Here is a 48,364-nt window from a genome sequence, read left to right as displayed (position 1 = left end):
TAACCTTTAACTGTCCTCTAATTGGGCATACTATTTGTAGATTCCCAGTCAGTTCCATGATTGATACCCCTTTGCTGTGTTTGCTTATATTCAAAAGTGTACCATTTTCCGACTCAAAACACAAGGCAAAAAACAAGGCTCAGAAGTCAGTTTTGACCTCTGAGCCTTTGAATTATTCCACCGGCTTAATTGTAGACTCAATGTAGTCAATTTCCTTTTGCGTCAGATTGTACTTCTCATATAACATCTGGCCTGTCCATGGATGTTAAAAATCCAGTATAGGAACGAAGCCAAAATTTTTCTTTGCATATTCCGGATTTTATTCGCGATTATACACATCAACATTTATCTCGAAAAGGGACTTTGCGAAAAGAAATGCCAATGATCACGCATCTCTTGTACCGTTCCTATTCACAATCAAAGCTGCTTCTGCCGCAGCAGAATGGTAGTACACACTCTGTCCGTGATGAGCCCTCGATCCCGCTGCGGATAATATCGCAGCAGTGGCTTCAGCCTTGCAAGGATATCCTCTCTTGACAGCTTGAGCAAATACATCTGCTTACCGTACAGCGCCCGGACTGCTCCCGCCTGCCGGTTAAAGGTCGTGCCGAACGGACGGGCACGCTGCGCCGCGATCAGGGCTTTCGGCTCAATATCCATGGGGGCTGTCCGCGTATTGGAGAGCAATCCCGCACCGTTATCAAAGATGGGGCAATAATCGTATTTACCATCGCACTCCAGAACCGCGATATTGTTCAAATGGCGGTCGTCGTTCAGAAACAGCGCGTCTACCTCGAACAGTAGGGTCAGATACTGCGGAAAAAGCTCCAAGCCCGTCAGCTCCGCCGTAGCATCGGCCAGATAGGCAATGCGCTTCTTGTCACTGGATTGCCGCGACAGAAGGGCTCGAAGGGACACCTCGCTCTCACGCTTGTAGAGATGGCTCAGTGTGATGATGGATTGTCCCGGCAGCAGGAAATTTTCACTGCTGCATCCTGTCCGTTCGACACCATGTGCAGTGATTCGTTCCATCTGATAGCGGGTAAAGCGAAACGGGTAGTCCTGCTCGCAGTTGCTGCGTTCCAGCAGCTGAGAGATCAGCGTCTCCGCCAAAGCCTCATACCCAAACTGATCCAGCTTGTACCAGCGGTTGCCCTCTACCCACTTCTCCTGATTACCCTTTGAAGATGTTTCGGCGATCCTCTCGTTTGTCACAAAATGTATGCTCATTCTGTCACCTCGATCCACTGCTGATCCTCTGCCATGCGACCCTGTGTGCGTTTTACGATCTCCCACGGGTCGTACTCATCCAATCCCAGGGCGTCCAGATATTCTCGAATGCCCTCCCGCTGTCGTGGAATACACCGTTCCTCCAGAAAAGCCATCAAATCTTCCCATGTAGGCAATCGGTTTTTCCCGAAAGCGGTTTTCACCAGCTGCCTTGTATGGTTCTCCACGCAAAGCGTATAATCCGTAAAATCCACTGCGATGGTAGTACACAGTGTCTTACTATTCCAGAATTTTAGCCTTTTCACGCAGTGGGACTGCGCTTTTTTTTCGCTGATAAACTCCTCTATGGTGACGACTTTTGTGATTACGATTCTGTTTTGGTCAAAGGTCAACTCCACCTCCCGCTCCTCATCGGTAATGCCCATGGCTCGAAGCCAGCGGGACGGGAGCGTGACCTTATGTGTTTTTGCGCCAGCACCCGCCGTTCCCCCGGCTGTGCTGCTGTTGATCCGCGCCAATCGCCTTTCCATGTTATCACCTCTTTGCGCTTTGAAATATATCATATTCGGTACGAATAGTCAATATGCACGTCTTGTAGAATCTTATCCGTGCAGGGGGCAAAAAGTCAAACTCACGATAGCTGCAGCCTCTTTACTTTTCGATAAAACGCACTCTTGCTCATCCCCATCTGCCGCATGGCCTCGGCAGCGGTGATTTCCCCACGCCGCCACTTAACCATGACTTTCTCAAGTTCCGGCGGTTGAATGGGCTTACGCCCTTTGTAAACGCCGTTGTCCTTGGCAATGGCAACGCCCTCCCGCTGGCGCTGGAGGATATACTCCCGTTCCAGTTCTGCCACCGCGCCGAACACTGTCAGCATGAACTTGCCGGTAGGCGTGGTGGTGTCGATAGTCTCCTTCTTGCTGACAAATTCCACACCTTTGGCGGACAACTTCTCCACCAGTTCCAACAGATCACGGGTATTACGGGTAAAACGGCTGATGGACTCCACGATCACCGTGTCGCCCCGCCGGACGTATTCCATCATCTTTTTCAGCTCTGGGCGATTGGTATTCTTGCCGCTCATGCGGTCGATGTAGACCTCATCCACCCCCAACTGCTCCATCAGCAGCTCTTGCCGTGCCGTGTTCTGATCGGCGGTGGATATGCGGATGTAACCGATTTTCAATTGCGATACTTCCTTCCCTTGTAAATTCGTATTTATTTTGTTATACTATGCATACAAAATGGCGTTTTGATGGGAGGTGTCCTCGATGAAAACATATACTCTAAGCGAAATCAAGACCATTGTGTCACGTCTTGCCAGGCAATATGGCGCGGAGCGCATCTACCTGTTCGGCTCCTATGCCCGTGGAGATATGACAAGCGGGAGTGATATTGATTTGCGGATTGACAAAGGCAGCATCCGCGGTTTTCAGTTGGCAGGGCTTCTGCTCGACCTGGAGGACTCTCTTGGCGTGCCGGTAGATCTTGTCCCCACCACCAGCCTTGATTCACATTTTCTTGACTCCATACGGAAAGATGAGGTGCTGCTGTATGAAGCCTCTTGACCGCAACATCGGTGCTCTGGAGCATATCGTTGTCTACTGCCAGCAAATCGAGCAGACTGTTGAACGCTTCGGCAACAGCGCTGAGACATTTCAGAACGATCCCATTTACCGCAATGCCGCCGCACTTTGTATTTTGCAGATCGGTGAGCTGGTGGGTAAGCTGACAGACGAATTCCGTGAACAGCACCCCGCCGTGCCTTGGCGTCAAATCAAGGCTATGCGGAATATTGTCGCGCATAGCTACGGCACTGTCGATCCCGAAATCACATGGGAAATTATCACGGATGAAATTCCTCAACTAAAGGCATATTGCGAACAAATCATTGCCGCCGAACAATAACGTAGTCCCAATAGAGTCCCTCCCGCAGATGGCACGTGCCAAAATGCGGGAAGCGACCCTATTGGGACTCTTTTTCTATGTACCGTTAGGGTACACCCTATTGGCACGGTTCCTCCACCGGTACACAGATGATCTGACCGTTGACATTGACGAAGAACTCCGGCTTGGCAAACCGTCTGAGCCAGTAGGCAACCTGCTCGTCCGTCAGAGACGTGAAGTTCTCGCTGTCTGCCAGTGCGCCGCAGATGAAGAATGTTCCGGCGATGGCATCATAGATTTCTCCATCCTCATCCCGCAGGGCGCGGTTCAGCGGCAGTCCCAGCAGCTTGCCCTCATCGTTGCAGATCAGGGCTGCGTCTCGTCCTCCGGGTTCGTACACAGCTTGAATAAGACCGCCAACAGCACGCTGCATACTTGCAAGGCTATCTTCCAATTCCATTTCACAGGCTTTCCTCCCAACTTCTACCATTACTACTCGCATCTTTTCATACCTCCCCGCAGCACATGATCTCCTCTATCTCCTCCGGGCAAAGACCATAGCTGAGAAACACATCTATGTCGTGGGGGGTGTAGCCGTAGGCAGACGCTACGGATTTCAGATCGTTGATATACTCGTCCTGTCCGGCGTACACGTCCCAATACGGCCAGCTGAAGCGCGCCGTGCCGTCCCAGAGGTTGCGGGTATCAAAGCGCTCAACGGTGTACTGCCCCTGCCGGTCTATCCGCAATATATCTCCCTCCCGAAGCATCACCTCAAAGGGCTGCTCCATGCGTGGCATGCCCTTTTTCAGCCCCTTCTTGAGTATCTGCTCCGTGCTGGCGTAGACGTACAGGCTCATGCGTGGAAAGTGGTACAGCGTCAGCGGATTGTTACCCTTGATGATGTAGAGGTTGTCCCTACTGTCCAAAACAGACAGCGTCAGCGTGCCTCTGAGGAACTCTACGGCACTGCGGATGCTCCGGAAGCTCAGCTCGCCCTGCTGCGCCAGTAACTGCACGGCCACATAGCTGTCTGTCTCGATTCGGGTATGGGGCAGGTTCTTGTCCTTGCGGAGCGTCAGGTCATTGTACAGCACACCGTTGTGCGCCAGCGCGAAGGGGATACCCGCTGTGCCCTCGAAGGGATGGTTGTTGTAATTGTGCTTCTCGTCTCCTTGGGTGGTCATGCGCGTATGCCCCATAATGCAGACAGCATCATCGGGCAGTCTGAATCGCATCAGGTGCGCGGGATAGGGGCGCTTGTAGACCGTCAGGTGTCCGTTGCGGTTATAGGCGATGCCGGTGGCGTCCGTACCGCGATCTTCGCTGGCAACGGCCAACGCAGAGACAAGACGCTTCTTCTGCGCGGCGGTCAGGCTATGGCCGTAGTCGTAAATTCCAAATAAGCAGCACATCAGACTTCTCCCTCCACTTCCACAGGCTCATTGATGTAGAGATTGCGCTCCTTCAGGTACTGCACCAGCTCCGGCTCTTTGATGGCACTGACAAAACTGCTCCAGGACAGGTCGTGCAGCTCATCGTCGGACATAAAAATCGCCGCATCGCAGATGTGATCCACCATCTGCAATGTGGCGATAAGCGTATTCAGTTTCAACGTACCCCGGAACATACGGAATTCGATGGTGTCCACGTTGGTGAGGTTGACGCAGGTGTAGCGGCTGCCGTGGCCTTTTTTGACGTGTTCCAGCATTTCACCCGGTCGATCCCGGTAGCCGTAGCGGGCAGCCCACTGCTCCAACTGCCGCTGGGTACGGCGGGAGAAGCGCAGCAGCTCTGCCCAGTGGCGCTCTACGAAGAACAGCACACGGGCAATGGCGTTGTCCTGCGCGTCCAAAGTGTCCCCGAAGGCCTTGCGGGATACATGGACGTGCAGCCCGCAGGTGCCCGCCTGATGGGATAGATACCCCATGCCAATGGCTTTATCCAGCACCTCCGCCCAGGGCATCTCATGCAGTTGGCAGTCCAGTGACATGGGATGAGTGACGATCTCAAAGCCGTCGTCCAATGAGCCATCGTGCTTGCAGTAGGCCAGTGTCTTTGACTGGTTGACAATGTCCATCAGTGCCTCCGCGCTGCTGTCACATTCACCACCGTCATCGATCTCCAGTTCCACGCCGAAGTAGCGTGGGCCTTCGCCGTAGAAGATGGGGTAAGGCTTGAAGTAGTAGTCGTGGATGGGGCTGTTCTCGATGGTAGAGCAGCAATCGGCACAGTAGGGATCGTCGTTGTCCAGTGGATACCAGCAGTGGTCGGTGTCGATGATGCGCCCGCAGCGGACGCAGCGGGTGTAGTCCCGGTCGTAGCATTCGGGGCAGATGGGGAAGTCATCGTTCTCACTGCGGTTGTGGATGCGTAGGAAACGGCTGCCGCAGTCGGTGCAGACAAGGGTCAGGTCGTCCAAACAGTCGGGGCAGTAGAGCCTGCCGTTGAACTCGGTAAGCTCTCCTTCGGCAGTACCACAGTGGGCACAGGTACGGAGTTCGGTCATAGCAAAATTCCTCCAAAATGTAAAATTAGGCCTCTGGGAATTACCCAGAGGCCTTCGTAGTTATAATATATACTTGGAAGATGGGAAAAATCGGGAAGTCAATACATCTGTCTTTTACAAGCGGGTTTCAAAAGATACTTGTTCATCTCACTGGTTCCTGTATCGCACCATACCCTTTATCGAAACTCCTTATATTGGTCACAGATGGCCTGCATATCATCGTTGAAAGTGGCTTGTTTGCCATAAAGCCTTATTTTCGTAGGATCTCCCGCAAGATATCAATCGTCTCCGCAATGCCATCCTTCATACTATAGTGGGGCTTCCAGCCGAGTCCGCGCAGTTTGTTACCGCACATAAGAGCCTTGGTCGCCGTGGAGAAACCAGCCTTCTCCACAGAATCGGGCAGGTCAAAGATGACCTGTTTCCCGGTGTGATCAGCCACCAGCTTTGCCAAGTCCCGCAACAGGATGTCCGAATCAGGATCACCCAGATTGTAGGCCTGACCGCTTTCGCCGCGCAGAAGCACATGAAGCAGGCCGCTGACGGCGTCATAGACATGGGCGTAGGAGAAGAATTGTGTTCCCTCACTCTTCAGAACGATATCCTCACCGCGAACACCGTTCAAAATGAACTGCGCCGCCGCCTTGCTGTCCTCCAACCGCATCGTCGGGCCGTAGATCCGGGGCAGACGGATGATGACCACATCTGCGCCGTGTTCCCGCATATACGCCTGACACAGGGACTCGCTGACGCGCTTCGCTTCCTGATATCCGGCACGCAGCGTATTGCAGTTGATATAGCCGCAGTAGTCCTCGGTAAAATACTCCGTGTCGCCGCGGTTATTACCGTAAATCTCTACGCTGGAAAGCAGCAGGAGCCGCCCATGTCCTTGGCGCGCCATGTACGACAGCAGATTATTGATGCCGAACACATTGGATAAAACGGTGTTTACCGGCTCCTGGGCATAAGCCACAGGATGGGTGGTACTGGCGGCGTGAATGTAGTAATCCGGCTGCAGCGGCAGCGCAGGAAGCTCCTGTGCCACATCGCAGGCCAGAAAACGGAGTCGCTCACTGTCCTGCCACGCCGCAAAGCGCTGCTCTGCGGTGTGCCGGCTGCGGGCGAGCGCGATGACGGTAGTCTGCCGTGCTGCGGGGAGTTGACAGTTGCGTGTCATGAGTACATCCACCAGAAAACTGCCGATCATGCCGGTGGCGCCGGTCAACAGAATGGTTTTGCCGTCCAACCGCTGCAGAAGCTGCGTTTCGCCGATAAAACGTGCCAGCAGGCGCTGGTACTCTCTTTGCTCGGTGATGGTCATAAGTTACCCCTTGTTATTTCAGTATGCTGTTTTTTTCCATGTCCAGGTAGGCACGAAACAGCGCAAAATCATCTTTTGTGGTGAGCTTGATATTTTTTTCGGAGCCGGCCGCAAAGTACAGCCGGTGACCCAGCTCTACCATCAGCGTGTTGGCGTAGGTGGCCGACTGGATGCCGACGCCCGTTGCAAACGCCTCTCGATATGCATCCGCAATGATACCGTAGCGGTACGCCTGCGGTGTGGACACTCTGCGCAGGGTGTCGCGCGGGATGTATTTCGTGGTGGTGAACTCATCGTCCTTTACGAATATCTGCTCGTTATACGGCAGTGAGGTGACGCCGTTTCCGTACTGGCGGCATTTCACGATCACATCGTCCAGAACAAAATTCTCTACCATGGGGCGTATACCGTCATGGATGACGAGAATATCCTCCGCGCCGCAGACATCGGACAGATTTTCGATGCCGTTGCGAATGGATTCTTGAGCTGTACTGCCGCCGGAAATGACCCACTTCAGCTTGTCAATACCAAACTGTTTGGCATTTGCCCACAGCACCTCGTGCCAGCCATCAAGACAAACAACCTCAATGGCATCGATCTGGGGGTTACGCTGAAAGCCTTCCAATGTATAGATAATGACCGGTTTGTCGTGTATGTGCAGAAACTGTTTGGGAATGTCCTGCTGCATTCGCTGCCCGCTGCCGCCAGCAATGATCAATGCTACGTTCATAATGCTCCTCCTTCGCTCAGGCCGTCAGGGCCTGAAAAATTCGCTGTTCGTGTAGAGCCGATGCACACCGCTGCTGGTTTTCTTTACACCGCCGTTGGTATTGACGATCTGCGTGTACACCTTGCGCCATTTGCGGCGCATGCTCTCCAGCAGCGCCTCACGCTGGTAGATCTGCTGTACCGTTTTGTTGTCCAGCAGCGTATAGAACAATTTCTGCAGCTCGGTCAGGGCCGCCTTTTGATAGGCGGAATTGCCCTTTTTCCAGTTGTTTACCGCCCACGTCACCTCAGTCTGCATAGGAGTCAGCGTAGTTCCCAGATACTTCTGGTAGGACGCTTTCAGCATGTGCCTGCCGATAGAGACATCTCTCTCCAGAAAGACGGCGGATGCGTTTTCCGCCCATCTCCGGTATTCAAACAGACTTGGTTCCCTGATATTCGCCAATTTCGTATCCAAGCTCGCGCGGAAAAAAAAGTCAAAATCTTCCACTCCCTTTAACGACGGGTCATACCGCAGTCCCAACTCGTTGATTCGCTGTGTGCGCATCATTACGGTGGGGTGCTTGAGCGGTACGCCAAAGAGGCAGGCAGTCCGAACGGCCTCTGGGTCCGAGGAGTTTTCCAGAATCCAACCCGGAGAGTTCATGACAGACGGGATCACGCCGCAGATATCGACATCGCGGTAGGTGTCCAGATACATGGCCTGCACACGGAAGCGCTCCAGCCCGGAGACATCATCGCCGTCCATGCGGGCGATATATTCGCCGGTGGCATGATCGAGGCCCACGTTCAACGAAGCCGCAATGCCCAAGCGTGAACCGCTGTTGGAGATGATGCGTATGCGGGGATCACGGGCGGCATACTCCTCCAGCAAACGGTGGCACGCTTCTCCGTTGCCGTATTCTTCAACGATCAGGAACTCGAAGTCGCCCATCGTTTGCTGCAGGATGCTGTCCATCGCCTCCGGGAGAAACTCCTCACCGTTGTAGATCGGCATCACGACAGATATCTTTGGCATATCACTTCACCTCCTCGGACAGCAGGCCCTTGACAAGATCCTCCACAATGCGGCGGCCACACTGCCCATCAAAGAACGGGACACACTGCGCCGCCGCCTGCCGCCGTGTCTCGCGCTTGTAGTCAAACCCCTTTTCCACCACAAAGTCTAGAAAGAGCTTCATGTCCTAAAATTCGCTGCCCTGATAGTAGCTGTCGAAGATGGGCGCCACCGCGTCCAGCATCCGCTCCTTGTACCACAGATTGGTCATGTACAGCGTGGGCTTATCCAGTACGCAGGACTCGACCATCAGCGCCGAACGGTCGCCGATGATGCAGTCCGCGGAAATGAGCGCGGGCATGTAGTTGGGCTCATCATACATATAGACGTTAGGGCAGTCAGCCAGAAGCTGGAAAAACTCACGGGCCTGCTCTCCCATGCCGAATTTTGCGTACTGCTCCTCAAATTTAGGGTGGGGCCGGGCCAGCACAAAGAACCGGTCCTGCAGCTCCGGGAGATACTTTGCAAACTGGATGTAGTCATAAATGCTGGTTTCAGGGATATCGGGCGTACCGTCTTTGGCGGGGAAATGCATCTGCCAGAACACGATCTTCCGTCCTGCAGCCTGCTGACGCAGCGCGGGCGGGAGCAGATCGTCCTCGGAGTGCAGCGCATGGTAAATGATATCGAATTTGGGATAGCCGGTGATCCGGACGGGGGCGGCGCCCTGTGCGGACTTCAGCCGGTGTGCGGTCTTCATCTGGGGCGAGAGCGTGTATACGCGCCACGGTGTTGCCAGAAACTTATTGTTCGAGAATATGTAGTCGCACCACACATCCTGTGAGTATTCAATGCCATAGGGCACATAGGCGATGCGGATGCCCAGACTGCTCATGGCATCGCTTTTGAGGAAGTCGGGGCGGTGCGAATCGTCCCACGGCGTCTGATAGATCATGATATGAGGTTCAAATTCCTCAAAATCAAATTCCTCGGCAACCTCAAAGGGAATACCGGAGGCAACCAGAAATTCCCGCGCGCCCTTCATCTGGTTCTTTTCCCTCTGCTCCCGGTCATACAGAAGGAAACGGACATCAAAGCGCCCGTCATCCTTCAAAATCTCCCAGACGCTCTGGAAGGAGGGCCAGCAGGAGGGGATCTGGAACAGGTAGACCAGTCGGATCTTCTCACCGCTATGATAGGGAATGCGGTTTGCTTTAGCCAGCAGTTCCGTCAGATACCGGTTGGTACGGGAATTGTCGGAAAGCTTTTTCTCAACGCGTTTGAAACATTCCCACGTCCAGTGTTCCACAGATTTGTCCATGTATTTGTACGCCGTTCGCAGCAGCACCACCATCAGATATTGCAGAGGCAGTGTCACCACATGGGCGCTTTTTTTTATGATTTTTTTGACCCGCGAGCCGGGGGTGGGGTTATTTATAAGAAAGCGGTCCCACCTCTCACGGCAGCGCGCCGCGATGTTTTTCTCTCCAGACATACAGAAACCCCTTACTAACTTTTTTATGGCAGTGCGTTATTTTTTCAGATGATCCTTTCCACACAGATACTTGTAGAACATACTCATCATCAGGTGGTCGAAGATCATGTGGATGTCCTCAGTGACTTGCATGCTCATCACCGGCGCGTGCAGCGAGATGTCGCACAGCTCCTTGAGTTTGCCGCCGGTATAGCCGGTGATGCCGATGACCTTGCAGCCCTGGGACTTGGCGTATTCCACGGCGTTGATCACGTTTTTGGAGTTGCCGCTGCCGGAAATGGCCACCAGCACGTCGTTGGGCTCCAGATTGCCCCGGAGCTGGAAGCGGAATACCTCCTCATAGCCAATGTCGTTGGCAATGGCCAGCATGGTGGCCACGTTGTCGTTGAGGCAGTGGAACCGGAACGGCACCTCAATGTACTCGGAAACGCCCTTGTTGAAGTCGTTCTGGAAGTGGGAGGCAGTGGCGGCGCTGCCGCCGTTGCCGCAGATATAGATGCGGCCCTTTTTCAGCCGTGTCTCGTCCAGAAAGTTCAGGCACTCGTTGATAGCGTCCACGTCCAGCTGCCCCAGGATCTGCTGCTCCAGCGCGATGTACGCGCGAATATCCTTTGTATAGTCCATAATCAACCTCCGATGATCTGTTTCACGACGTCCAGCAAATCTGCGCCGATGCGCTGGGGCTGCACATCATATTTTCCGTCTTTTCCAGCCTCACCCGTGAGGACGAGGGCTGTATGGGTGCCGGCGTTGAGGCCGGTCTGTATATCCACGGTGGTGTCGCCCACCATCCACGACTGCGATAGATCGATGTTGTATGCCGCTGCGCAGGCGGTGAGCATACCGGTGTCCGGCTTGCGGCAGCGGCAGGGGATCTTGTAGGCGGGATTCTCCTCCGGATAGCCCTTGTCGGGGTGGTGGGGGCAGAACACGATGCCATCCAGATACGCGCCCTCCTGTCCCAACAGGGTGGCGAGCTTGCGGTGGATCTCCTCCACATCCGTCATGCCGCACATGCCGCGGGCCACCACCGGCTGGTTGGTGGCCACGATGGCCAGATAGCCGGAGCGGTTCAGCAGGCGGATGGCCTCCGCCGCACAAGGCTCCAGCTCCAGCTGTTCCGGGCTGGAGATCAGGCCGCGATAGCGGTTCACCGTGCCGTCCCGGTGGAAACGGATGAAATTCAGACCGCCGTAGGCTGCCGCGTACTGATCCTGCTTGCCGATGGGACTGCCCAGCTTTTCAATCTCGACGCGGCAGGCTCGCTCCGCGATCTCGCCCTTGGACATGTACTTGCCCTGGTAGCAGTTCAGTGTGTTGATCAAGCCCACCGTGAACGTGCTGGATGAGCCGAGACCCGTGCCGCCGGGCACATCCGCCGTGGAGACGATCTCCACGCCATGGAGCTTCCTCTCGTTCAGCACGCAGTTGAAGATGCGGTGCCGGATCTCGGACAGGTCACCAACCAATTCGTTTTCCGAGTATTTCAGCAGCGTCTTGCTTTCGTCGAAGTACGGATGAATGGAGATATAGCAGTAGCGGTTGATGGAGGTGCTCAGCACGCAGCCGCCGTACTGCTCGTAAAAATCTGCCAGGTCACTTCCACCACCGGCAAAGCTGATGCGGAAGGGTGTTTTTGTCATGATCATGCGGTTTTCCCCTTTTTTCCATGTTTTAATGTGCGCCTGAGCTTTTTGGCCGTGTGCAGGAGATACGCTGTGGCTGTCAGGCCGGTAAGCCGCAGTAGAAGGCGCAGAAGCCGGATGAGCCGGTCGCGGTCGCCGGACAGGACCTCCCGGGCATTGGCAAAAAGCTGCCGTCCCGCCGTTCTGTCCGCCGCCGGTATCTCGTAGATCTGCGCCATATTGAGAACATATTCGAACTGGAACTGCGCCGTCACGCAGTCCGAATAGGGCAGGGCCGCTTCCCGCAGCCGCCGGATGGAGCGCTCCAGTACGAACACGGTATCCTCCAGACGGCGCAGGGTGGGCCTGTCCATCAGAGATGTGCCGCGCCCCACGGCATAAAGGTAGTACGGGTCGTGGTAAAACGCGGTGTCTGGCCGGGCCAGCAGGACGCTGGTGGTGTAATCCACATCTTCGCTCATCCGGTTTTCCAGAAATGTGATGCCGTTCTGCATCAAAAAGCCGCGGCGGCAAATGTACCTCCATACATTCCAAAAACATCTGTGCTGCCGCAGTATTTTCCCGATGTTCTCCACACCCTGAAAATTACCGCCCTCACCGATTTGAAACCAAGGCTCTAGCTTCCCTGTGCGGTGATTATCATGGTAGAAGTCAAAAAAGTATACATCCCTATGGGAGGTATCCTCCCGTATGCGTTGCAGCGCATGGGTGAACTGTGCCGTGTCCACTTGATCATCGCTGTCAACGTATATGAGGTAGGTCCCGTAAGCCTCACGTACCGCACAGTTGCGGGCATTGGACAGTCCTATTCCATCCTGCCGCAACAACCGAATATTGCCGTTTTCCTGTGCATAATGTTCTGCAATAGTTATGCTGCCATCTTCGGAGGATCTCAGGGCAAGAATGATCTCATCTTCTGCTCTCAAAGCAGGCAACATGCTGTCCAGGCACTGACCAAGGTATGGCTCTACGTTAAAAACAGGGATCACCACGCTAAATGAGATCTTCCCTTGTAAGCCACCCCCATCGGCACCCTGCACTTTTGCATTTGCCATCTACCCTGTCCTCCTTGTTCCGTCCCTGCCGCGTGCCCCATTCATGACACAATTGTTGTTTCGCCCTTATTCCCTTAAAGCGGTGCAATAAGAAAGCCCCGCAGCTACAGCTGCGGGGCAAAATGAGCGCAAGCGAACAGGCCGTTTCAAAATGCAGCGAAACGGCCTTGCTTTGCTGTATAAAATTGAGTGGTTTGCTTGACTGTTTTCATGAAAAGTGGTATCTTATATGCGGAATACTTTTGATTTATCAGATAAAATCTCTGCCCAGATAAACTTCCGGGACAACCCGTTTCCTTTTTTCGTCAGAAATATCTGCCCTTGGCGGATGTTCCTCTTTTTGGCGTATTTCAGCAGCTTGCGGCACAGCTTTGTGGGCAGCAGAATCGTTCTGATCTTGCCCTTCAGGGCGATTTCTGCCACGCCGTTTCGCGCCGCCTCCACGGTAATGTATTGCAGCTCACTAACACGGATACCCGTGGCGCAGAGGGTTTCCAGCAGGAGCAGCAGCCGTATGTCGCCCCGCGCCTGCGCAGCGTCCAGCAGCCGCTGGTATTCAGCGCGGGTCAGCTCCCGCTCTGATTTGCGGAACATCTGCCGCTGGAGCTTGAGGTACCGCACCTTGCAATCCTCCCGCCCCATGCAGACGAGCAGCTTGTTCACCGCAGCCAGCATGGCATTGACGCTGACGGGGCGGTAGCCCTGCTCCAGCAGCTGTGCTTTCCACTCCGCAGTCAGTGCCTTCGTCACTGTGCGGCCATCCAGCCATGCGGTAAATTTCTTTGCTGCGCGGAGATACGCCTCAATGGTGGACGGCTCCCGCTCCTCCTGCCGCAGATATTTTGCAAACCGCGTCAATTCTCTTTCCGTGATCTCCGATCTCTTTCGCATAGCCATAGCCTCCCAGTTGTTTTTGAGTATTGTAGCAGGCGGGGACGGGGATGGCAAAATATGGGATGCCCCAAAATCAACAGCCCGTGGCTTTATACGAAAGCCTCGGGCTGTTGGTTTAATTCTTTTCTCCTCCTCTACGCGCTGGGCAGGCTGTTGATATAGGCGGCCAGCCGGATCACGAATCGTATGGCCGACAGGTCCGCCACCCGAGGGAACAGATCGGCGAATAAGAGCGTACCGCCGCGGGACGCCTCCTCGGCTGTGCGGCGCACGGCGCTGCGGACCGCGGAAATGGAGACGCAGTAGAGCTGTGCGGCGGGTTGCAGCACTAACGGAGCAAAAAAGAGCCCGCGCAGCGGCTGGTCCGCTACCAGCGCGACGGCGTAGGCCGTGTAGAAAAACTGGGTATGGTCCGCGCTTACGCCAAGATCTCGGAGCAGCGCATACACATTCACATGAAGACTTTCAAAATCGCGGTGCATAGCAGTGATGATCCCCCCCCTTTGCGGCGCGGAGCATGGCCCCACAGTCTCTCTTTTTTCTATTTGGCCAGTGGCGCAATATGTCACAAGAAGTAAAAATATGGAATTTCCAAAAGCAAAATTTTACCAATCATGCATAAATAATTAGATAATTTTCATAATTTTTTGTTGACTTTTGCCATTCCGCTTGTATAATGTCAGCGAAGGAGGAGTCCCAGCGCCAGCCTGGATGAGAAGAAATATGGCAAAGCGCGATGCCGGTTTTCAACAGAAATAAAGGAGATGTCTTTGTGGGTTTGGGGAACACAAAAATTCGGGAATTGTATGAAACGGAATATCCAACGCTGTTTCGGATCGCCTGCGCGTCCGGCTTGGGAAGGAGCTTTGCAGATGACATGGTACAGGAGTCGTTCCAGGCCCTATTGGAGCGGCGAGATGATCCGAAGGTGGCAGAACACGAAAATCTGCAGGGCTGGCTGGTGGTCACGCTGCGAAACAAGATCGCAACGGAACTGCAGCGGAAGTGGCGTCATGTGGAGCAGCCGCTGACGGAAATATCCGCTATCACCGAGACCAGCTGCGAGCCATCCTTTCGCGACTCACTGCCGCGCCAGCTGACGGTAGATGAGAAAGACCTGCTCTGCATGTACTATGAGCTGCGGCTGAGCCACCGTGAAATCGGGCGGCTCCTGGGTATTTCGGAAGCGGCCAGCCGTATGCGTCTGATCCGCGCCAGAGACAGCTATGAGAAGTGGAAAAAGCTCGAGGAAAAAACAGAGAAAAAATTGTTGCATCGCGTGCAGCTGCACAAATATAGAGACGAGGAGGTGTTGGAATGTCCGAAGCGGAAAGAGTACCCCGGGGCGGCAGGCCGGGCGCTCTAAAGCAAACTAAGGGGCATCAGGAGGAAACCATCCGTGATCACTGGGCGGAACTCGTGCTGGGAGCTGGAGATTCTGATGATATGCCGTCAGAGCTGACGGACATCGCGGAGGCCCTGCAAAAGCATAATCCGGAGATGACGGTAACCAATACGCAGGTACAGGAAAGCTGGCGGCGCTTTTGTACAAAGAACCCGCAGCTTTTGGAGCCTGACGAGACTACCGCACCTGCCGCTGCGGAAAGCAGTCAACTTCCTGCAAAGCCTTCCCGGAAACCGTTCAAACGACTGCTGATTTTGGCAGCTGCGCTGGCGCTGCTACTGTCGCTGTTCACGGTACAGGCGTCCGGCTTTGATCTGTTCCGGACATTGGCGGAATGGACTGCGTCCGTTCTCCGCATCGGGAACGATGCCCCCGCGCAGATCACAATGGGGGAAAACGATCTGGCGGAGGGAGAGGTCCGGGCCTACGAGACGCCGGAGGACATGCTGGCCGATCTGCATATCAGGGGGGATGTGCTGCCGACCTGGATACCGGAACGCTTCTCGCTGCAGCTGTGCGAAGCCACGAAGAATGAAGCAGGAACCAGTTTCAGGGTAGTTTATGCCTCTGGTGATGAGTGTTTGGCGGTAAGAATATGGCAAATTTCCGGTGATGATGCGCCCTTAATTGAAAAGGACCGGAAGGATGTGCTGAGGCTTGTTGTCAACGGCGTTGAGCACTACATTTTTTACGACGGAGAATCTGGTATGGAAAAAGTAGTGTGGAGCAGCGGTGACTGTGGCTGCCGCATAACGGGAAATGTATCACAGGCTGAATTGGAAAGGATCATTAAATCAATAGGGGGGTAAATACTATGAGGTCTTCAATTAAAGCGTTCGTATCGGGTATCCTGGCGATGTGCATGCTCTTGAGCTTAGTGAGTGCAGCATATGCGTCGACAGACGCCAGTGCACATCTTGATAGCTATCGGGCTATCTGCACGGCAAAACGCGGCAGCATGGTCGCAGTGACCGTTGAAGTTGACGGAACAGGCCTAATGGATGATATCGGAGCCGTGAATATTTACGTATATCGATCCACGGACAACGAGCACTTTTATTATCTGCGCACCTTCAGTTATGAGGATTTCCCTGCGATGATGACGCACAACGCGTATTACTATTCCAAGACGCCCATCACGTTCCAAGGCGTCGCAGGCTGCTACTACTACGCCAATGTGGATGTCTACGCCGCCAAGGACGGCTCGTCCAGTACGCGGACCTATATGACGAATGTAGTCCAGGCCGCAAACTGAACCGAGTCGTTCAAAACTTTACAAGGGCAGGTATGATGGTGCTACCATGCCTGCCCTTGGCATTTCCGGCTGTACACATGTGTTGAAAATATGCGTCACAGCGAGGATAGCTTTAATTCATACTATCGCTCAGGAATTCCTCATTATACTTCTGTTAGGTAATTCAATCTATGATTCTTTCATCGTGCCCTTTTTACCACACCACCACGTTTCGGTGTGCTATTTTTTGCAGTAAAGTAGACGGCCCCGGCATCATTTTTGCACAAAACTTCTTTCTCAACGGGATGGGGCTGACACCCAGCTTTCTAAATTGTGCCAACACCGCTTCGGCATCATAGCCTTCTTTTCGCAGCTTTTCTTCCCCTTTCTCCAGTGATTTTATTCGCGTCATCAGCATGGCCAAGCGCATCATGCCTTCCCGTAATCCAGTGTCCGCTTCTCTGCAGATCAATTCGTTAAGTGCGTCCGGCTGCATAAATCGATCATCTGGAAATGCCCGTCTGAAACACCGCGTAATATACTTCTCACTTTCTTTGATATAATACATTAAAAGGCTCTCAATGTCGGTTGTTCCCAGCTTTTTCTCTATTTTTGAGACTCTTTCCCGCAGTTCATGTATTTCAAATCGCAGGATACCTTTCGGCAGCTTTTCTTCATCCAACTGCAAGCCATTTTCCACGATTTGGTAGGTCTTATCATAAACTACCAGTTCGCGCGACTCGTGCTTAAACGTTATGTGGTGTTTGTTATACCTGTTGGCAGCTTTCCTATCAGAACCTTTGTAATAGTATCTCTCATACTTTGGCGGTGTCGGCAGTTTGCGCATCGCTCGCAGTAGCTCCTTAAACAGCTTAGATGTGTCGCACCGAATATTCACGCATAGATCCACTCGTGAAAGCTGGTAGGCATTTAATGCACAGGGCAGGCCGGAATCTTTCAACAGCATTGTAAATTTCTCACTCATCGTCCTAATGCTCTCCTCATCAGGCGGCAAAATGCCCAAGTAGGACGAACTTGGATCAATCAGTTTTCGGGGATTCACCGCGATCCGCAGATAGCACGTTGAAACCTGCTTATGTACATTCTTTTCTAAATTGATCCTCAGCCCCTCTCGCCAAAACCATTTGCAGCGATAGCGCTCTCCCTCGCCTTGCCAGCCCCTATCACTGTACATTTCCCCTTTGGGGCATTTCTGATATATGCTGTCACGTATCCTTTTGTATTCCTTGTTCGATAGTTTCTTCACGATTTCAAGCGTATGAATCGAAAATCCATCCGGTTCCAACTGAAAACTTCCTGCGCCCAGCTTTTTCATCATCTTGCTCCTTTCAAAAAAAGTATTTCTTTCTTCTCTTCAACGTCCTTTATTTGCTGTTTTAAGAGCTTTTTCTTTTAGTTTTTCTTTATATCAATAGACATTTGCAAAAAAAGAACGGCACCAAATAATTTCACTTGGTGCCGCCTTTCTCCGGTTCTCTTATTTTCTTCTCGATTTCAAGCCGCATTTGCCTGAACTCCGCCTCGGTTATCGTCCCCTTCTCCAAGAGCAGCTGATTAAACCACATCAGCATCCCCCAGCGGTAGGCGCTGTCTCGCGTCTGTGTCCGTTCTGTCATTGTCCGACCTCCTCATTTGCATGTACCCCACACCACCTCGCAATTCGATGTGTATATTTTTGTCTTTGAATTCTTCAAAAAATAAATGCCCACTGCGGTAATCTTCTCCGCAGCGGGCATTCTTTATTCAGTTTTCTGTGCAATCAGCGCGGTCAGCTCCAGCAGAATATTCCACGCCCCTTTTGGCAGCCATGACAGCTTCTCAACAGACAATACCAGCGTTGCACAGAGTCTGCTTTCCCCGTCAACCGGCAAGCGAACATTTTTACTCTTGCCTACCAGATAGTCCGGCTGTTGTTCCCTCACCGTCTTGATGACCGCGAGCCAGTCACATTCGAACGGCATAAGCATTGGCGCTATCTCAGTCAGCATATCCTCGCGGATCTGCAGCGTTGGCACTCGATGCCGGTGGCCATCTTTCCCTGTCACTTGAAATCCACGGACATAGCCCCAAATGACAGTGCCATCCGCTTTTTTCATTGGGAATTCTCCTTTGACCGGAACGGCCATAAAGTGCTTACAATTCTCTGGTGCAACCATCGCAGCTACCAGCTTTTCCAATAGATCCTGGCTGTCCGTCTCATAGTTCAGAACGTGCTTTGAATCGTCCACTGGCAAATCATCTACGGGCGCTGGGTATACATCTGGCAGAAGGACGTGCAGCCATCCGTTCAGCGTGGCCTGACCCTCATCCGCCTTCCAAAATCCCAGCATGTTCATATATGACATCAGTTCCCCAAGAACAACGATCTGCGTCTCCAGCCACAATCTCTGTAGACCCCGATATTTTTCTGTTCCACGCCTGCTATTATGCGTATCGATCCTCTGACTGGCTACTTTCAGGTGTTCCAAAAGTAAACCTCTTTCCCGTTCCTTTTTATTGGTTACTTCCTGTTTTTCTCCTTCCGTCTCCGACAGCTCACATGTATATATCCGTCTCAAAAAGCCATCGATCAATAACCGCACCGCCGCAAAATCCCAAGCATCACCACACCATGACCGCGCCAAAATCTTTCCCTCTATCCGTATCGGCATTTCCAACTCACACTTATTACCCAGTTGGATGATCGTGACCCACCGGTTTCTGCGCACAAAATTTTCAACATCAAAAGCTCTGAAGAAGGCTGTATTGATTCCGACAGCAGTGTCCCGATACTGCGCCGCTAAAGGTTCATCAAAGTATTTCTCATTGTTTTCCTTATCCCGCTCACCCTTACAGACCTGTGCATATGCACAGTCGATGATCTGCCTTTCATTACCGACCGACGGCAAATACGCCGGCAGATGGCTTTCCACAGATCCTGCTGCAGCACCAGCTATAAGCAGTTCTTCTGTGTCAAGGAAAAGTGATGCCATGACCTGGCGAAGTGCGTTTCCTGCCCCATCCGCCCGTGAGCACACGATGCGCGGGGCGGTTTCATAGGGCACGGGTTCACCATATGTAAAAAGCTCCCACTCACTGCACAGCCGAAAAATATACCCCGAAAGGCTTGCACTGACAACCTGTAAGATCGTCCTGCGGCCATCTACATCCGATCCACAGCTATTCAGCATCTGCAGCAGTGCTGCGCAAGCATGATGCTGCGCTTCCTTCGATTGCTGCTCAATAGGTACTCCCATATCACACCGATCCGAAAGATATTCTATCCCTGCTTCAAAGTTCCGCTTCCGGAAAGTAAAGTTGTCCTTACCTGGGATTTTAGCTTCGAGCTCGCGTATACGTGCGATGGCCTTGTGTGGGTTCTGATAGTATTCACTTTGAACTGTATTGATTTTCTTCCCACGCCAGATGCCAGCAGCGTGATACAGCAGCGCGACCTCTCCGTTATCATACTGATACTCCCACGCAGTAATCTTTCTCTTTTTACCGTCGTTCACTGCAATAGCCTCCTCGATTCAATATATATTCTATTGTTCCTCATCTTTTTAAAATGCAATACTGTAAAGAAAACTTTTCATATTAAATGTATCAGAAGCGGAGAAATAAGCCAGCATTTTCTATCATATTTTTATTTTTATAAAATTACAAAAACGCAATAACATAATAATATAAATTTTTCAAGTGTACTTCCTGTTTTGCAATTGATTTCTTCTGTATACTTTCATATAATATAGAACATGATACGACGAACTTTTCAGAAAGGAGCCATTATGGATATACATTCTGTCAGGCAGCAGCTGCGGACAAAGAGCATCTATGACATTCCCCTGCGGGTGACGTACTACGCCCGCGTGTCCTCCGAGTCTGACGAGCAGCTGAACTCGCTGGGTAATCAGATTCAATACTACGAAGACCTCATCCACCGGAATACCGCGTGGGCATTTGTACCCGGTTATATCGACGAGGGTTTGTCCGGCATCTCTACCAAGCACCGCGAGAACTTCAACCGCATGGTCGAGGATGCAGCGGAGGACAAATTTGATCTGATCATCACCAAGGAGATCTCCCGTTTTGCCCGCAACACGCTGGACTCCATTCAGTTTACGCGGCAGCTCCTCGGTTACGGCGTGGGTGTGTTCTTTCAGAATGACAACATCAACACCTTCGATGAGGACTCCGAACTGCGGCTGTCCATCATGTCTTCCATTGCCCAGGACGAGCTGCGCAAGCTTAGTAGCCGCGTAAAATTTGGCCATCAACAGGCCATCAAGAATAACGTGGTGCTGGGAAACAGCCGCATTTTCGGCTATCGCAAGGAAGACCGCAGGCTGGTCATTGACGAGGAACAGGCACCTATGGTGCAAGAGCTATTCGAGCTGTACGCCACCGATCAGTACTCCATGAAGCAGATCGAAACCCTCTTTTGGGAGAAGGGCTACCGCAACCTCAACGGCAAGAAAATCGCCCACACCACCATGTCCAATATGATCTCCAATCCAAAATACAAGGGCTACTATGTAGGAAACAAGGTCAAGGTGGTGGATATGTTCACCAAAAAGCAGAAATTCCTCCCACCGGAGGAATGGGTCATGTTCAAAGACGAGACGGGTGAGATCGTGCCCGCTATCGTGTCCGAGGAGCTGTGGGACCAGGCCAATGCCATTCTCCGCCGCCGCAGCGATGACGTAAAGAACCGACAAGGCATTTGCAATCACGCCAATCTGCTGACTGGAAAGCTCTATTGCACCTGCTGCGGCACCACCTACTACCGCCGGGAGTCTCAGGACAGACAGGGCAACAAGAACAGCAAGTGGGTCTGCTCCGGCAAGATCAAAAACGGCGCAGACTCCTGCGACTCCTTCCCCATCTATGAGGACGAGATCAAACCCCTGCTGCTGGATGTGTTCCGCGATACGGAGGCCAGCGCAGAGGCGCTGATCGAAGAATATGTAGAATTATATAAATCTCTGAACCGTGGCGGTAAGCTGGATAAGCAGATCGCCTCGCTGCAAAAGCAGCTGGAAACCGTGGAGCAGAAGCGCATGAAGCTGCTGACCTATAACGCCCAGGGAAAGCTGGATGATGTAGATTTTCTCGCTATGAACAAAAAATGCTCCGCTGAGGCAAAGGAACTGCAAACGCAGTTGGCAGAGGCGCTTACACGGCAGGAATCCACCGGCAGCCTAAAGCAGCAGCTGGATACGATTCGCACCGTCCTGCGTAACGCCCAGAAGGATGCCACCAAAGGTGTCATTACCAAGGAATTTGTCACCCGGTATATTGACAAGATCTTTGCCACGCCGGAGGAGGATGGTTCTCTGCGGCTGGACATCAAGATATTTACCGGTGAAACCTGTGAAAAGCACCTGCAAAACCTGCGGCGTCAAGCAGCGGCGCAAACCGCTGTGCCATCGGCGATCGCGGCGTTTTCACCGACTGGTGATCCCGAAGTTTCTACGGGTCACACGTTCAAGAAGATGATCGAGTCCTACGAGAAGAACCTGTAACCTCTCCCACAGAAGGGGCGTCCGGCTTTTGGCCGGACGCCCCTTTTCGCTTACCGGCATCACTGCCCAGGACAGCTCGCCTTTTCGGTGAATATCTCCCTCAAGCACCGTTACCGTGTATCCCAGCTCAGACAAACGGCCGGGCGGAAGAAGTATTCGGGAAAATTACCGGCCGCCGCGATTGGCTCACCTCTTCTTTGCGTTTCTCCGGTCTTTTGGCAGTCTCCAATACCTGAGCGTTGATACAGCGTTTCGTATCTGCTGAATTTCTTCCGTTGAAAGCTGATATATCTTTGAGAGAACAAGCTCATCTCCTAACTGATATGCAGCCTGCAGGCCCCTCTCTTTTATACAATCGTCCAATTCCCTGAACACGCTTCCGGCTTCCTCCTGCGATATTGCATTTACTACCTCTATCCTATCTGTCTCGCCCGGGATCAGGACCAATACCCCGCCGCCTAAAGAGTGGACGTTGAGCTCGATCGACAGAAGCGTAAGGCTGTTGTACCACATACACACCAGTTGTTCCGCAGTGATGTCTGACTTTATATGCCCTGCAAGCAAGCTGTTCGATACCACGTATTTCCCGTCATTGACTACTAATTTGGGAGCATCTCCGAAAACCGTCAAAATCAAATCAGGGATCTCAATGCCCGGCGTAATATACCACGGCTTTCTCTGCCGGCACTTATAGCGCAAATGAACACCGGTCTCCACCCCATGCCTGATATACCGTTTGTCTGCGGCCGTTAAATTCCCGGGCACGAAAAGATTATTGAGCTGCTGATCGGGGCCTGCAATTGCACCTATACCCGTTCCGCCGCTTATTTCCTTTCCGCTGCTGATGCACGGGAGGAGACTTGCAGAAGGAAGCTTATAGCGCCTGCAGGTCTCCTTATTGGGGTGGAAATAGTTTTTATCGGCGCAAATATATCCGATATTGAATTTGCACAGGTCGATCAACGGTATGATCGTTTTTTTCTTCCGAAGCATTTCTATCATATTTCTCTGCTTTTCGCTGAGCATTGAAAAGGCAAACGGCTTTTTCCTATGTATAATGTCGGAAATCTTAATTTTGTTTCTGCGTGATATGTTGTTTGCAAGCAAATCATCGACCCTGTCGTAAATCTCAAAATCCACGCAAGGTGTACTTGCCCCGTATTGGTCTGCAAGCAGCAGAACGGTCTCCACATCAACATCAGGAAAAAAGTCCTCGTGTATGCGAATGATCTTAACAGCGCCAAAATTGTTGCCAAGATACGTCCACAGGGGATATGAATACTTCACATAGGTTATTTCAAAGGGCAGCACAAAGGCCATGCGCCCGTTTGGAGCCAGCATATTTGACGCATGGATGGTAAACGGCATCCAAAGGCTGCCGCTCGACAACATCTTGATTTTGTAATGAGCCATTCGGTCAATGGCCCTTGCACGGTCTTCCTCCTTTAGATTTCTCAGACTGACATAGGGAGGATTCCCGACTACCGCTGAAACTGCAATTTTTTCAGAGCATTCCATGAAGTCTTTGCAGCAGCCGGCAAATGACGTCGGTGCGGAGTCTGCATATTTTGAGAAAACAGCAGGCTGCACCTCAACGCCGATGACCGTGGGCGTATCGTTGCCAAGCGCGGAAAACCTGTTGAAAGCAGCGTCTAAAAAAACGCCGTCGCCAAAGGCAGGCTCCAATAATGTGTCGGATCGATCTCTCAAAGCCCACGCAGCCATATAATCAGCAATACGTTGAGAAGTATAATATGACCCTGTTAATCGAGTGACTTGCATACGGCGCCTCCCGCGACGATCTGTTCAATTTTTTCCATTTTTTGAATTACTGCATTTCCGGTTTCGGTGATATGGTAACTGCCTTTTTTCTGCTGCTCCACACACCCCACCGACTGCAATTCCCGCAGCCACTTGTTTATTGTTGCCGGACTGCTGCCATACTCGGCGGCGATCTCCTCCTGCGAGAAATTGACAGCTGCGCCGCGAGAGGTCTCTCGTTCCTGACTCTTTAGCCAGCTCAGAAAGTGATACTCCTTTGAGCCAAACAACTGTATTCGCTTGTCTGCCACGATAGCGTCACCCATTTCTATGATATTTTATAGCATAATAAACTAATTTTTAACCGCATTATACTATAATAAATTATCGTGTCAAGCATCACGCAATATACAAAACAGGGCAGACTTTTCATTCGGCGTATTTACCGTCAGTCAACATCGACTCCTACGAGAAAAACCTGCATCCTTTCCCGCAGACGGGGCGTCCGGTCTTTCGGCCGGGTGCCCCCTGCTTATCAGTATTACTAACATCCCATATCATATTTCATAGCTTTACTTTTCTCGTTAATTATCCTACTATACAGGCACAGTAACGAAAGATCCCATTTTTCGATAATAAATTCACGTTCTAAGGAGGAACTTATCATGAAGAACATTGGTGCTTACGTTTTCATCACTATCGTCTCTCTGGTCATGGTCGTGGCCACCGCTTTCCTGATGACCGCCGCCGATGAGCCCATCCGTCAGGCCGGTATGTACCTGCCTCTGATCTTCGGTGCTCTGGCTACCTGGAGCGCCTCCAGAGCCGGTCTGCTGGAGATGGACTGTGAGGAGCACACCGCCCCCACCGCCGCGCACGCCGCCTGAAGCCTCGGAGCGCGCTCTGCTCTCCTTCCTGAAGCTTTTCTCCAAAAAGAAAGACCCGCCCTCGGCGGGCCTTTCTTTTTCCCTTTTCACAGCCGCCCCAGCAGCAGGTATACCCCCGCCAACAGCAGCAGCGGCTCTGTCTCCCAGCACCCCCACGCCTCCGGCAGCGGGATATCCTGGGGCTCGATGACGGAGCCGTCCAGCGCCGTCACCTGCCGCTGCACACACAGCACGCCCCGCCGCGTCAGACTGGACAGCGTCAGCGTACTCTGGGGCGACGGCCCGTAGCTCACTGCCTGACGCACCGCCAGCGGCTCCGTCCACACCCCCTGGGGCAGCAGCAGCGTCCGGCACCGCAGGCCGCCCCGGGCCGTCAGGCGGCGCGCGCCCTCCCGATCCAGCGCCAGCAGATCCCACCCGCGGCGCAGCACCTCCCCGTCGTCGGGCCTGCACAGCTCCGGCGGCAGCGCCCGCTGCCACGACGCGCCGCTGCTGCGATAAAAACCGTGCTCCGCCATGTTCCTCACCTCGTGTTTAGTCTGCCGCGCAGGGAAAAACTTATGCCGCCCATTTTTTTGCTGGGCTTTTTCGCCGGAATGTGCTATACTGGCGCTACTACCCTAAAGGAGGCTGTCCCATGCAGTTCCGCGCCCATCTCCATACCGTGAATCGCCACCGCCGGCTGGTCCGCCGCTATTGCCTGAAGCTGGGTCTGGTGTGGCAGGGCCTGACCCACGACCTCTCCAAATACAGCCCCACGGAATTCTGGCGCGGCTGCAAATACTATCAGGGCTGGCGCAGCCCCAACGATCAGGAGCGTCTGGAAAACGGCGTCAGTCTGGCCTGGCTGCACCACAAGGGCCGCAACCGCCACCACTTCGAATACTGGATCGATTACTGCCGCCGCGAGGACGGCACCATCTACATCGGCGGCTGCAAGATGCCGAAGAAGTACGTGGCCGAGATGTTCTGCGACCGCATCGCCGCCTGCCGCGTCTATCAGGGCGACCGGTATACCGACGCCTCGCCCTACGACTACTATCAGCGTTCCAAGGACCTCTCCCGCACGGACGCCAGCCGCTTCATGCACGCGGACACCGCGGCATTGCTGGACCGCTGGCTCCTGCTGCTGAAGGAGCAGGGGGAGGACGCGGCCTTCGCCGCCATCCGTCAGGAGCTGCGCGACAGCACATTTTAAGGCATCGTTAAGAGAAAAACGAGGATTTCCATATCTTTTCCTTGCTTTTCCCCCCTATTGGGTATACAATATTTTGCGTACATTCACACACATGAGAGGTTATCAGAGACATGACCCATCCTTATAAAACGCGGGAGGGCGGCGCCACGGTAACGGTGTTCGTCCCCTACGACTGTCAGAATCACTGCCCCTTCTGCATCAACAAACAGGAATACGCGGACTGCACCGGCTTCAGTCTGGAGAAGATCCTCGCCAGCATCCGCACCATGGACGCTATCACGCCCCGCTGCGACTTTGTATTCACCGGCGGCGAGCCGCTGGCGGATCTGAACGCGCTGCAGCAGATGCTGGACGCCATTCCTACCACCCACAAGGTGTATATCAACACCACCTTCCCCGCCCAGGAGACCACCACCTTTGACGAGATGCTGGCCTTTACGGAGCGGAACAAGCACAAGATCACCTGCATGAACATCTCCCGCCATCTGGTACACTACGTGGAGGAGAGCCCTGATGAGATCCTGGGCAAAATTGCCTGCCCCACCCGCATCAACTGCGTGCTCTACAAGCACTATCCGGCGGACAGGCTCCCTGCCTATGTGGAGCGCTTCCTGCCCTACAACATCCCCATCCAGTTCCGCTATGACTACACGGAGACCACGCCGGAGAACCTGTATGAGGAGGACAACGACAAGATCCTGCAGGACCTGAAGCGCCTGTTCACCTACAAGGGTCTGGACGGCTGCCGCATGCGCAACGGCTTCCACTTTGTATACAAGGGCCTGCACATGACGTACCACAAGACCCTGCCCTACTCCACCATTGTGGAGACCGGCGAGGACGGCGTGACCTACGACATTCTGTACGACATCCTCATCAAGCAGAACGGCGACATCCACAGCGACTGGACCGGCGTGAAGATGGACGTGGACGCCTACCGCAAGGTGGTGTTCGAGCCCTACGACCTCCGGGTACTGGACGGCGTGGTGGACTTCTGAGACAACAAAAAAAGATGACCGCATATGGCTCCCTGCTGGTAAGACAGTAAAATCAAATTTCTTGGAACAGGCATGATCTCGGTCATGCCTGTTCCGCTTTTAGCAGCTCATCCACGGGAATGTAGCCCACAAGGTCGTACTCGATATGTACCTTCTGCCTTTGATACCGCAGAGCTGGGGAGAACGGATATGCAGTCCAGTTTCCTCCTGCACCTCACGAATCACGGCATCCGTAAAGGATTCTCCCGGCTCTATATGACCTCCGGGGAAGGTGATGCCCGGCCAGTCCCGTTTTTTCCGGTCGATCACGACAACTCGGCTGCCATCACAGATCATGCACATATTTGTAAATTCAACCGTTTCGGTTCTTGCCATTATGTTAAAACTCCTTCCTCAAAAAAGTAAAACGGATTTTCAATGCTCTCCGCACCAAAAACTTTTGTAGCCATTCGATACATTGCCTTGGCGTGAATGCGGTCATGCCAGATAAAACGGCGCAGGACTTTACGCAGGGACCAATCCTCACCATAGCTGCCTTTTCTGACGGTATTTTGCAGAAAATCAGGGTTAGATTCAAGCGATTCAAATCCCCGCTTGCGGCATTCGTATATGTTGCCGTCATGATCGGCATCCACAGCAATCTCCGCAAAATAATATGTATTCACATTCTTTGTATGCTCGTACATTTCATCAGCTGAGCGCGGAACTTTGCCGTAAAAGGTCTTGCGCTCGGGAGCAGCCGTTGCATTCTTATCGGGAACAGAATCATACAAGGCAAGAAAATCCTGCGCTGATTTCAGCGCAAGTGCCTTTAACTTTTTATATTCTTCTGCTGTCAGCGGTGCTTTTTCACTTTCAAAAAGCACATCAGAGTCCGCATCGCAGATCGCAAGCTCGGAAACCTTTTCTTCGATGATGGCGATATCCATGCTTGTTACTGCTTTTTTGCCGCACCATTTGAGATAAGAGCATATTTCTGCTTGCATTTTCCGGACAGCGGCTTCCAATGTTTCTCCGCGGGTGTATGCACCTACAAAATCCACCGCATAAAGCAAGGTGTCTCTGCCGTTATGCTCCCATACACAGTTGATCGTCATATGGTATCTCTCCAATCGTCTGCTTCATGATAATAATTGAGCCTGATCTAAAGGCTGATATTCCGTGACCACTTCGAGATGCGCCTTTGAATCGCCATTCAAAACGATGACGGCATACGTCAGCAGGTTATTGTAGATCAGATCGTCAAACGTGCCCACTCGTTCGTGTGTACACACAGCATAGCACAGCAATCATTCTATTTTCAATAGGCGCGACGGAAGTTATCGCCATTTAGCAATATTATTTTGTGCTAAAATCTGATTTTTCGATTCTAACAGTGTCAATCATACTCTGCATCGAAATACCTATCTATCGACTTTACGGTTTTGAGGGGTATTTTGCTTGACCGCAAATATACGCACTCCCCAGCGAACGGTATCCGCTATGCAGCGATTCGCTGTTTCACAAAAGAACCGCACAGAGGCGATAACTATTTCACCCTTTTCGCTGTCCTTGCTTTTCAGCGCAAAAAACAGGTGATTCTCAACCATTAGATGTACAAAAACAGGCAGCACCCAACCGAAGTTGAGTGCCGCCTGTTTTGTTGTCCAATCCTGTTTCGCAGTTGCCGATTTTGTAGTTTTCTCAGATTACTGTCTTATCGGCACACGGCATATGCCGGTCATCTTTTTTTGTTGTCTCATTTCAGATTCAGCTTGAACAGATTGCCGTCGGCAGCGAAGTTGGTGATCTCGTACAGCACCAGCACATCGTCGGCCTCATCGGCCAGCGGCTGTATCTTCTCGCGGCAGTACCGCAGGTCCACCATGGTGATGGTCTCGTAGTCGCCGCACAGGAACGGCACAAGGCTGTTGGCAAACGAGTCCTTGATGAGCAGCAGGTGCTTCCCGTTCTCCACGCCGGTGCGAAGCACCGCCTTGGCATAGTTGCCGCCTAAAAACAGCTCGTACTTGTCCTTCTTCTCCAGCGCCGTCATGTCGTACAGCGAATCCGTCACCGTCCCGTCGCAGTCGGCGGACTCGATGGTGATGTCGGGACAGTAGTCCACCTCGTCGTACACGCTGTCCGGCAGCAGCACCTTGGAGTACAGCGTCCCGCGGAACCGGTCCGTGGCCTGCACCAGCGCATAGCTGCGGGCGGTGTGCCCCGTGGCCTCCGCCCAGATATGGTAGGCCGCCTGTGCTCCCGCCGTGGTCCAGTGGTGATCCGTATGGTAGTAGGGGTCGGCCACACCGGCCAGCGCCTGACGCGCATCGGCAAACGCCGTCCCCAGATGCTCCTCCAGCATGGCAAACGCCCTGTCCTCGTCGTAATACGGCGCGTCCTCGGGCAGACTGTCCCGCAGCACACCGGCGGGGCTGGGCACGATCAGCGCCGTACAGCGCTTACCATCGTTGGCGGTGAAAAACGTCTCCACCGCCGCCAGATTCTTCTGGTAGTTGTCCCAGTTGAAGGTATCGTCCGTCACCTTGGCAAAGTAGCGGCCATCCGCTCCCAGATATGTGCCGCTGATGTCCTGCCGCCCCTCCAGCCGCTGGAGGGCGGAGCGTGCGCCGGTCCAGAAGTCCCGCAGCAGGATCTGGTCGCTGGTGTAGTTCTCCACCTCCGTCATGAACTTGCCGGACAGCACATTGTCCGCCGTCAGCTCCGGCGTGGTCTGGAGATAGCGGTTCTCATTCTCGGAAAAAGCCCGATCCGGCGTGAAGAAGAAGCTCCCCACCGACAGTCCCAGCAGAATGACGCAGATGGCGATAAGCGGGGCCAGCATATTTCGTTTCATGTTCGCCCCTCCTCAGAACCGGAAATACAAAAACGGGTTGTAGCTGTCGCCCACCAGGAACGCCACGGACACCAGCAGCACCAGCACCATCCACACGGTGCGAAGCCCATCGGACACGGCGGGCTTCATGCCTGCCTCCCACCGGCCCCACAGCTGCCTGGGCAGGGACGTGCAGCCGATGACCGCCAGCACCAGCACCAGCCAGAAGCTCCGCAGCAGATAGGCCGCGCCGCTGTCGAAGAACGCGCCGGAGAACATGTGGCCCAGATAGGCCCCCAGCTTCCCGAAGTCCGTGATGGCGAACAGCACCCAGCCCAGGATAAAGCACAGGCAGGTATAGATATGCCCCACCACGGCGGGTACACGATCCAGCCATTGCAGCAGGAACGTCTTTTCCAGCAGCAGCAGTGCCGCGTAGTACACGCCCCACAGCACGAAGTTCCAGCTGGCCCCGTGCCACAGTCCGGTCAGGAACCACACGATGGCGATATTCAGCAGCTGCCGCCCCAGTCCCTTCCGGTTGCCGCCCAGCGGGATATAGACGTACTCGCGGAACCAGGTGGACAGGCTGATGTGCCACCGCCGCCAGAACTCCGTCACGGTGCGGGACTCATAGGGATAGTTGAAGTTCTCCAGGAACCGGAAGCCGAACAGCCTGCCCAGGCCGATGGCCATATCGGAATAGCCGGAGAAATCGAAATAGATCTGGAACGTAAATGCCAGCGCCCCCAGCCACGCCGTGACCACGGAGGGCGCGGACATGGCCGCGATCTCCTCCCACACGGCGCCCATCTGGTTGGCCAGCAGCACCTTCTTGCCCAGGCCGATGACGAACCGCTGCATACCGGCGCTGGCCCCTGCCAGCGACTCGCGGTTCCGGTTCTCCAGATCGGCGGCCACCGTCTTGTACTGGACGATGGGCCCCGCGATGAGCTGAGGGAACAGCGTCACATAGGCGCTGAAATCGATGATGTTCCGCTGGGGCGGCACCAGTCCCCGGTACACGTCGATGGTATAGCTCATGGTCTGGAACGTGTAGAACGAGATGCCGATGGGCAGCAGCAGCCCCAGCGCGGGGATAGCTGTACCCAGCAGACCGTTGAGATTGGTGATGGCGAAATCCGTATACTTGAAGAATCCCAGAATGCTCAGGTTGCCCACCACGGACACCACCAGCACCGCCTTGGCGCCCTTGGGCTTCCCCGCGGCGCGGAAGTGTCCGATGGCCAGGCCGTTGCAGTAGTCGAACACCGTGGAGAACAGCATGATGAGGATATATTTTGGCTCGCCCCAGCCGTAGAACAGCAGGCTGAACACCAGCAGCAGCGCGTTGCGCAGCTTTCTGGGGCAGATGAAGTACAGGATGCCCACCAGCGGCAGAAACGCCAGCAGGAACGTGGTACTGCTGAAAACCATGTGTCGGCTCCTTTGCTCGATAGTTGAAAAACGGGGCAGGCGGACCTGCCCCATCTTTATATATGCTTGCCTGCGTTACTTGACGCCCGCCAGCTTGCCCATCTGATAGCTGCCGCGGATGGCGGACAGGTTGTTGACGAAGATGACGTCGGTGGCCTTATTGGTCTTGGCAAAATCCACCACGCTGCCGCTGTAATAGCGGTAGTCGATGACGTACACCGTCTGATAGTGATCCACCAGGAACGGCACGAAGGCGTTGCCGAAGGACTCCTTCACCACTACGCAGCTGGACCCGTCGGACAGATCGGGGTTGCTGATCACGGTGTAGGGGTTGTCGCCCATGATGAACGCGCCGTACTTCAGGCCCGCCGATGCCTCGGACTCGTCATAGATGATCTTGCCGGCGGTCAGGTCGCTGTCGGACTTGCCGTACTGCATCCGCGCCTCGGTGCTGATGGGATGGTACGCCGTCACCACGTCGGGGTTGTTCTTCATGGCGTCGGGCTTCCCGCCGTCGTTGTAGAACGAACCCAGGAACCCGTCGTACTGGCTGACCTCATACTCCGACAGCGCGTGGGGCGTCACGCCCTTGGCGCCGCAGAACTCGCGGTAGGCGTAGTACGCGCCCAGCCCCGTCCAGTGGTGGTCGGTGCGGAAATAGATATACTCCCCGCGGTGAGACATCATCACATCGTGAAGGGGTACCGTTTTCACATTCTTCCCCATAGCGGCCAGAATATCCTTCTCCGCCTGGGCCTGATCGCTGCCCGGAATATCGCTGTACAGCGCGTCCGGCAGCGTGATGCCGCTGGACAGCGGCACCGCCAGCGCGTACACCGTGCTGACGCCGGACAGCTGATCGGCCACGGAGGTCACGATCTCGCCGTAGTTCTTGGCCAGGCTGTCCACATAGTTGTACATCTCAAAGCCGGTATCCCCCACGATATACACGCCGCCGGACTGGTAGGGCGTGGCGTCGGTGGTGATGGTATCCAGCGTCTTGCTGCCGGTCTGACTGCCGCTGTTATCCGGCTGCTGGGTATCGCCGCCGGTCTGTCCGTCCTGCCCGTCGGCGCCGCCGGAGGGCTGCTGGGCATCGTCGGGCTTCTGCGTATCGTCGGGCTGGGTCACTGCGGGGTCGTCCGCCCTGTCGGCGGGCCTGTCCTTCTTGAACACATCCGTAAAGATGGCCAGCGCACCCAGCACCAGCGCCGCCGCCACGATCAGCAGCAGGATCCCCGGCACGGGACTTCTGCGGCGGCGATAGTGCCGTCCGCTGTATCTCCGGCCGCTCACTTCACATACTCCTTGATGACGCTGCGGGCCGTGTCGGTGTCGGAGCTGACGCACAGCACCACGCAGGTGCCGTAGGTCTCAAAGATCGCGCTGTTGATGCGGTCCACCTCGGCGGGCAGATACCGCTCCATCTCGGTTTTCTGGCTGTCCAGAAACTCCTGCATGGACGCCCGCAGCGCCGCCGCGTCATCGCCGCTCTTGCACTGGATGACGAATACCTCCTCGGCTGTGGAGCCGGAGGACATATAGGCCGCCGCCGTGCAGCCCTCGGGCAGCTGGAAGTAGTAGCCCAGCTCCTCGTCGGAAATGGCGGTCAGCTCGGATTCAAAGGATACCTTCTCCACCAGTGCCTTGGCCAGGCCCTGGGCGTCCACTGCGGTGTCCTTCTGCTGGCCGCAGGCGGTCAGTGCTGCCACGGACATCACGGCAAGCAGCATCGAAATGATACGTTTCATAAAAGCTCTCCTCAATCATTTTTCTCTGCGCAGGCCCCTTGCCTGCGGCGGGAAGGGCAGACTTTCCCGACTACGTATTATAGTACAAACCGCCCCAAAGGAAAAGTGCCAAATTGTAACAAAGCAGTTAATTTTCCGGAAAGACTTTTGGCGCTCCCCCGTCCCGGTCTCCGCCCCGTTCCGGCGCGATCTGCCCGTCCGATCCGATGAGCAGACTTGCGTCATACGCCTTTCCGTTCTCCTCCAGATAGACGTTGGGCGATGCCCAGATGTTCCACTCTCTGCTGGCCTTCCGGAACGCCTGCACCTCCGGCGACTCCAGCCCCAGCCGGTACCTCCGCACATCCTGCCCCTGATACTGCGGAAAAAACTCCGTCAGCTGCACCTCCGGAAACAGGATCAGGTCAGTCCCATGCTCCGCGGCCTCCCGCATCCATTCGATGCTCTGATTCAGGTTGGCCTCCACGCTCCCCTGATTTTTCATCTGCGCCAGTGCGATACGCATCCGTCATCCCTCGCTTTCTGCGCCCTATCTTACCACATCCCCTCTCCCACAGCAAGACTGCCCCCTTTACAAATACCTGTTTTTTGTTATAATAGTACCATCTATCCACAAGGGCAAGCGCGCCTGTCTGCGCGTCTTTCCGGTGCTTTTTGCCCTTTTCGCCTTGGCGGGCGCGCGCCCGCCTGCGGCTCAAAAGTCAAAAATCCCTCGAATATCCATCGCCGACAGGTGCAAAGCAGTTTTGCCGGAGCAGAAATGTGTCCAAACAAGAAAAGGCCCGCAGGGAATACTGACGTATTGCCAAGGGACTTGACGCAGTGTGGGCGCATTTCTGCCCGTCAAAACCGCGTCTGCCCTTGTCGATAGATGGTAAGGCTAAGGAAATTTACAGCATAAGGAGATACGATATATGGCCGTTATTGAATATGACGAGTATAAGCAGAAGCTGCTGGCGCTGGAGCCCACGCTGGGCGAGCTGGAGAAGGCGCTGGGCATCCCCAAAGCCCGCGAGGAGCTGGCCGAGCTCCAGAAGGAGACGGAGCAGGACGGCTTCTGGAACGACCTGGAGCGCAGCCAGCAGGTGAGCCGTCAGGTCAAGCGTCTGGAGCACAAGATCAAAAAGCACGACAAGCTGGTGTCCGAGTGGGAGGACACTCTGACCCTCTGCGAAATGGCACAGGAGGAAGACGATCCCTCCCAGCTGGACGACGTGGTGGAGGGCTACAACACGTTGGAAAAGGAGATCAGCGAGCGCCGTCTGGCCGCCCTGCTGTCCGGCGAGTACGACGGCAACAACGCCATCCTCACCTTCCACGCCGGTGCCGGCGGCACCGAGGCGCAGGACTGGACGGAGATGCTCTACCGCATGTATACCCGCTGGGCCGAGCGGCACGGCTACACCTACCAGCTCATGGACTACGAGGCCGGTGACGAGGCGGGCATCAAGTCCGCCACCATCCTCATCGAGGGCGAAAACGCCTACGGCTACCTGAAGAGTGAGAACGGCGTCCACCGTCTGGTGCGCGTCAGCCCCTTCGACGCCAATGCCCGCCGTCAGACCAGCTTCGCCGCGCTGGAGGTCATGCCGGAGCTGGAGGATGACAGCGAGATCGAGATCCGGCCCGAGGACATTGAGATGCAGGCCTGCCGCTCCTCCGGCGCCGGCGGCCAGCACATCAACAAGACCTCCTCCGCCGTCCGTCTGACCCACCTGCCCACCGGTATCGTGGTGTTCTGCCAGACGGAGCGCAGCCAGTTCCAGAACCGCGACAACGCCATGAAGATGCTGCGGGCCAAGCTGGCGGAGCTGAAGCTGCAGCAGCATGCCGAGAAGATCAGCGACCTGAAGGGCGTCCAGATGAAGATCGAGTGGGGCAGCCAGATCCGCTCCTACGTGTTCATGCCCTACACCCTGGCCAAGGACACCCGCACCGGCTATGAGATGGGCAACATCCAGGCCGTGATGGACGGCGACATCGACGGCTTTATCAACGCCTACCTCACCGCCGCCGCCAACGGCGAGATCAAGAAGTAAGTTCCCTGCGCTTACGAACCTCTGCCACCCAAAATCACCCTGCGTATCCGCTACGCAGGGTGATTTTTCTGTCGTATTATACATTTTGTTGTCACTCTTTGGCAATTTCTTTCTGTTTCCATGGCAGCACCACCGGCCCCTCGCCGCTTGTCTCCACATACAGATCCTCGCACTTCTGCTGCGCTTCCGCCAGTAGCCGGACGGCCTGCTCCATGGCATCCATCGCCGCCAGATACATCGCTTTGTGATCTGCCATTTTAACACCCCCTGCTTCCATTGTAACACATTGTGACTATATCCACAATATAGATTTTTTTATTTTCCCCTATAATGGAAACAGCAGCAAGTGAGGGTGGTGAACGCCATTTTTGATTATCGTCCATTGTGGGATACCATGCGCAAAAATGGCGTGTCCCAGTACCAGCTTCTCAAGGGCGGCATCGACAACAAGACGCTGGATTCCCTGAAGAAGAACAAGAACATCACCATGGTCACGCTGGAAAAGCTCTGCCGTATCGTGGGCTGTACGCCCAATGACGTGGTCCGCTTCGAGGAATAAAACCGGATCACCCTGCGTATCCGCTACGCAGGGTGATTTTTCTGTCGTATTATACATTTTGTTGTCGTTTTTACCGCTCATCCCATTTCATTAACGGCCGTTGCCCCAATAGGCGCCCCCCCGCCCGCGCCCCGATGCTTGACCGCATCCCGATGGACGCACCCGTAGGGGCCGGCGTCCTCGACGGCCCGACGATTTTCCTCCGCACCTCCGATAGGGGATATTCCGCGCCCCCGAGCGCGGGTCACTTTTGGCCACAGCCCCAAAAGTGACCAAAAGGTCTGCTTGAAACCGCAGGTTTCAAGACTTCCTGCGCGCCTGCCCACGCCGCAACCCGCCGCCGCGTACCCCGCGAAAGCCCAAATGTTGCAAATCGTCGTACAACGAATCACTTGTACTTCTCTCCCCGCTGCCGCTCCCACGTCCCGCACGGAAATTCCCCCCCTCGCGCCCTGTATAGTAAAGGTACTTTACGCTCCTCGCCATATCTGCATCCGCCTCCATTCTCCCTGTCCCCATCCCCCGTCCCCGAGGGGTGGGTTCCCCAAGGGAGGGGACGCGCACGTCCCGCTCCCTTTGGCCGGTTGGGGGATTGGGATTCTCCCCCTCAGACGCCGCTCTTTGGTCACTTTCTTGCGGCCAAGAAAGTGACCCGCGCCCGCAGGCACGGCCCCACCGAAAATTGCATGAAAAGGACGCCTTCTGGCGTCCTTTTCAGCTGCTTATGTATATTTCCTCACATGCCCGCTGTGCTTCCTCCAGGAGGAGTCTCACCCGCATAGGCACCCCCAATTCTCCGCATGCCCCCATATTTTCCTCCAAAAGCGTCAGCGCATCCTCCGTCGCCGCGAACAGTACGTGGTACATTTTCTGATAGTCAGCCATATATTTTTCCTTTCTTAGCGAACGCGTTTTAGATATATTATGCGTTCACTTCGCCCATTATAGCATATGGCATATCTAAAATAAACATAAAATTTGCTTATTATGGGGTGATTTTATGGCTATCAAAAGTCTTTCTATCCGCATTGATGACGCTGTGCTGGATAAACTGCACATCGTGGCCGATTACGAGGGGCGCTCCGCCAACAGCCAGATCAATATCCTGATCCGCGACTGTATTGCCGCATACGAAAAGCAGCACGGTCCCATCGTTCTCCAGCCGCGCACATAACCTCCCGCGGGTCCAGCAGCCCATTCTTCATTCTCCTGCCAAAGGAATATTTCGCACTCCGGCGCGACAGCCTTTCGCCCACGGCGGTAGACCAGCGCACCTCCGCACGGTACGCAGGAGCGGCAGCGACAAGAGGACCGCACGCGATTCGTTGTACGACGATCCGCACTATCTTGGTTTTCGCGTGGTACACGGCCACGGTTTTCAGCGCACCCCAGCCGCGCAGGAATTCTTGAAACCTGCGGTTTCAGGCAGCGTTTTTGGTCACTTTTGGGGCTGCGGCCAAAAGTGACCCGTGCCCGAGGGCACGGAGCATCCCCCTTCCGCTGCCGGAAGAAATAGGGCCGCCGGAGGCATAAAAAGATCAGGACCGCTTTCGCGGTCCTGATCTTTTTATGTACCTTCAGTCGTGCTTCAGCACTTCTCAAACACCACAGCGGTACCCATGCCGCCGCCGATGCACAGGGTCGCCAGACCCTTCTTGGCCTCGGGACGCTTCTGCATCTCGTGCAGCAGGGTGACGATGATACGCGCGCCGGAAGCACCCACGGGGTGGCCCAGAGCGATAGCGCCGCCGTTGACGTTGACCTTGCTCATGTCAAAGTGCAGCTCGCGGGCCACGGCGATGGACTGGGCGGCAAAGGCCTCGTTGGCCTCCACCAGATCGATATCGTCGATGGTCACGCCGGCCTTCTTCATGGCGTTGCGGGAAGCCACCACGGGGCCCACGCCCATGATCTTGGGATCCACGCCGCCCTGGCCCCAGCCGATGAGCTTGGCCACGGGCTTCAGACCGTACTTCTCCACAGCCTCGCCGGAGGCCAGCACGATGGCGGCAGCGCCGTCGTTGATGCCGGAGGCGTTGGCGGCGGTGACACGCTGGGTGCCCTTATCGGCAGCATCCTGTGCGCCGGTGACCTCAAAGGTGTGTACCACCTGAGGATTGGGGGACTCGGGACCCACGGGGAACGCGCCCTTCAGCTTGGCGATGCTGTCAGCGGTGACGCCTTCCTTCACGTACTCGTCGCGCTTGAACTCCACGATCTCCTTCTTCACCTTCACGGGGACGGCCACGATCTCATCGTCGAAGCGGCCGGAATCCCGGGCGGCGCAGGCCTTCTGCTGGGAGGCGGCGGCGAACTCGTCCTGCTCGCGGCGGGTAATGCCCCAGATGTCGTTGATATTCTCGGCGGTGGTGCCCATGTGATAGTTGTTATAGGCATCCCACAGACCGTCCTTGATCATGGTGTCCACCAGCTTCTTGTCGCCCATACGAGCGCCCCAGCGGGCGTCCATGGAGGCATAGGGAGCGGCGCTCATGTTCTCGGTGCCGCCGCAGACCACGATGTCGGAATCACCGGCCAGGATGGAGCGTGCGCCCTCGATGACGGACTTCATGCCGGAGCCGCAGACCATGCCGACGGTATAGGCAGGCACGGAGTAGGGGATACCGGCCTTAATAGAAACCTGACGCGCCACATTCTGGCCCTGTGCCGCAGTCAGGATGCAGCCGAACATCAGCTCATCCACGTTCTCGGGAGCAACGTTGGCACGCTTCAGAGCCTCCTTGACCACGATCGCGCCCATCTCGGCGGCAGGAGTGTTCTTCAGGGAGCCGCCAAAGGAACCGATAGCGGTTCTGCAGCAGTTGACAACATACAGGTCTTTCATGAAAAGTTACCTCCTATAAAAATTAAGCTTATTATACAGCATCGGATAACGGATGTCTACGGCTATGATAGTCAACTTTTTAACAATAGTCAACCACTAAATGCAACTTTGTTAAAAAATCGTCAAAAGGTCCATTTCAGCCCCTGCCCTTTCCGTCATTTTGACGGACACATGGCTCACTGCTGAGCCTGTGCAGGCTCCTGGGCCGCCTCGCTGCGCAGAGCCACCAGCTTCTCATAGAACGCGCCGGTGTCGATGGTGCTGTACAGGTCCTCATTGAACACCACGTTGGCGGTGGCTCTCCGGTCCGCCAGCAGGCTGCTGAAATAGGCGGGCAGCACGGCGGACAGATCGGTGTCCTCCTTCAGGAAGATGTAGTATCCCTCGTCCAGAGCCACCACGCCGGTAAGCTCACCGGTCTGGAGGGCCAGCGCCTGCTCACTGAGCGCGTCACCCTCCGCGGCGGCAAAGGTGATGCTGTCCTGCTGGTCCACCTCCCGCTCCTGACAGATGGCGGCGTGCTCGGCCAGCTTGTCCTCGGCCTCCTGCAGGCGCTTCAGATAGCCGTTAGCCTCGTCCTCTGCGCCGTCACCGGCGGGTACGAACACCACGCGGCCGGTGAGATAGTTGTTGTCCGCAGCGTACTGCGCCAGCGCCGCGCCGTCGGGATACAGAGCGCTGCCCTCAGTGCAGAAGGCGTCCTGCAAACGCTGATAGAGATAGGCCGTCTCGCGAATGTGGTCATAGGCTTCCTCGCTGATACCCTGGATAGCCAGCTGCCGCTGATAGGCCTCCTCGCCGCCGTAGTACGTCACATACTCCAGCCGCTGGGCGTCCAGCGCCTCCTGATCCTCATCGGTCAGGGTGATGCCGGCCTCCTCGGCCCACGCCCGCACCACGCTGTACAGCTTCACCGTCTCCAGCGTATCGGTCTGGGCATAGTCGCCGTAGGTGACGCCGCTGGTAAGCTCCGTGCTCCAGTCGATGCCCTGCACATAGGTGCTCAGGTACTCGCAGTCGTAGGCCAGCCAGTACAGGTACTCCTCGCAGGTGACGGTCTCGCCGTTCACCAGCAGCAGCTGTCCGTCGGGATGGAGCCCGCTGGCCTCGTACAGCAGGCCGTCGGTGCGGCTGCCCTTCTTCATACCGCCGGTGAGGGAGATGGCTCCTACCAGTGCCACGGACACCAGCACACCGGCGATCAAACGCACCCAGTTGTTTTTCATGGTTCATTTCCTCCTTCTTGGGGCTGCTGCCCCTGTAATTGTAATTCGTTCTGCTGCAAGCGCAGCTGCTCCACAAGGCCGCCAGCGGCGTCCAATGCGTCCTCCCTGGGCTGTAAAAACAGCGTCAGCTTCGGCGACGCCCCCGCCGCCAGCTGCAGCCGGTCGCGGTAGCCCGCCATGCCGCACACCGCCAGCAGCGCCGCCGGCTCGATGCGCATGTCGAAGCTGAAGATCAGCTGCCGCCCCTTCTGGGTGATATCGGTGATACCCGTCTCCATGGCCGCCGCGCGCAGCATGGCCACGTTCAGCAGCGCCGTCACCGGCTTGGGCACATCGCCGTAGCGGTCCAGCAGCTCGTCCATCAGATCGGCCTCGTCCGCCGGTGTCCGCAGGGCGGCGATACGGCGGTACAGATCCATCCGCTGCTCGGCGGCGGGCACGTACCCCTCGGGGATGTAGGCCGGCACCGTCAGGTCGGCGGAGCACTCCGTCCGCACCTCCGCGCCGCGCCCCTGCTGCTCCAGCACCGCATCGTTCAGCAGCTTCAGGTACATGTCGTAGCCCACGGACATCATGTACCCCGACTGCTCCGGTCCCAGCAGATTGCCTGCGCCGCGGATCTCCAGATCCCGCATGGCGATCTTGAAGCCGGAGCCGAACTCCACATATTCCCGTATGGCGGTGAGCCGCTTGGCGGCCACCTCCGTCAGTACCTTCCCCACGCGGAACGTCAGATAGGCGTAGGCCCGGCGGTTGGACCGCCCGATGCGCCCGCGGATCTGATGGAGCTGGCTGAGCCCCATGCGGTCCGCGTCCTCGATGATAAGGGTATTGACGTTGGGGATATCGATGCCCGTCTCAATGATGGTGGTACACACCAGCACCTGGATGTCGCCCTGGGCCATGCGCCCCATGACGCGGCTCAGCTCGCCCTCGGCCATCTTGCCGTGGGCCGTCTCCACCACCACACCGTCTCCCAGCAGCTGCCGCAGGCGGGAGGCGGTGGAATCGATGCTCTCCACGCGGTTGTACAGGTAGTATACCTGCCCGCCGCGGTCCAGCTCCCGCCGGATGGCCTCGCTCAGAATGCCCCAGTCGTGCTCCAGCACGTAGGTCTGCACCGGCTGCCGGTCCTGCGGCGGCTGCTCGATGGTGCTCATGTCCCGGATACCGCTGAGCGCCATGTTCAGCGTGCGGGGAATGGGCGTGGCGGACAGCGTCAGCGTATCCACCTGCCGCGCCCGTTCCCGCAGCTTTTCCTTGTGGGTCACGCCGAAGCGCTGCTCCTCGTCAATGATCAGCAGCCCCAGGTCCTTGAATTCCACATTTTTAGCCAGCAGCTTGTGGGTGCCGATGAGCAGGTCCACCCTGCCCTCCTTCACTCTGGCCAGCACGTCCTTCACCTGTGCCGGCGTCCGGAAGCGGGACAGCACCTCCACCGTCACGGGGAAGGCGCGGAACCGGTCGATAGCCGTGGCATAGTGCTGCTGGGCCAGCACGGTGGTGGGCACCAGAATGGCCGCCTGCTTGCCGTCCAGAATGCACTTCATGGCCGCCCGCAGCGCCACCTCCGTCTTGCCGTAGCCCACGTCGCCGCACAGCAGCCGGTCCATGGGCGACGGCTTCTCCATATCCCGCTTGATGTCGCAGATAGCCGCCAGCTGGTCCTCCGTCTCCGTGTAGGGAAACGAGTCCTCAAACTCCTGCTGCCACGGGGAGTCCGGTGAAAACGCGAAGCCCGCCTGCCGCTGCCGCTGGGCGTAGAGCTTGATGAGTCCCTCCGCCAGATCTCTGGCCGCCGCCTTGGCCCGCCGCGTGGTCTTGGCCCACTGGTCGCCGGACAGCTTGTTCAGTCTGGTCTTTTCCGCCGCCTCGTCGCCGCCGCCGATGTACTTGCTCACCAGATCCAGCGATGTGGCCGGCACATACAGGCAGTCGCTGCCTGCATAGTTGATTTTGATATAGTCCTTCTCGATGCCGTCCACCGGCAGCCGGATCATACCGGCGAACCGGCCGATGCCGTGGTGTACGTGTACCACCAGATCCCCCACCGTCAGATCGGTGTAGGACTGGAGCTTCTGCCGGTTGTCCGCCTTGGCGGCACGGGGCTTTTTCCGGCTGCCGGACAGAGCCTGAGTCAGCTGCCCCTCCGTCAGCACCGCCAGCTTCAGCGCCGGCCACTCGCTGCCCGCGCTGAGAGCGCCTACGGTGATGCACACCTGCCCCCGCTGAGGCACGGCCGCGCCGTCCAGCGCCAGCGCCGCGGGGATCTTCTTCTCCCGCAGGAGCTGCTGCATGTTCCGCGCCCGCACCTCGCCGCCGCACAGCACCAGCACGCCGTAGCCCGTGGTGAGATAGTGTACGATGTCTGCCGCCGCCGTCTCCAGACTGCCGCCGTAGCTGGCCAGCTGCTTGGCAGGGATGTCCAGCAGCAGCTGCGGCGCCGTCAGATACCGGCTGGTAGGCAGGCTCTCCATCTGGCACACGGGAAATTTTTCCAGCTCCGCCGCCGTCTCGTTCTCCGTCAGCGTCAGCCGCCCGAAGGCGCCGGCCATCAGCCCCGCCTCCATGGACGCCGTCACGTCCTGCTTCACCTGCCACACAAAGGCTTTCAGCGCCTCCTGTACCCGTCCCGCCTCACTGACGCAGATCAGGCAATCCTCCGGCAGATAGTCGAAGGCCGTGGCCGCATCGGGATACACCGCCGCCAGATACCGGTCGCCGCCCGGGGGCGTCACCCCCTGCCGCAGAGCCGCCGCGTCCTCCTCCAGCCGCTGCCGCAGGGCCGCGGCGTTCTCCTTCTTCGCCAGCCGCTTGACCGCCGCGTCCATCCGCCGGGCGGCGCTCTCCGCCGCGTCCGCATCATGGAACGGCAGCACCTCTCCCGCCGGCAGCACCGTGAACGCCTGCCGGTTCTCCACGCGGCGCTGGGTGGACACATCGAAGTCGCCCATGCTGTCCAGCTCGTCGTCGAAGAACTCACAGCGCACCGGCCGCTCCGGCCCCGGTGAGAAGATGTCCAGAATACCACCCCGCAGGGCGAACTGCCCCGCGCCCTCCACCTGCTGGGAGCGCACGTAGCCCGCGGCGGTGAGCTGTGCCGTCAACGCTGTCACGTCGTATTGCTGCCCCACCTCCAGCGTGAAGGCGGTCTGCCGCAGCACCTCCGGCGGCACGCATAGCTGGGCCATGGCCGCCGCCGTGGCCACCATTACGCGGGGCGCTTCCTGCGCCAGCCGGTACAGAGCCCACAGCCGCCGGTACTCCCACTGGCGGCTGTACGCCGCCGCAGGCCGCAGCTGCCATTCCCGAGCCGGCAGCACCACCGGCTCCTGACCGGTAAGGGCCCGCAGATCGGCGGCCTGCCGGGCGCACTCCTGCTCATCGGCGCACAGCATCAGCAGCGGCCTGCCGGTCTGCTCCGCCGCAGCCGCCGCCACGGCCGCCCGCTGCACGGGGGAGAGTCCCGTCACCACGCTGTGCTTTTCGCGGCCGTTGATGCCCGCCGTCAGCTCCTGCACCTGCGGCAGCGTCAGCAGCTGCCGGATGAATCCTTCCATCGCTCTCCCCTCCTTGTCGTTTTTGTGGTGGTAATATTCTGCTGTTTTGTCGTGATATTCTACTGTTTTGTCGTGATATTCTACTGTTTTTATGCTATTGCTCTTTTCCGGTCATTTTCAAAGGAATGCTTCGCGCTCCTGCGCGGCTCGTGGATATATCTGTTCGTTTGCTGATGTTCTCAAATTTGCTGACGGCCCCGCTCTCGCTCCCGTAGGGGCCGGCGTCCCCGGCAGCCCGCATCGACGCACCGCCAGATACCGGCGCACTTTCGCCTAACCCTTTGTAGGGGCCGGCGTCCTCGATGGCCCGTTCGTTTTTCCTCCATGTCACCAACAGAGAGAGTTCCGCGCCCGCGGGCGCGGGTCGCTTTTGGCCGCAGCCCCAAAAGTGACCAAAAACGCTGCTTGAAACCGCAGGTTTCAAGACTTCCTGCGCGGTTGGGGTATGTCAAAAACCTGTCGCCGCGTACCCCGCGAAAACCCAAATGTTGCACATCGTCGTACAACGAATCACTTACGCTCCTCTTATCGCTGCCGCTCCCACGTTCCGCACGAAAACTTTCTACTCCCGCGCTGTACAGTGAAACATCTTTACACTCCGCGTAATTTTATATTCCCGCGGCCCAGCGGGCCGCACCTACACTTGCTGCCGCTGGCGGCAAGTGCGCGATTTGATGATCGCCCAAGCCGGTAGGCCCATCAAGTCCCACCGCCCACCTTGTCAGCGGCAGCGGGGGTAGACTCGTGGCCGATTCCCTGTGGAACCTTTTCCTGCCGCATTTAAATCGGGCAAAGGAAATCCAAAAACCATTGGTTTTTGGCGGCGTTCTTTCCCCCATTTCTTTCGCTGCTGAAAGAAATGGGGCCGCCGAGACCGCCGGCCCCTACGGGGTACGGGGACGCGGCCGCCGGAGCCACAGGGTCGAGGAGGTGACCCGCCCTCGGAAGCGCGGCTCACTTTTGGCCGCAGCCCCAAAAGTGACCAAAAACGCTGCTTGAAACCGCAGGTTTCAAGACTTCCTGCGCGGTTGGGGTACGTCAAAAACCTGTCGCCGCGTACCCCGCGAAAACCCAAATGCTGCACATCGTCGTACAACGAATCACTTACGATCCTCTTATCGCTGCCGCTCCCACGTTCCGCACGAAAACTTTCTACTTCCGCGCTGTACAGTGAAACATCTTTACACTCCGCGTAATTTTTATATTCCCGCGTCCCAGCGGGCCGCACCTACACTTGCCGCCGCTGGCGGCAAGTGCGCGATTTGATAATCGCCCAAGCCGGTAGGCCCATCAAGTCCCACCGCCCACCTTGTCAGCGGCAGCGGGGGTAGACTCGTGGCCGATTCCCTGTGGAACCTTTTCCTGCCGCATTTAAATCGGGCAAAGGAAATCCAAAAACCATTGGTTTTGGGCGGCGTTCTTTCCCCCATTTCTTTCGCTGCTGAAAGAAATGGGGCCGCCGAGACCGCCGGCCCCTGCGGGGTACGGGGACGCGGCCGCCGGAGCCACAGGGTCGAGGAGTTGACCCGCCCTCGAAAGCGCGGCTCCCCTGCCGACGATATACCATTTTCTATTTTATGTGCCCTTGCTGAAAATTACCTGAAAAAACCGCCGCAAGCGCCGCGCAAAAAACGCCGCAGAGCGGACACGAAAACGCGGGGCCTTGCCCCGCAGGGCCGGTGCAAAAGCGATGCGCCGCGGCCCGCGCACAGCCTGCGGAGACCGGCAGTTCATCATTCTTCAGGCCGCCGCAGGGGTCAATACGCCTTTTCCCTGGTACAGCAGGCGTCATCACCATTTGAGCAGCTTCTTCAACATGCGATTGTTTTGTACGAAAAACTTTTATCCGTTAAAGCGATTCATGGCGGCGTCCGCCCCCTCCTCCATGAGGCACAGCGCCGCCTCCGCCGCGCGGTCCAGCGTGGCGCGGAGCACCTTGGCCTCCTCGCCCTGAGGCTTGCCGATGACCCAGTCGATCATCTCGTGGTCAGGGTGCGCCGGCATGCCGACACCGATCTTGATGCGGGGGAAGCCGTCGGTGCCCAGATGCTGGATGATATTTTTCAGGCCGTTATGGCCGCCGGCGGAGCCGCTTTTGCGAATGCGCAGCTTGCCTGCCGGCAGAGAAACGTCGTCGGAGATCACCACCACATGGTCCGCCGGCACCTTATAAAACCGCGCCGCTTCGCCCACCGACTCGCCGGAGAGGTTCATGTAGGTCTGGGGCTTCATCACCAGGATTTTGTTGCCGTTTTTCTCCAAAATACCGGTCCACGCCTTAAACCTCAGCTTGTTGAGTTTGAAATTTTCCTTTTCCATCAGGCTGTCCAGCGCCAGCCAGCCCATGTTGTGGCGGGTGGATTCGTACTTGGTGCCCGGGTTGCCCAGCCCCACCAGGATCCAGTTAACGCCGCCGCTCTGATTCCGATTAAAAAACAAGGCTCTCGCCTCCTTCTGCAAAGTAAAGAGGGACTGCAAACGCAGTCCCTTTATTATAACACAGTCTTTTCCGTTTGCAAAGCGTTCAGTTGAACAGCTTGGCGATGGAGATCTCCTGATAGATGCGCTCGATGGCCTCGGCGAACATGGGCGCCACGGACAGATACTTGATCTTGTCGCAGCCCTCGCCCATGGACTCGGGAATGGTGTTCAGCAGGGCCACCTCCTTGATGACGCTGGCGCTCAGGCGCTCCAGCGCGGGGCCGGACAGCACGCCGTGGCTGGCGCAGGCATAGACGCTGGTGGCGCCGCCCACCTCGACGATGGCCTTGGCAGCGTTGCAGATGGAGCCGGCGGTGTCGATCATATCGTCGAACAGGATGCAGTCCTTACCGGCCACGTCGCCGATAACGTTCATGACCTCGCACTGGTTGGCCTTCTGACGGCGCTTGTCCACGATAGCAAGGCTCATGTGCAGCTTCTGGGCGAAGGTGCGGGCGCGAGCCACGGAGCCCACATCGGGGGACACCACGACCATATCCTCGCAGCGCTCGCCGAACTTCTTGGCATAGTAGTCCACGAACACGGGGTTGCCCAGCAGATTGTCCACGGGGATGTCGAAGAAACCCTGGATCTGGCTGGCATGGAGATCCATGGTCAGCACACGGTCCGCGCCGGAGGCGGTGAGCATGTTGGCCACCAGCTTGGCGGAGATGGGATCGCGGCTCTTGGCCTTGCGGTCCTGACGGGCATAGCCGAAATAGGGGATCACCGCGGTGACGCGGCCCGCGGAGGCGCGCTTGCAGGCATCGATCATGATGAGCAGCTCCATCAGGCTGTCATTGACCGGCTTGCAGGTGGAGTTGATGAGGAATACGTCGCTGCCGCGAACGCTCTCGTACAGGGAGACAGACGCCTCGCCGTCCGCGAAGGATTTGACCTCCGCCTCGCCCAGCTTGATGCCGATGAGCTTGCAGATCTCCTGCGCCAGCGCGGGGTTGGCGTTGCCGGTGAAGATCTTGATGTCCTTGCCGTGAGAAATCATGGTGTTTACCCTCTCGCTTTCTGTCCTTTTTTGTATTCTCTGGTTGCTGTGCCGGAGGTCATCTGCCTGTTAAAAAGCAAACAAAAACGCCGTCCCGCGCCGCTTACCACTGTGTTCAGCGGCTTTCGGCGATACAGACGGCGCACACTCCGGCAGAGGGAGCGCACTGACAGATGATATGGGTCTTGATGCAGTCCATACGATCCATCGGCCCTTCCTCCCTTCGCATAAATCGGTCTATCCCCATTATAGCAGGCTTTACAGGAAAATCCAGTATTTTTCCAACTTTTTTTGGCCACAATTTTTCAGAGAGGAAAAACGCTGACGTAAATTACCATTTTTCCATGGAAACAGCGGTCATTTTTTGTATTTCTAAGAAAATGCGGGGGGTTTTGGCATTTTTGAGTTGCATTTTCATTTCCGTTGCATTACAATACCATCGGTTGACAAGGGCAGGCGCGGTTTTGCCCGCGCCCATAGATGACAAGTCGCGAGGGGGATGTCCGTTTATGCTGCATATCGTACTGGTCGAGCCGGAGATCCCCCAGAACTGCGGCAACATCGCCCGCACCTGCGCCGCCACGGGGTGCTCCCTGCATCTGGTGCGGCCGCTGGGCTTCGACATCTCGGACCGCGCCGTGAAGCGGGCGGGGCTGGACTACTGGCATCTGGTGACGGTGCGGGACTACGACGGGCTGGAGGATCTGTTCCGGCAGCACCCGGAGGCGGCCGCAGACCTGTGGCTGGCCACCACCAAGGCCCCGCAGGACTACACGCAGGCCCGGTTTTCGCCGGACTGCTGGCTGTTCTTCGGCAAGGAGACGGCGGGCCTGCCGGAGGCATTCCGCGCGGCCCACTATGACCGGTGCCTCCGTCTGCCCATGCGTGCGGAGGCGCGGAGCCTGAACCTCAGCAACTCCGTGGCCATCCTGACCTACGAGGCCCTGCGGCAGAACGGGTTCCCCGGTCTGTCCGGGCAGGGCGAGATGGCGGAGCGCTGATCTGTTTTTTCCATACACATACTATTTCAAAAGGAGATGTATCCGTATGAACTACAATAAAAAGACCATTCTGGACGTGGACGTGGCCGGGAAAAAGATCCTGCTGCGCTGCGATTTCAACGTGCCCCAGGACAAGGAGACCGGCGCCATTACCAGCGACAAGCGCATCGTGGCGGCGCTGCCCACCATCCGCTACCTTCTGGAGAAGAAGGCGGCGGTCATCGCCTGCTCCCATCTGGGTAAGCCCAAGGGCGAGTGGAAAAGCAAGCTGAGCCTTGCCCCCGTGGCAGAGCGTCTCAGCGAGCTGCTGGGGCAGGAGGTCATCTTCGCCAGGGACATTGTGGGCGAGGACGCCAAGGCCAAGGCCGCAGCGCTGCAGGGCGGCCAGATCATGCTGCTGGAAAACCTGCGCTTCGATCCCCGCGAGGAGAAGAACGACCCGTCCTTCGCCGAGGAGCTGGCCTCCATGGCGGAGCTGTACGTGTCCGACGCCTTCGGCACCGTACACCGCGCCCACGCCTCCACCGCCGGTGTGGCGGCGTATCTGCCCGCCGTGTCCGGCCTGCTGGTGGCCAAGGAGCTGGAGGTCATGGGCGGCGCGCTGAACGATCCCAAGCGGCCCTTCGTGGCGGTGCTGGGCGGTGCTAAGGTCAGCGACAAGATCGGCGTCATCAACAACCTGCTGGACAAGGCCGACACCATCATCATCGGCGGCGGCATGGCCTACACCTTTGCCAAGGCGCAGGGCGGCTCCATCGGCAAGAGCCTGTGTGAGGACGACAAGCTGGACTACGCTCTGGAGATGATCGCGAAGGCCAAAAAGAACGGCGTAAAGCTGCTGCTGCCCTCCGACACCGTGGCGGCGGACGA

Annotated in this window: 51 protein-coding genes (1 of these 51 running past the window's edge); 14 read left to right on the top strand and 37 right to left on the bottom strand. The window is 56.3% G+C overall.

Going from position 1 to position 48,364, the window contains the following annotated elements; genetic code table 11:
- Positions 1–417 precede the first annotated feature (417 nt).
- From ACZM22_RS02930 to ACZM22_RS02920, 3 genes are all read right to left on the bottom strand, one after another.
- Entirely contained in the window at positions 418–1,230 is an 813-nt protein-coding gene (locus ACZM22_RS02930) for a hypothetical protein (protein ID WP_489543039.1), read from the bottom strand.
- Positions 1,227–1,760 carry a hypothetical protein gene (locus ACZM22_RS02925; RefSeq protein ID WP_489543038.1) on the bottom strand — a complete coding sequence of 178 codons (534 nt, stop codon included), beginning with the start codon at positions 1,758–1,760 and terminating at the stop codon, positions 1,227–1,229. The genes ACZM22_RS02930 and ACZM22_RS02925 overlap by 4 nt, the downstream gene beginning before the upstream one ends.
- Positions 1,761–1,861: 101 nt before the next feature.
- On the bottom strand, positions 1,862–2,419 hold the full coding sequence (locus ACZM22_RS02920) for a recombinase family protein (RefSeq protein ID WP_489543037.1): 558 nt from the start codon (positions 2,417–2,419) through the stop codon (positions 1,862–1,864).
- Between the two features lie 85 nt (positions 2,420–2,504).
- Between ACZM22_RS02920 and ACZM22_RS02915 the strand changes: the two genes are divergently transcribed.
- Positions 2,505–2,801 (top strand): nucleotidyltransferase family protein, encoded by a 297-nt coding sequence (locus ACZM22_RS02915; protein ID WP_178870752.1) that lies wholly within the window; start codon positions 2,505–2,507, stop codon positions 2,799–2,801.
- Positions 2,788–3,141, top strand: coding sequence for a HepT-like ribonuclease domain-containing protein (locus ACZM22_RS02910; protein WP_417306279.1), 354 nt, complete (start codon positions 2,788–2,790; stop codon positions 3,139–3,141). Before ACZM22_RS02915 ends, ACZM22_RS02910 begins: the two co-directional genes overlap by 14 nt.
- A gap of 97 nt (positions 3,142–3,238) precedes the next feature.
- Here the strand turns inward: ACZM22_RS02910 and ACZM22_RS02905 are convergent, their stop codons facing one another.
- The 13 genes from ACZM22_RS02905 to ACZM22_RS02845 all read right to left on the bottom strand — a co-directional run bounded on the left by ACZM22_RS02905 (position 3,239) and on the right by ACZM22_RS02845 (position 14,248).
- Entirely contained in the window at positions 3,239–3,610 is a 372-nt protein-coding gene (locus ACZM22_RS02905; RefSeq protein ID WP_489543045.1) for a DUF3846 domain-containing protein, read from the bottom strand.
- 16 nt (positions 3,611–3,626) lie between these two features.
- Entirely contained in the window at positions 3,627–4,535 is a 909-nt protein-coding gene (locus ACZM22_RS02900) for a class II glutamine amidotransferase (RefSeq protein ID WP_489543036.1), read from the bottom strand.
- The gene (locus tag ACZM22_RS02895; RefSeq protein ID WP_489543035.1) at positions 4,535–5,629 is read right to left on the bottom strand and encodes an amidoligase family protein; all 1,095 of its coding nucleotides are present in this window, start codon (positions 5,627–5,629) and stop codon (positions 4,535–4,537) included. Before ACZM22_RS02895 ends, ACZM22_RS02900 begins: the two co-directional genes overlap by 1 nt.
- 250 nt (positions 5,630–5,879) lie before the next feature.
- The gene (locus ACZM22_RS02890; protein WP_489543034.1) at positions 5,880–6,950 is read right to left on the bottom strand and encodes an NAD-dependent epimerase/dehydratase family protein; all 1,071 of its coding nucleotides are present in this window, start codon (positions 6,948–6,950) and stop codon (positions 5,880–5,882) included.
- 13 nt (positions 6,951–6,963) lie between these two features.
- Positions 6,964–7,680 carry an IspD/TarI family cytidylyltransferase gene (locus ACZM22_RS02885; protein ID WP_489543033.1) on the bottom strand — a complete coding sequence of 239 codons (717 nt, stop codon included), beginning with the start codon at positions 7,678–7,680 and terminating at the stop codon, positions 6,964–6,966.
- 24 nt (positions 7,681–7,704) lie between these two features.
- The gene (locus tag ACZM22_RS02880) at positions 7,705–8,697 is read right to left on the bottom strand and encodes a glycosyltransferase family 2 protein (RefSeq protein ID WP_489543032.1); all 993 of its coding nucleotides are present in this window, start codon (positions 8,695–8,697) and stop codon (positions 7,705–7,707) included.
- A gap of 1 nt (position 8,698) precedes the next feature.
- Complete coding sequence (locus tag ACZM22_RS02875) at positions 8,699–8,860, bottom strand: hypothetical protein (protein WP_489543031.1); 162 nt, start codon at positions 8,858–8,860, stop codon at positions 8,699–8,701.
- 3 nt (positions 8,861–8,863) lie between these two features.
- On the bottom strand, positions 8,864–10,057 hold the full coding sequence (locus ACZM22_RS02870) for a CDP-glycerol glycerophosphotransferase family protein (protein ID WP_489543030.1): 1,194 nt from the start codon (positions 10,055–10,057) through the stop codon (positions 8,864–8,866).
- Positions 10,058–10,207: 150 nt separating this feature from the next.
- Complete coding sequence (locus ACZM22_RS02865) at positions 10,208–10,795, bottom strand: D-sedoheptulose-7-phosphate isomerase (protein ID WP_489543029.1); 588 nt, start codon at positions 10,793–10,795, stop codon at positions 10,208–10,210.
- A gap of 2 nt (positions 10,796–10,797) precedes the next feature.
- Complete coding sequence (locus tag ACZM22_RS02860; RefSeq protein WP_489543028.1) at positions 10,798–11,820, bottom strand: HAD-IIIA family hydrolase; 1,023 nt, start codon at positions 11,818–11,820, stop codon at positions 10,798–10,800.
- Positions 11,817–12,872, bottom strand: a complete 1,056-nt coding sequence (locus ACZM22_RS02855; RefSeq protein ID WP_489543027.1) for a glycosyltransferase — start codon at positions 12,870–12,872, stop codon at positions 11,817–11,819. Before ACZM22_RS02855 ends, ACZM22_RS02860 begins: the two co-directional genes overlap by 4 nt.
- Before the next feature lie 225 nt (positions 12,873–13,097).
- The gene (locus ACZM22_RS02850) at positions 13,098–13,763 is read right to left on the bottom strand and encodes a tyrosine-type recombinase/integrase (protein ID WP_489543026.1); all 666 of its coding nucleotides are present in this window, start codon (positions 13,761–13,763) and stop codon (positions 13,098–13,100) included.
- Between the two features lie 137 nt (positions 13,764–13,900).
- Complete coding sequence (locus ACZM22_RS02845; protein ID WP_483267925.1) at positions 13,901–14,248, bottom strand: hypothetical protein; 348 nt, start codon at positions 14,246–14,248, stop codon at positions 13,901–13,903.
- A 290-nt stretch (positions 14,249–14,538) separates the two neighbouring features.
- Between ACZM22_RS02845 and ACZM22_RS02840 the strand changes: the two genes are divergently transcribed.
- From ACZM22_RS02840 to ACZM22_RS02830, 3 genes are all read left to right on the top strand, one after another.
- Positions 14,539–15,132, top strand: a complete 594-nt coding sequence (locus ACZM22_RS02840) for an RNA polymerase sigma factor (protein WP_489543025.1) — start codon at positions 14,539–14,541, stop codon at positions 15,130–15,132.
- Positions 15,084–15,980, top strand: coding sequence for a DUF4367 domain-containing protein (locus ACZM22_RS02835; RefSeq protein WP_489543024.1), 897 nt, complete (start codon positions 15,084–15,086; stop codon positions 15,978–15,980). The genes ACZM22_RS02840 and ACZM22_RS02835 overlap by 49 nt, the downstream gene beginning before the upstream one ends.
- 206 nt (positions 15,981–16,186) lie before the next feature.
- Positions 16,187–16,426 (top strand): hypothetical protein, encoded by a 240-nt coding sequence (locus ACZM22_RS02830; protein ID WP_483267928.1) that lies wholly within the window; start codon positions 16,187–16,189, stop codon positions 16,424–16,426.
- A gap of 193 nt (positions 16,427–16,619) precedes the next feature.
- Here ACZM22_RS02830 and ACZM22_RS02825 read toward each other — a convergent pair whose 3' ends face one another.
- The 3 genes from ACZM22_RS02825 to ACZM22_RS02815 all read right to left on the bottom strand — a co-directional run bounded on the left by ACZM22_RS02825 (position 16,620) and on the right by ACZM22_RS02815 (position 19,920).
- On the bottom strand, positions 16,620–17,741 hold the full coding sequence (locus ACZM22_RS02825; RefSeq protein WP_489543023.1) for a hypothetical protein: 1,122 nt from the start codon (positions 17,739–17,741) through the stop codon (positions 16,620–16,622).
- Positions 17,742–17,874: 133 nt separating this feature from the next.
- Positions 17,875–18,042 carry a hypothetical protein gene (locus ACZM22_RS02820; protein ID WP_483267930.1) on the bottom strand — a complete coding sequence of 56 codons (168 nt, stop codon included), beginning with the start codon at positions 18,040–18,042 and terminating at the stop codon, positions 17,875–17,877.
- A gap of 123 nt (positions 18,043–18,165) precedes the next feature.
- Positions 18,166–19,920, bottom strand: a complete 1,755-nt coding sequence (locus ACZM22_RS02815) for a hypothetical protein (protein ID WP_489543022.1) — start codon at positions 19,918–19,920, stop codon at positions 18,166–18,168.
- 273 nt (positions 19,921–20,193) lie between these two features.
- Here ACZM22_RS02815 and ACZM22_RS02810 point away from each other — a divergent pair, with 273 nt between their 5' ends.
- Positions 20,194–21,930: a recombinase family protein gene (locus tag ACZM22_RS02810; RefSeq protein ID WP_489543021.1), complete on the top strand. Its 1,737-nt coding sequence runs from the start codon at positions 20,194–20,196 to the stop codon at positions 21,928–21,930.
- A gap of 186 nt (positions 21,931–22,116) precedes the next feature.
- Here the strand turns inward: ACZM22_RS02810 and ACZM22_RS02805 are convergent, their stop codons facing one another.
- Entirely contained in the window at positions 22,117–23,712 is a 1,596-nt protein-coding gene (locus tag ACZM22_RS02805; protein WP_489543020.1) for an Eco57I restriction-modification methylase domain-containing protein, read from the bottom strand.
- On the bottom strand, positions 23,694–24,002 hold the full coding sequence (locus ACZM22_RS02800) for a helix-turn-helix domain-containing protein (RefSeq protein ID WP_417306762.1): 309 nt from the start codon (positions 24,000–24,002) through the stop codon (positions 23,694–23,696). Before ACZM22_RS02800 ends, ACZM22_RS02805 begins: the two co-directional genes overlap by 19 nt.
- Positions 24,003–24,356: 354 nt before the next feature.
- Between ACZM22_RS02800 and ACZM22_RS02795 the strand changes: the two genes are divergently transcribed.
- A complete protein-coding gene (locus ACZM22_RS02795; RefSeq protein WP_489543019.1) occupies positions 24,357–24,578 on the top strand; it encodes a hypothetical protein in 222 nt (73 codons plus the stop codon).
- An 86-nt stretch (positions 24,579–24,664) separates the two neighbouring features.
- Here ACZM22_RS02795 and ACZM22_RS02790 read toward each other — a convergent pair whose 3' ends face one another.
- Positions 24,665–25,096, bottom strand: coding sequence for a hypothetical protein (locus tag ACZM22_RS02790; RefSeq protein ID WP_489543018.1), 432 nt, complete (start codon positions 25,094–25,096; stop codon positions 24,665–24,667).
- Positions 25,097–25,215: 119 nt separating this feature from the next.
- On the opposite strand from ACZM22_RS02790, the gene ACZM22_RS02785 reads away from it, so the two are divergent.
- The gene (locus tag ACZM22_RS02785) at positions 25,216–25,776 is read left to right on the top strand and encodes a DUF5662 family protein (protein WP_489543017.1); all 561 of its coding nucleotides are present in this window, start codon (positions 25,216–25,218) and stop codon (positions 25,774–25,776) included.
- A gap of 110 nt (positions 25,777–25,886) precedes the next feature.
- Complete coding sequence (locus ACZM22_RS02780; protein WP_489543016.1) at positions 25,887–26,774, top strand: 4Fe-4S cluster-binding domain-containing protein; 888 nt, start codon at positions 25,887–25,889, stop codon at positions 26,772–26,774.
- A 99-nt stretch (positions 26,775–26,873) separates the two neighbouring features.
- Here the strand turns inward: ACZM22_RS02780 and ACZM22_RS02775 are convergent, their stop codons facing one another.
- From ACZM22_RS02775 to ACZM22_RS02740, 8 genes are all read right to left on the bottom strand, one after another.
- Complete coding sequence (locus tag ACZM22_RS02775; RefSeq protein WP_489543015.1) at positions 26,874–27,149, bottom strand: 8-oxo-dGTP diphosphatase; 276 nt, start codon at positions 27,147–27,149, stop codon at positions 26,874–26,876.
- Entirely contained in the window at positions 27,149–27,871 is a 723-nt protein-coding gene (locus tag ACZM22_RS02770) for a hypothetical protein (protein ID WP_489543014.1), read from the bottom strand. Before ACZM22_RS02770 ends, ACZM22_RS02775 begins: the two co-directional genes overlap by 1 nt.
- 24 nt (positions 27,872–27,895) lie before the next feature.
- Complete coding sequence (locus ACZM22_RS02765) at positions 27,896–28,030, bottom strand: DUF6061 family protein (protein WP_489543013.1); 135 nt, start codon at positions 28,028–28,030, stop codon at positions 27,896–27,898.
- A 482-nt stretch (positions 28,031–28,512) separates the two neighbouring features.
- Positions 28,513–29,613 (bottom strand): DHHW family protein, encoded by a 1,101-nt coding sequence (locus ACZM22_RS02760; protein ID WP_489543012.1) that lies wholly within the window; start codon positions 29,611–29,613, stop codon positions 28,513–28,515.
- A gap of 12 nt (positions 29,614–29,625) precedes the next feature.
- Entirely contained in the window at positions 29,626–31,029 is a 1,404-nt protein-coding gene (locus ACZM22_RS02755; protein ID WP_489543011.1) for an MBOAT family O-acyltransferase, read from the bottom strand.
- A gap of 75 nt (positions 31,030–31,104) precedes the next feature.
- Positions 31,105–32,325, bottom strand: coding sequence for a DHHW family protein (locus tag ACZM22_RS02750; RefSeq protein ID WP_489543010.1), 1,221 nt, complete (start codon positions 32,323–32,325; stop codon positions 31,105–31,107).
- The gene (locus tag ACZM22_RS02745; protein WP_489543009.1) at positions 32,322–32,780 is read right to left on the bottom strand and encodes a DUF4358 domain-containing protein; all 459 of its coding nucleotides are present in this window, start codon (positions 32,778–32,780) and stop codon (positions 32,322–32,324) included. The genes ACZM22_RS02750 and ACZM22_RS02745 overlap by 4 nt, the downstream gene beginning before the upstream one ends.
- A gap of 127 nt (positions 32,781–32,907) precedes the next feature.
- Positions 32,908–33,285, bottom strand: coding sequence for a carbon-nitrogen hydrolase family protein (locus tag ACZM22_RS02740; RefSeq protein ID WP_489543008.1), 378 nt, complete (start codon positions 33,283–33,285; stop codon positions 32,908–32,910).
- A gap of 409 nt (positions 33,286–33,694) precedes the next feature.
- Between ACZM22_RS02740 and prfB the strand changes: the two genes are divergently transcribed.
- Positions 33,695–34,819, top strand: a complete 1,125-nt coding sequence (gene prfB, locus ACZM22_RS02735; RefSeq protein WP_489543007.1) for a peptide chain release factor 2 — start codon at positions 33,695–33,697, stop codon at positions 34,817–34,819.
- Between the two features lie 91 nt (positions 34,820–34,910).
- Here prfB and ACZM22_RS02730 read toward each other — a convergent pair whose 3' ends face one another.
- Complete coding sequence (locus ACZM22_RS02730; protein WP_489543006.1) at positions 34,911–35,075, bottom strand: hypothetical protein; 165 nt, start codon at positions 35,073–35,075, stop codon at positions 34,911–34,913.
- A gap of 138 nt (positions 35,076–35,213) precedes the next feature.
- Here ACZM22_RS02730 and ACZM22_RS02725 point away from each other — a divergent pair, with 138 nt between their 5' ends.
- Positions 35,214–35,378, top strand: a complete 165-nt coding sequence (locus ACZM22_RS02725; protein WP_483267946.1) for a helix-turn-helix domain-containing protein — start codon at positions 35,214–35,216, stop codon at positions 35,376–35,378.
- 714 nt (positions 35,379–36,092) lie between these two features.
- Here the strand turns inward: ACZM22_RS02725 and ACZM22_RS02720 are convergent.
- Positions 36,093–36,263 carry a hypothetical protein gene (locus ACZM22_RS02720; RefSeq protein ID WP_489543005.1) on the bottom strand — a complete coding sequence of 57 codons (171 nt, stop codon included), beginning with the start codon at positions 36,261–36,263 and terminating at the stop codon, positions 36,093–36,095.
- Positions 36,264–36,378: 115 nt separating this feature from the next.
- Here ACZM22_RS02720 and ACZM22_RS02715 point away from each other — a divergent pair, with 115 nt between their 5' ends.
- Positions 36,379–36,552, top strand: a complete 174-nt coding sequence (locus ACZM22_RS02715; protein ID WP_489543004.1) for a type II toxin-antitoxin system antitoxin — start codon at positions 36,379–36,381, stop codon at positions 36,550–36,552.
- A 414-nt stretch (positions 36,553–36,966) separates the two neighbouring features.
- On the opposite strand, the gene ACZM22_RS02710 is transcribed toward ACZM22_RS02715, so the two are convergent.
- The 5 genes from ACZM22_RS02710 to ACZM22_RS02690 form a co-directional block, all read right to left on the bottom strand.
- Positions 36,967–38,223 carry an acetyl-CoA C-acetyltransferase gene (locus ACZM22_RS02710; RefSeq protein ID WP_489543003.1) on the bottom strand — a complete coding sequence of 419 codons (1,257 nt, stop codon included), beginning with the start codon at positions 38,221–38,223 and terminating at the stop codon, positions 36,967–36,969.
- 176 nt (positions 38,224–38,399) lie between these two features.
- The gene (locus ACZM22_RS02705; protein WP_489543002.1) at positions 38,400–39,449 is read right to left on the bottom strand and encodes a hypothetical protein; all 1,050 of its coding nucleotides are present in this window, start codon (positions 39,447–39,449) and stop codon (positions 38,400–38,402) included.
- Positions 39,446–43,009 (bottom strand): transcription-repair coupling factor, encoded by a 3,564-nt coding sequence (gene mfd / locus ACZM22_RS02700; RefSeq protein WP_489543001.1) that lies wholly within the window; start codon positions 43,007–43,009, stop codon positions 39,446–39,448. The genes ACZM22_RS02705 and mfd overlap by 4 nt, the downstream gene beginning before the upstream one ends.
- Before the next feature lie 1,842 nt (positions 43,010–44,851).
- Entirely contained in the window at positions 44,852–45,448 is a 597-nt protein-coding gene (gene pth, locus ACZM22_RS02695) for an aminoacyl-tRNA hydrolase (RefSeq protein ID WP_489543000.1), read from the bottom strand.
- Between the two features lie 85 nt (positions 45,449–45,533).
- Complete coding sequence (locus ACZM22_RS02690) at positions 45,534–46,493, bottom strand: ribose-phosphate pyrophosphokinase (protein WP_484425120.1); 960 nt, start codon at positions 46,491–46,493, stop codon at positions 45,534–45,536.
- Positions 46,494–47,002: 509 nt separating this feature from the next.
- Here ACZM22_RS02690 and ACZM22_RS02685 point away from each other — a divergent pair.
- Positions 47,003–47,494 carry a tRNA (cytidine(34)-2'-O)-methyltransferase gene (locus ACZM22_RS02685; RefSeq protein WP_489542999.1) on the top strand — a complete coding sequence of 164 codons (492 nt, stop codon included), beginning with the start codon at positions 47,003–47,005 and terminating at the stop codon, positions 47,492–47,494.
- 46 nt (positions 47,495–47,540) lie between these two features.
- A protein-coding gene (locus ACZM22_RS02680; RefSeq protein WP_489542998.1) for a phosphoglycerate kinase crosses the window boundary here: on the top strand, positions 47,541–48,364 show its 5' portion. Its footprint extends 370 nt past the window's final position; the window shows 824 of its 1,194 coding nt (coding positions 1–824); the start codon lies at positions 47,541–47,543; the stop codon falls past the right edge of the window.

Source organism: Vescimonas sp. (assembly GCF_057856985.1).
The sequence above is the reverse complement of the archived record's forward strand: the minus strand, read 5'-3'. Positions and strand labels throughout refer to the sequence as shown.

Bases quoted from the DNA above. Each gene is read 5' to 3' on its own strand.
- ACZM22_RS02930 (WP_489543039.1), bottom strand. From the start codon at position 1,230: ATGAGCATACATTTTGTGACAAACGAGAGGATCGCCGAAACATCTTCA.
- ACZM22_RS02925 (WP_489543038.1), bottom strand. From the start codon at position 1,760: ATGGAAAGGCGATTGGCGCGGATCAACAGCAGCACAGCCGGGGGAACG.
- ACZM22_RS02915 (WP_178870752.1), top strand. From the start codon at position 2,505: ATGAAAACATATACTCTAAGCGAAATCAAGACCATTGTGTCACGTCTT.
- ACZM22_RS02910 (WP_417306279.1), top strand. From the start codon at position 2,788: ATGAAGCCTCTTGACCGCAACATCGGTGCTCTGGAGCATATCGTTGTC.
- ACZM22_RS02905 (WP_489543045.1), bottom strand. From the start codon at position 3,610: ATGGTAGAAGTTGGGAGGAAAGCCTGTGAAATGGAATTGGAAGATAGC.
- ACZM22_RS02900 (WP_489543036.1), bottom strand. From the start codon at position 4,535: ATGTGCTGCTTATTTGGAATTTACGACTACGGCCATAGCCTGACCGCC.
- ACZM22_RS02895 (WP_489543035.1), bottom strand. From the start codon at position 5,629: ATGACCGAACTCCGTACCTGTGCCCACTGTGGTACTGCCGAAGGAGAG.
- ACZM22_RS02890 (WP_489543034.1), bottom strand. From the start codon at position 6,950: ATGACCATCACCGAGCAAAGAGAGTACCAGCGCCTGCTGGCACGTTTT.
- ACZM22_RS02885 (WP_489543033.1), bottom strand. From the start codon at position 7,680: ATGAACGTAGCATTGATCATTGCTGGCGGCAGCGGGCAGCGAATGCAG.
- ACZM22_RS02880 (WP_489543032.1), bottom strand. From the start codon at position 8,697: ATGCCAAAGATATCTGTCGTGATGCCGATCTACAACGGTGAGGAGTTT.
- ACZM22_RS02875 (WP_489543031.1), bottom strand. From the start codon at position 8,860: ATGAAGCTCTTTCTAGACTTTGTGGTGGAAAAGGGGTTTGACTACAAG.
- ACZM22_RS02865 (WP_489543029.1), bottom strand. From the start codon at position 10,795: ATGGACTATACAAAGGATATTCGCGCGTACATCGCGCTGGAGCAGCAG.
- ACZM22_RS02860 (WP_489543028.1), bottom strand. From the start codon at position 11,820: ATGATCATGACAAAAACACCCTTCCGCATCAGCTTTGCCGGTGGTGGA.
- ACZM22_RS02855 (WP_489543027.1), bottom strand. From the start codon at position 12,872: ATGGCAAATGCAAAAGTGCAGGGTGCCGATGGGGGTGGCTTACAAGGG.
- ACZM22_RS02850 (WP_489543026.1), bottom strand. From the start codon at position 13,763: ATGCGAAAGAGATCGGAGATCACGGAAAGAGAATTGACGCGGTTTGCA.
- ACZM22_RS02845 (WP_483267925.1), bottom strand. From the start codon at position 14,248: ATGCACCGCGATTTTGAAAGTCTTCATGTGAATGTGTATGCGCTGCTC.
- ACZM22_RS02835 (WP_489543024.1), top strand. From the start codon at position 15,084: ATGTCCGAAGCGGAAAGAGTACCCCGGGGCGGCAGGCCGGGCGCTCTA.
- ACZM22_RS02825 (WP_489543023.1), bottom strand. From the start codon at position 17,741: ATGAAAAAGCTGGGCGCAGGAAGTTTTCAGTTGGAACCGGATGGATTT.
- ACZM22_RS02820 (WP_483267930.1), bottom strand. From the start codon at position 18,042: ATGACAGAACGGACACAGACGCGAGACAGCGCCTACCGCTGGGGGATG.
- ACZM22_RS02810 (WP_489543021.1), top strand. From the start codon at position 20,194: ATGGATATACATTCTGTCAGGCAGCAGCTGCGGACAAAGAGCATCTAT.
- ACZM22_RS02805 (WP_489543020.1), bottom strand. From the start codon at position 23,712: ATGCAAGTCACTCGATTAACAGGGTCATATTATACTTCTCAACGTATT.
- ACZM22_RS02795 (WP_489543019.1), top strand. From the start codon at position 24,357: ATGAAGAACATTGGTGCTTACGTTTTCATCACTATCGTCTCTCTGGTC.
- ACZM22_RS02790 (WP_489543018.1), bottom strand. From the start codon at position 25,096: ATGGCGGAGCACGGTTTTTATCGCAGCAGCGGCGCGTCGTGGCAGCGG.
- ACZM22_RS02785 (WP_489543017.1), top strand. From the start codon at position 25,216: ATGCAGTTCCGCGCCCATCTCCATACCGTGAATCGCCACCGCCGGCTG.
- ACZM22_RS02780 (WP_489543016.1), top strand. From the start codon at position 25,887: ATGACCCATCCTTATAAAACGCGGGAGGGCGGCGCCACGGTAACGGTG.
- ACZM22_RS02775 (WP_489543015.1), bottom strand. From the start codon at position 27,149: ATGGCAAGAACCGAAACGGTTGAATTTACAAATATGTGCATGATCTGT.
- ACZM22_RS02770 (WP_489543014.1), bottom strand. From the start codon at position 27,871: ATGACGATCAACTGTGTATGGGAGCATAACGGCAGAGACACCTTGCTT.
- ACZM22_RS02760 (WP_489543012.1), bottom strand. From the start codon at position 29,613: ATGAAACGAAATATGCTGGCCCCGCTTATCGCCATCTGCGTCATTCTG.
- ACZM22_RS02755 (WP_489543011.1), bottom strand. From the start codon at position 31,029: ATGGTTTTCAGCAGTACCACGTTCCTGCTGGCGTTTCTGCCGCTGGTG.
- ACZM22_RS02745 (WP_489543009.1), bottom strand. From the start codon at position 32,780: ATGAAACGTATCATTTCGATGCTGCTTGCCGTGATGTCCGTGGCAGCA.
- ACZM22_RS02740 (WP_489543008.1), bottom strand. From the start codon at position 33,285: ATGCGTATCGCACTGGCGCAGATGAAAAATCAGGGGAGCGTGGAGGCC.
- prfB (WP_489543007.1), top strand. From the start codon at position 33,695: ATGGCCGTTATTGAATATGACGAGTATAAGCAGAAGCTGCTGGCGCTG.
- ACZM22_RS02730 (WP_489543006.1), bottom strand. From the start codon at position 35,075: ATGGCAGATCACAAAGCGATGTATCTGGCGGCGATGGATGCCATGGAG.
- ACZM22_RS02725 (WP_483267946.1), top strand. From the start codon at position 35,214: ATGCGCAAAAATGGCGTGTCCCAGTACCAGCTTCTCAAGGGCGGCATC.
- ACZM22_RS02720 (WP_489543005.1), bottom strand. From the start codon at position 36,263: ATGGCTGACTATCAGAAAATGTACCACGTACTGTTCGCGGCGACGGAG.
- ACZM22_RS02715 (WP_489543004.1), top strand. From the start codon at position 36,379: ATGGCTATCAAAAGTCTTTCTATCCGCATTGATGACGCTGTGCTGGAT.
- ACZM22_RS02710 (WP_489543003.1), bottom strand. From the start codon at position 38,223: ATGAAAGACCTGTATGTTGTCAACTGCTGCAGAACCGCTATCGGTTCC.
- ACZM22_RS02705 (WP_489543002.1), bottom strand. From the start codon at position 39,449: ATGAAAAACAACTGGGTGCGTTTGATCGCCGGTGTGCTGGTGTCCGTG.
- mfd (WP_489543001.1), bottom strand. From the start codon at position 43,009: ATGGAAGGATTCATCCGGCAGCTGCTGACGCTGCCGCAGGTGCAGGAG.
- ACZM22_RS02690 (WP_484425120.1), bottom strand. From the start codon at position 46,493: ATGATTTCTCACGGCAAGGACATCAAGATCTTCACCGGCAACGCCAAC.
- ACZM22_RS02685 (WP_489542999.1), top strand. From the start codon at position 47,003: ATGCTGCATATCGTACTGGTCGAGCCGGAGATCCCCCAGAACTGCGGC.